The following is a 56,932-nucleotide window of genomic DNA, read 5'->3' on the forward strand; positions in this document are numbered from 1 at the left end:
TAGTGGGCCGTATTATGAGGCCTGGAGGTGTCTACGAAACTAGGGGCGATTCAGTGTCAGGATGCTCACTGAACGCCTTCGCTTGCGAAGACCCAACGGCAACTGCTGCAGGCGCAGCGGATTTCTTCACAGCAGCTTCTGTTACCGCGGTGTTTGACCGTGCAGACGGGGTCACACCTCGAAGCAAAGCAAGACGGTCAGCCCGCCCAAGTCCATTGAACGCCATCATTTCCATCAGCTGCTCCTCAATGGGAAGCAGGTCGTCGAACTTGCGCATGCGACTGGGATCGCGACTGCGCAGAGCCGATAGCGCTGGCCTGAGTATTTGCATCTTGGAGTTGCTTACTTTGACGATCATCTCGGCAGTCAGACACTCGGAGCCACTCTGAATGGCATAGCGCTGGCTCAGCACCAATAACTTAACTAAGAAGTCAGTCACGCCCTGGGTGTGCTCGTACAAAGCGTCGAAGATCTCAGGAGTCAGTTCAGCCGCCTGCTTGCACCACTGATAGCTCCAAAGGTTCTCAACCAAAAAACGCCACTCGTCATCCTCCTTCTCGAAGCGCTTGAACTCTATCATTCCCCCACCGCAACTACGCCTAGCGACACGCATTACGTCCGAGAACAGACTGATCATCGAATTCGTGCCGATGAACACGACCGGGATACCGATGTTGTTCACCAGATGGAGGAAGAAATTCAGCATGCTTTCCTTACCCCCTGTCTTCGCCAGGTGAAGATTTTGCAGCTCATCAATGAGCAAGGCGCCGATAAAAAACGTGCTGGCTACCTGTTCCATCTGTTGAAGCGCATCGTTGATGTTTCGGTGCCGGTGGCGCCTGTGATAATCCTGGTCGCCCAATGCCTGGCCGACCGCGTGGAAGAACTGCTGACAAAATCCAGCCAGCGAGCCATCTCGCGGACAATCGAGCTTGAGCCAGGTGATCTGGGTGTGGACGAATTGCTGACCCTCATAACGCTCATGCCGGATCGTCTGAGGGTAAAGGCTCAAAATGGCATGCAGTGCAGTGGACTTCCCGATACCACTCAGGCCCACAACGCTGAAGGAGTCAGCTGTCGACTTGAACGCATCGTGATAGCGCTGAGCCCCTGACAAGGAGTGCAGGTGCCTGACCGTGGAGGCGCTGGTTGGATTGCGGCCGACATATCCGCGGCGGATCAGCAGTGATAGCAGGGACTCTAGTTCCAGATGCAGCAGAAACGGCTGCACAACCGTCCTCAAGCGATCAATACAGTGAATCCGCATCGCCCCGTCGAGCTCAAGCTCCTCAGGTGTTACCGGCTTGGGAAAATTTGATATCAGCTCGGCGGCCGCAGCTTCGTCAAGAATTGGTGGCAACGCTTCGATCAGCGGGTTTCCCGCGTATTCAGTGATGGCCTGCTTCGTATAGCTCGCAAGAGCTTTAGCGCCTCTCATTTGTTCTGCCCCGGTCGAACTCTTTTGAGCAGATCGATAACCTGCGCGGTGCGGGATCCAGCGTATGAATCTCGGGCGATAGCAGGACTCTGTGCATCAGGTTGAACGGGTTCCGCACGTACACCGTCAGGTACAGTGGCGTGCTCTCGCTCCAGCAGCCGCTCTTCCGCACGATTGTCGCGTATATTCGCCAACGCTTCAGCCTTAGAGCGGGCTGCTGGTTCAAGCTTTCTCTCGTCCATTGCATTGCCGACAATTTGCTCAACCGTAGCGACCAAACCTACCCGGCTTTCTAGTTCGGCGCGTTTATGAGTTGGTGGTAACTGCCTGTAGGCCTCCAGAAGATCGTAGACCTCGTCCGAGCGATAATTTGCATACTTGGCATCCGACCGTCGCAGGTCGCAGCGCAGGAACTCCTTGTTCTCGCCCTTGATCCAGATGTGCGCTGCGGAGTTCGGATCAAACCAGCAATCAATAGACCAAACGCCATTGCGACGCGATTTTGCGAACCAGTTTTCCTGGACAGCCATCTCGCAGAGATAATGCATGCCGCGGAACAACACGCCTCCCTTTTGGACGGTGGCCCTTTCCCGAGGCAGCAAATTGAGATAAATCAGCTCGTCAGGCCGCTTGTTGGGTTGGATAAGGTCATTCTCCGACGCCCACCTCCAGATCTCCATCGGGGTGGGTTCCACGCCATCGTTCATCATCGCCTGGGTAAGTCGATTTGGCTGCCGGTGATAGCGGTTGTAGTGGAGGATGCACTCGATGATTATCTGGGTGAACTCCTTCAGATTCAGCGTCGCGTCGAGCCGATAATCACGATCGCCCCGTTCCTTTTCTCGGGCCGCTACGCCGCCGGGGAGCCACCTAATACCGGTTAAATCATTCAGAATGCCGAAGCGACTCTCGACCATGGGCTTCCAATCTGGTCGATACGGAGGAGCTGTCCCCATATCGATACCCAGGCCAGCCGCGAGGCCCTCAGCAGCAGCCCCCAGCATTTCACCTCTGTCGGCATAGATCTGATGCGGCAGGTGATGACAGTCCCAATCCTCAGGCCTGATATCAACGCCGTTCTGCGCACAAAATTCCACCTTGGAGGTAAATGCGTTGAACAGTGCCTGCCGAGCCCCGTTCCAGCTAGGCCCCTCAAGACCGACATACAGGCCAACAATCATTCCCGAGAAACTGTCGACCACGATGTACACCACGGGACGGCCGATGAGCATCCTTCGGGAGTAACTGTTAACCAGGTAAATGTCGGCGATGGTCGCGTCGATTTCGAATTGATGACAGGGCCCTCGAAGCCAATCGCGGACGGTACCGGATAACGGGCGGCAATCCTTAAGCCACTTCCTCATACCCTTACGCCCACGATCGGTTTCGATCTCATCAAAAAATTGCTTGCCCCAATAATCGAACTGGTTGAATGTCGGGATCTCAGATTCAGGGAGCAAGCGGACTCGGTTCTCGGCGTTTTTGGAAAGCTCTTTTTCCGAGTAGAAGTTCCTCAGCATTTTGTCGTAAGCACTACGAATCGTTGATGTCTTATTTTTTGCGTAAAGTGCGTAAGACAAACGAATGCATCGCTTATCGACCTCGCTGAGTAATTTTGCAGGAGGGACTAGCACCCCTTGGTACTTAGCTTTTCGCCCTGGCCGCTTATCTGCAGAGTAATTACGACTCCCAACACCCACAGCAGAATAGTTTTTTAGAAGCGCATTTCTTACTTGGCCATAAAACCAGTATCTATATAACAAACGATAAATTGTCTTACGCTGCACGCCTACTTCAGCAGCACGATTTCCTACCAGCCTGCCCATCTCGCCACGAAAGAATATTTGCCCTGGATAGCCCGGATCCAAAAGCGGGGCGATCAATGCCCATTTTTGGTCCCTATCGCGTCTAGAGCTCTCGTCGAGATCCTCTTCCAAAACCAGCAGGAATTCTGGCACAGCCGTAACTACAGGCTTTGTATGGCCCGACGCCAATGAAACCTTGAGCTCCTCCAGGCCAATGGAATAGGGCTTCTTGGGAGGCTCAGTCAGATCTATGACAACCAGCGCATCGTTCTTCTCATCTAGGTGAAGTGCTCTGACCATAGTAGAGAGCGCGGAGAGCTCTGTGACCGGCTCGAACACATCATTGACTGATATGTTCATGACGACTTCTCACTCAGCTCGATCATTTCGGTGGGGGAGACAACGCTGAAATCTGGTAAGGGCGACTTGAGGTGTAACGGCGCACCGCTTAAGTTGAGCCTTATAATTTTTCGCCAGATTAAATTAAAGAAAATGTCGCGAGCCTCGCTATATGGTATGGATAGTCGGTTGCCAATTTTTCTCAAGCTCTCTGAAGTTGACCATGGGCAAACCTTTATCGACTCAAGAATCTCGATAAATTCCGAATGCAGCGAGACATCCATCAGGGCGCGAGGCAATTTAGCGTATTTGCGAAGAAATGCGAGATTCAGGATCAAGTCGGGCGTAAACAGCTCCTCCGTTACGATGCTCCAATCTACGCCTTGGCTCATCCAGAACCGTCTCTCGACTTCTAGCTTCTCCAAGGTGCGAGCACAGTCTTTGCCTTGAAGGTCCTGCTGATATTTGATTGTTCTAGCAACGGACTTGAAGTCCCCGTTTGGCTGCTTAACGGTGAGCAGAAAGTCAGTGGTCATTACGAGCGGAACAGAGGTGGCTTTGTACCTTGGATAACAAACACCGATAGCACTGGCGATTGCCTGGGTGCTATCCAACGGCAGCAGAGGGTACTGCTCGCGGATGTCTACTACGTCCTCCGAAAACTCACAGAGTAGAAAATACGCCCGTTCAAGATCAGATAAGAGGTGATGAATTCGATCGATCTTAACGCCTTGAATTTTCCAGGAACGCCCCATCGAAGGGACATCCTGAACACGTAACCAAGGCACATAGTCAGCTCCGGCGCCTGCTCCAAAACCATTGGCGATGTGCCGTTCGATATCCTGATTTGAAGCAAATCTACGACCTCGCACCCTCCCTCCTCAGGCCGTCTGGACCGGCCCCCTCATTCAGCAAAAAAATTGTTGTAGGAAACTAAGGGCTGCCAAGCATCCCTGTCGAAGGGGCATTCAGAGTACTCCTAGTAAAATTCCAAGCACCGCTCCCTGACAAACGGCTTAGCCCAGAAACAGAAACCCCTGTATATACAGGGGTTTACGTATTGTGTCAGACTTTAATAACTTGTGTCAGACTTTATTATTTTGTGTCAATCTTTATTATTCGCAGCCATCTTCGGTCAGATGTAGCCGCGGATTATTCCACCGTCACGGACTTTGCCAAGTTACGCGGCTGGTCCACGTCGGTGCCGCGCAGCACCGCGACGTAATACGAGAGCAACTGCAGCGGCAAGGTGTAGAGGATCGGCGCCAGCACGTCATGGATATGCGGCATGCTGACGATGAAGGTGCCCTCGCCGTTCTCGATTCCCGCTTCCCGGTCAGCGAAGACGATCAATTCGCCGCCACGAGCCCGCACTTCCTGAAGATTGGATTTGAGCTTTTCCAGCAACTCGTTGTTCGGCGCCACGGTTACCACTGGCATATCCGCGTCGACCAGCGCCAACGGACCATGCTTGAGCTCGCCCGCTGGGTAGGCCTCGGCATGAATGTAGGAGATCTCCTTGAGTTTGAGCGCTCCCTCCATCGCCACCGGGTATTGCGCGCCGCGGCCGAGGAATAGGGTGTGATGTTTCTCGGCGAAGTGCTCGGCGATCTTCTCCACCGTGGCATCCATCGCCAGCGCCTCACCCAGGCGCGTCGGTAGGCGACGCAGCTCGTCTACCAGTTCGGCCTCCATCGCAGCACCCAACGTACCGCGTACCTGACCGAGAGATAAAGTCAGGAGCAACAGGCCGACCAGTTGCGTGGTGAAAGCCTTGGTCGAGGCGACGCCGATCTCCGGTCCGGCCTGGGTCAGCAGGGTGAGATCGGATTCGCGTACTAGCGAGCTGATTCCAACGTTGCAGATCGCCAGGCTAGCGAGGTAGCGCCCCTCCTCATCCGTACGCCCCTTGGCGTTACGCAGTGCGGCGAGGGAATCCGCGGTTTCGCCGGATTGAGAGATGGTCACGAACAGTGTGTCGGGCTGCACCACTACTTTACGGTAGCGAAACTCGCTAGCGACCTCGACCTGACAGGGAATGCCGGCCAGTTCCTCCAGCCAGTAACGCGCGACCATACCGGCGTGGTAGCTGGTACCGCAGGCAACGATCTGCACGTTTCGCACCTTGGCGAACAGCTCGGCAGCCTGTGGGCCGAACGCCTGCACCATTACTTGGTGATCACCGAGTCGGCCTTCGAGAGTGCGTTGCACCACCTTGGGCTGCTCATGGATTTCCTTGAGCATGAAGTGGCGGTACTCGCCCTTGTCCGCGGCTTCCGCGCCCTCGTGGTACTGCACGCTTTCACGCTCGATGGTTTGCCCATCGACATCCCAGATGTGCACGCTGTCGCGGCGGATCTCGGCGATATCGCCCTCTTCCAGGTACATAAAACGGTCGGTCACCTGGCGCAGGGCAAGCTGATCCGATGCGAGAAAGTTCTCGCCCATGCCCAGACCGATCACCAGCGGGCTGCCGCTGCGTGCGGCGAGCAAACGATCCGGCTGCTTGGCGCTGACCACCGCCAGACCATAGGCGCCATGGAGCTCCTTTACCGCCGCCTTGAGCGCCACAGTCAGGTCACCGAGTTCGTCCAACTTGTGTCGCAGCAGGTGCACGATGACTTCGGTATCGGTATCGGATACGAAAACATAACCCAGCCCTTTGAGCTGCTGACGCAGGGCTTCGTGGTTTTCGATGATGCCGTTGTGCACCACGGCCAGATCTTCGCCGGAAAAATGCGGATGGGCATTGCGTTCGCACGGCGCGCCATGGGTAGCCCAGCGCGTATGGGCGATACCCAGACGGCCGGTGAGCTTTTCCTGCTCCTGCGCTTGCTCCAGTTCGGCGACCTTGCCGGAGCGACGCAAGCGATGCAGTTTGCCATCGGCATCCAGTACGGCAACGCCAGCGCTGTCATAGCCTCGGTACTCCAGGCGCTTGAGGCCTTCGAGCAGAATTGGGGTGATGTTGCGTTCAGCGACGGCGCCAACGATGCCACACATGGTCAGGTCTCCTGAGGGGGTTCGACGGCCACGCAGATCAGCTTGACGCCGCGGGCCTGAATGCTTGAACGCGCCTCGAAGGTGAGGCGTTCGTCCGTTATGAGAGTGTGGATATCGCCCCAGGGCAACTCCAGATTGGGTATCCGCCGACCGATCTTGTCGGATTCGGCGAGCACGATGACTTCACGGGCCACTTCAGCCATGACCCGCGACAGGCCCAGCAATTCATTGAAGGTGGTAGTGCCACGCTGCAGGTCGATGCCATCAGCGCCTATGAACAGCTGATCGAAATCGTACGAGCGCAGTACCTGTTCCGCCACCTGCCCCTGGAACGATTCGGAGTGCGGATCCCAGGTACCGCCGGTCATCAGCAACGTCGGTTCGTGTTCCAGCTCTCGCAGAGCGTTGACCACACTCAGCGAATTGGTCATCACCAGCAGGCCATGCTTGTGGCCGAGTTCGGGGATCATCGCGGCGGTGGTGGTGCCGCTGTCGATGATGATGCGTGCGTGCTCACGAATGCAGACAACGGCTGCGCGGGCGATGGCCTGCTTCCAGGGCGAAACCGGCTGCACACCGTCGCCAATGAGTTCCTGCGGCAAGGGCACCGCGCCACCGTAGCGGCGCAGAAGCAGGCCATTCTTTTCCAGCGCAGCGAGGTCCTTGCGAATGGTGACTTCGGAGGTTTCGAAACGCCTGGACAGCTCATCGACGCTCACCTCGCCCTGCTCGTTGAGCAAGGCGAGTATGGCGTGACGTCGCTGCGGTGTGTTGCGTTTCGACATGCTTAAGTTTCGATTCGAAAGTTAATTCCGCGAATCAAAACCTAATCTGTTGGCTCCGTCAACTCCCGTTCGGGCATCAGACCCGGAAATAGCTCATCAGGCTCTGTTGATGGTTGGCCAACTGGTTGAGCGCCTGACTGACCCGTGCCGACTCGTCGGCCTGTCCGGAAAGCGATTCGGTGACGTCACGAATGCCCGCCACGTTGCGGTTGATTTCTTCCGCTACTGCACTCTGCTCTTCGGCCGCACTTGCGATCTGCAGGTTCATGTCGGAAATCACTGCCACCGCGTCGCCAATCTTGCGCAGCGCCGCAACCGCATTTCCTACTTGATCGACGCTGCCCTGGGCCTGGCTGCGACTGTCCTGCATTGCCGTCACCACTTCGCGGGTGCCGCTCTGCAAACGCTCAATGACCTGGCGAATCTCTTCGATGGATTCCTGGGTACGCCGAGCCAGGCTGCGCACCTCATCGGCCACCACGGCGAAGCCGCGTCCGGCCTCGCCTGCTCGTGCAGCCTCGATAGCGGCATTGAGTGCCAGCAGGTTGGTCTGCTCGGCGATTGCGCGGATGACCTCGAGCACCGACCCGATCTGTTCGCTGCTGGCGGCCAGGCTTTCGACCTGAGTCATCGCATGGTTAAGCTCGTCGGCGAGGCTACCAATGCTGTGCGTGGTGTGATCGATCACGCTCAGCCCTTCATGAGTGGCCTGATCCGCACCGCGTGCCGCTTCAGCCGCTTGCGCGGCGTTGCGCGCGACATCCTGCGCGGTCGCACTCATTTCCTGCGACGCCGTCGCCACCTGATCGACTTCGCGGAACTGTTGCTGCATGCCCGCGCTGGTCTGTGTCGCGATGGCGGCAGACTGGTCGGCGCTGCTGCGCGCATCTTGAACCGAGCGCTTCACATCCGCGATGGTCGGCTGCAGCTTGTCGAGAAAGCGATTGAACCAACCGGCCAGCGCACCCAGTTCGTCTTCGCGGGTGTATTCCAGCCGGCGGGTGAGATCGCCCTCGCCGCTGGCGATATCTTTGAGCATCGCCGCGACCCCTTCGATGGGTCGGGTGACGCCACGCGCGGTCAGCCACATCAGCGCCAGACCCAACAGCACGGCACCAAGACCGATGGCCAAGGCGATCATGCTGTCCTGACGGCTTTGCGCATGCAGCGTCTGTTCAAGACGCAGGGCCGGGCCAAGCAGGACCTGCTTCGGCACTTCCAGTAGAATTGCCCAGGGCTTGAGTTCGGGGATCGGCTGGACAGGCTGCAACACCCGCAGCATGTCACCATTTTCGAGCAGCGCTTTCTGACCGCTATCGACAGCGCGGCTGATCGCCTCGCTATCGCCATTGAAGGCGGTACTCAGCGGCTTGCCGAGCAGGCCGGCATCGCGGCTGTGGCCGGCCAACAGCTTGGCCGGGCTGATCACACTCAAGTGACCTTCGCCCTGATACAGCTCCTGATGTGCTTGCTGACTATGCTGCTGCAGCGAGGCCAGACTGATATCGACCCCTACCACGCCGATCACCTTGCCATCTTCGATCATGGGAAAGGCAACGCTGGTCATCAGCAACGGCTGGCCTTCCACCTCGTCGAAATAAGGATCGAGCAAACAGACTCGGGCGCTGTCGCGTGGGCAGCTGTACCAGGCGTTGTAGGGTGCGCCACTGATGCTCGGGGAGGTATCGGCGAGCATCGGCTCGCTTATAGTCTCAGCATTGAGCTGGCCAGGTGAGCGCTGCGACCAATACAGCGAGAAGCGGCCGCTGTCATTGCCGCCCATCTCTTCGTTACCGATGAACATGCCATCCTTATCGTCCAGCGCGTCGGTTTCGAACACCACGTACAGGCCGATCAGGTCGGGATTGGCTTGCAGCGCACTCTTGATCTGCCGATGCAGATCCTCACGAACCTCGAAGGCGTTGGACATGCGCTCGATGGACTGTTCACGCAGCGACAGCACCTGCCGGACGAAGCCCTGACCGTACTGATAGGCATCGTTGAACTGGCGTTCGATGCGCAGGGCCTGCGCCAGGCCACGCGCCTGCAGATTGCTACGCGCGGACTCCTCGAGCATGGCGCTGCTCGAGGCACTGACCAGAGCCACCGCCTGACGCGATTGATAGAGTGAAGCGCCGACCAACAGGCCAACGATGAGCAGCAGGCAGAGGCCAGCCAGAAGAGTGATCTTCCACTGGATGGACAGGCGGGTCAGGGAGGGCATGATCGCTTCCTTTGTCGTTATGCCCTGGTAGATCGGCCAGATGTACGATCTCTTGAGTGCCCATCGGGAAAAAGTCGCAGCGCGCCAAGCGCGCGGGGCACTCGTCGTCGCAGGATTACTTGCGAGACTTCTGCGGACGCTGCCAGCCCTGGATCGACACCTGCCGAGCCCGCCCGAGCGCCAGGGTGGCGGCCGGCACATCCGCCGTGATCACCGAGCCAGCGCCTGTGGTGGCGCCATCACCCAGGGTCAGCGGAGCAACCAACGAGCTGTTGGAGCCGATGAAGACATCCTCGCCCATGACCGTGCGGGACTTGTTGGCGCCATCGTAGTTGCAGGTGATGGTACCGGCACCAATGTTTGTCCGCGCACCGATTTCGGCATCACCGAGATAGGCCAGATGGCCCGCCTTCGCGCCCTCGCCCAGACGGGAATTCTTCACTTCTACGAAGTTACCGACATGCGCATTGGCGCCTAGCATCGCACCGGGGCGCAAACGTGCGAACGGCCCGCAATCGGCGCCTTCGCCCAATTCGGCGCCTTCCAGATGGCTGTTGGCCTTGACCACCGAGCCGCGGCGCAAGGTGCTGTTGCGAATCACGCAGTTGGGGCCGATCTCGACGCCATCCTCGATCACCACCCGGCCTTCCAGAATCACGTTCACGTCGATCAGCACATCACGGCCTACTGTCACCTCGCCGCGCAGATCGAAGCGGGCGGGATCGCGCAGCGTGACGCCCTGGGCCATCAAGCGATGAGCCGCACGCTGCTGGTAATGACGTTCCAATTCTGCAAGCTGGATGCGGTCATTGGCGCCCTGTACTTCCATTGCGTCGAGCGGCTGTTCGGTGGCGACGACCAGACCGTCAGCCACAGCCATGGCGATCACGTCGGTCAGGTAATACTCACCCTGCGCGTTGCTGTTGGAGAGGCGCCCCAGCCAATCGCCAAGTCGATCGCCAGGCACCGCGAGGATTCCGGTATTGCCTTCGCGGATGAGCTTCTGCTCAACCGACGCATCCTTGTGCTCGATGATCGCCTGCACAGCGCCCTGCGCATCACGGACGATACGACCATAGCCGGTCGGGTCGGCGAGATCGACGGTGAGCAAGGCGAGCTGCTGGGGGTCGGCCTTTTTCAGCAAACGCTCCAGGGTCTGCGCCTCGATCAGCGGCACGTCACCGTAGAGAATCAGCACCCGCTCGGCCGAAATGGCTGGCAATGCCTGAGCAACGGCATGGCCGGTCCCGAGCTGTTCGGCCTGCACAACGAAGTTCAGGTCTTCCGCAGCCAGGCGATCACGAACTTGTTCCGCGCCGTGGCCGATCACCACGTGAATAGCCTTGGGCTCCAGCATGCGCGCGGTATCGATGACATGACCAAGCATGGACTGTCCGGCAACCGGATGAAGCACCTTAGGCAAAGCGGAGCGCATGCGGGTGCCCTGGCCAGCGGCGAGAATGACGATATCGAGTGACATGGCAGATCCTGAACAATCATGGCCCGTGCGTGACCGACTACGGCAACGAGTCTTTCCTGGCCTGAAAATAAAAAAAAGGGTAGCCAAGGCTACCCTTTTAATTAGTTACGATGAAGACGCCGGTGGCTTAGCCGCCGAACTTCTTACGCATCTGTTGAATCGTCCGTAATTGCGCCGCGGCCTCGGCCAGACGTGCCGCAGCGGAACCGTAATCGAACTCCGCGCCTTTCTGGTTCAGGGCCTTTTCAGCAGCCTTGACCGCTTCTAGAGCAGACGCCTCGTCGATATCACTGGCACGCTGCACAGTGTCGGCAAGTACCTTGACCATGTTTGGTTGAACTTCCAGGTATCCGCCAGAGATGTAGAACACCTCTGTTTCGCCACCTTGCTTGGTCAGACGAATCGGACCCGGCTTCAGGTCAGTAATCAGCGGCGCATGGCCTGGAGCAATACCGATGTCACCGAGGTTGCCATGGGCAATCACCATCTCGACCAGACCGGAAAAGATCTCGCCTTCTGCGCTGACGATATCGCAATGGACTGTCATAGCCATATCTAGCCTCACGTATCAAACAGCGAGGTTGGCATGTCGCCAGCCTCGCCGCTTGGTGAGCGCCCGTCCCCGGGCGCAAGGATTACAGTTTCTTGGCTTTCTCGATGGCTTCTTCGATACCACCAACCATGTAGAACGCTTGTTCTGGAAGGTGATCGTAGTCGCCGTTGAGGATGCCCTTGAAGCCTGCGATGGTGTCTTTCAGCGAAACGTACTTCCCTGGAGAGCCAGTGAAAACTTCCGCCACGAAGAACGGCTGCGACAGGAAACGCTGAATTTTACGCGCGCGGGACACAAGCTGCTTGTCGGTTTCCGACAACTCGTCCATACCCAGGATGGCAATGATGTCCTTCAGCTCTTTGTAGCGCTGTAGAACATACTGAACGCCGCGAGCGGTATCGTAGTGTTCGTTGCCGATCACGTTCGGGTCCAGCTGGCGCGAAGTCGAGTCGAGCGGATCGACCGCCGGGTAAATACCCAGCGAGGCAATGTCACGCGACAGTACAACGGTGGCGTCCAGGTGGGCGAAGGTGGTCGCCGGGCTCGGGTCGGTCAAGTCGTCCGCAGGCACGTATACGGCCTGAATCGAGGTGATCGAGCCGTTCTTGGTCGAAGTGATGCGCTCCTGCAGAACGCCCATTTCTTCGGCCAGAGTCGGCTGATAGCCCACCGCCGACGGCATACGGCCGAGCAGTGCGGATACTTCGGTACCGGCCAGGGTGTAACGGTAGATATTGTCGACGAACAGCAGAACGTCGTTACCTTCGTCACGGAACTTCTCGGCCATGGTCAGGCCGGTCAATGCCACGCGCAGACGGTTACCTGGCGGCTCGTTCATCTGACCGTAGACCAGGGCTACCTTGTCGAGAACATTAGAGTCCTTCATCTCGTGATAGAAGTCGTTACCTTCACGAGTACGCTCACCCACGCCAGCAAATACCGAATAACCGCTGTGCTCGATGGCGATGTTACGAATGAGCTCCATCATGTTTACGGTCTTGCCGACGCCAGCGCCGCCGAACAGGCCAACCTTGCCGCCCTTGGCAAACGGGCAGATCAGGTCGATAACCTTGATGCCGGTTTCCAGCAGATCGTTGCCGCCTGCCTGTTCAGCGAAAGACGGTGCGGGACGGTGAATGCCCCAACGCTCTTCTTCGCCGATTGGGCCAGCTTCGTCGATCGGATTACCAAGTACATCCATGATCCGGCCCAGGGTCGCTTTACCGACCGGAACGGAGATGGCTGCGCCAGTGTTGCTAACGTCCAGTCCGCGCTTCAAGCCTTCGGTGGAACCCATTGCAATTGTACGAACCACGCCGTCGCCAAGCTGTTGCTGGACTTCCAGGGTGGTTTCGACGCTTTGCACTTTCAAAGCGTCATAGATACCCGGGACCTGATCGCGTGGAAACTCCACGTCGATCACGGCGCCGATGATTTGAACGATACGTCCGCTACTCATAGCTGGTTCCTCTGAATATTTGAACCGTTAAACCGCGGCAGCGCCGCCGACGATTTCCGAGATCTCTTGGGTGATCGCGGCCTGACGTGCCTTGTTGTAGATCAGCTGGAGATCGCTGATCAAATCACCGGCGTTGTCAGTTGCGTTCTTCATCGCGATCATCCGGGCGGCCTGTTCAGCCGCGCCGTTCTCAACCACCGCCTGATACACCTGCGACTCCACATAACGCACCATCAAACCGTCCAGCAGTTCCTTGGCGTCGGGTTCGTACAGATAGTCCCAGTGATGCTTGAGTTGTTGATCCGGATCGGCCACCAGAGGAACCAACTGCTCCACTGTCGGCTGTTGCGTCATGGTATTGATAAATTTGTTCGAGACCACCGACAGACGATCGATACGACCATCAAGGTAAGCGTCCAGCATAACCTTGACGCTACCGATCAGATCATTGATCGAGGGTTCCTCGCCCAGGTGGCTGATCGCTGCGACGACATTGCCGCCGAAGTTGCGGAAAAACGCCGCGCCCTTACTGCCAATAACGCAGAGATCAATCTCCACGCCATTTTCACGGTTCGCGACCATGTCCTTGACCAGCGCCTTGAACAGGTTGGTGTTCAAACCACCGCACAGACCACGATCAGAGCTCACCACCACGTAGCCGACACGCTTGACCGGGCGATCAACCATGAACGGGTGCCGGTATTCCGGATTGGCATTGGCCAAGTGGCCAATCACCTGCCGTATACGCTCGGCATAGGGACGGCTGGCAGACATGCGCATTTGAGCCTTGCGCATTTTGCTGACCGCCACCTTTTCCATGGCGCTGGTGATTTTTTGCGTGCTTTTGATGCTCGCAATCTTGCTGCGAATCTCTTTTGCGCCTGCCATTTGACACCTATCGGGTTAGCAGGCGAAGGCCTTGCGGCCTCCGCTGCGGCTTACCAGGTTTGGGTGGCCTTGAACTTCTCGATGCCCGCCTTGAGAGCGCCATCGATTTCGTCGTTGAAGTCACCCTTCACGTTGATCTTTGCCATGAGCTCGGCGTGATCGCGGTTGAAGTAAGCAATCAGGGCCTGCTCGAAGCTGCCGATCTTGGCGATTTCGACGTCAGTCAAAAAACCACGCTCAGCGGCATATAGCGACAACGACATATCGGCGATCGACATAGGCGCATATTGCTTCTGCTTCATCAGTTCGGTGACGCGCTGACCATGTTCGAGCTGCTTGCGGGTAGCTTCGTCCAGGTCAGAAGCGAACTGAGCGAAGGCTGCCAATTCGCGGTACTGAGCCAGAGCGGTACGGATGCCACCAGACAGCTTCTTGATGATCTTGGTCTGCGCGGCGCCACCTACGCGTGATACCGACACACCAGCGTTCACGGCCGGGCGGATACCTGCGTTGAACATGGCCGATTCCAAGAAGATCTGACCGTCGGTGATGGAGATCACGTTGGTCGGAACAAACGCCGAAACGTCGCCAGCCTGGGTTTCGATGATCGGCAATGCCGTCAGCGAACCGGTCTTTCCAGTCACGGAACCGTTGGTGAACTTCTCGACATATTCTTCGGAAACGCGAGAAGCACGCTCCAGCAAACGGCTGTGGAGATAGAACACGTCGCCTGGGTAAGCCTCGCGTCCTGGCGGACGACGCAGCAGCAGGGAAATCTGGCGGTAAGCCACTGCCTGCTTGGACAAATCGTCATAAACGATCAAGGCGTCTTCGCCACGGTCACGGAAGTACTCGCCCATGGTGCAGCCGGCGTATGGTGCAATAAATTGCAGCGCGGCGGATTCTGAAGCGCTCGCGGCAACGATGATGGTGTTAGCCAAAGCGCCGTTTTGCTCAAGCTTGCGTACCACGTTGGCGATGGTCGATTGCTTTTGGCCAATAGCGACATAAACGCAGAAGATACCGCTATTTTTCTGGTTGATGATCGCGTCGATCGCCAGAGCCGTCTTGCCGATCTGACGGTCGCCAATGATCAGCTCGCGCTGGCCGCGGCCAACGGGAATCATGGCATCCACGGCCTTGTAACCGGTCTGAACCGGCTGGTCTACCGACTTACGCCAGATCACGCCCGGCGCGACCTTCTCGACCGCGTCGGTAGCAACGTTATTGAGCGGGCCTTTACCGTCGACCGGATTACCCAGGGCATCGACTACGCGACCAAGCAGTTCCGGACCAACCGGAACCTCGAGGATACGGCCGGTGCACTTGGCGCTCATGCCTTCGGCAAGCGTCTGGTAAGCGCCCAGAACCACGGCGCCGACAGAGTCGCGCTCCAGGTTCATAGCCATACCGTAGACGCCACCGGGGAATTCGATCATCTCGCCGTACATGACGTCGGCCAGACCATGAATCCGCACGATGCCGTCCGATACGCTGACGACAGTGCCTTCGTTACGGGCTTGGGAGGCGATATCGAGCTTTTCGATACGTCCCTTGATGATTTCACTTATTTCGGAAGGATTGAGTTGCTGCATTGCTCTGCTGCCCCTTCAAACTCAAGATTTCAATGCTTCGGCCAGTTTCGCGATCTTGCCGCGGACTGAGCCATCGATAACCAGGTCGCCGGCGCGGATCAATACGCCACCCAAAAGGGAGGCATCTTCCGCGGCATGCAGGCGCACTTCCCGGCCGAGCCGTGCACTGAGAACCTTGGCGAGTTTGTCTTGCTGTTCGTTGCTCAACGCGAAGGCACTGGTCACATCCACGTCTACCGTTTTTTCCTGTTCAGCCTTGTACAGCTCGAACAGTTCGGAGACTTCCGGCAACAACGATAAGCGGTCGTTGGCGGACAACACGTGAATGAAATTGCGTGCCTGGGCGTCGAACTTTTCACCACACACCTCGACGAAGGTGGTGGCCTTGTCGTTTCTCGTCATACGCGGGGCCTTGAGCACGTGCTGCATGGTGTCGTCTTGCGACACCGCCGCAGCCAGACCGAGCATGGCTGACCATTGGGCCAGTTGCTGATGGACCTGTGCGTACTCGAAGGCAGCCTTGGCGTAAGGTCGGGCCAGCGTGGTCAGTTCTGCCATGATCGCGCCCCTCGCTTAAATTTCGGCTGCCAGTTTGGAAACCAGCTCCGCATGCGCGTTCTGATCGATGGAAGCGCCCAGGATCTTTTCGGCGCCGCTGACAGCCAGGCTACCCAATTGGGCACGCAAAGCGTCCTTGACTCCGTTCAATTCCTGTTCGATCTCGGCCTGAGCCTGGATCTTAAGCCGCTCACCTTCGACACGGGCCTGATCGCGAGCTTCGTCGACGATCTGGTTAGCGCGCTTCTTGGCTTGCTCGATGATTTCAGCTGCCTGCGTCTTGGCTTCGCGCAGTTGCTGGCTCGCTTTATCCTGAGCCAACTCCAGATCACGAGCACCACGACTGGCAGCGTCCAGGCCGTCAGCGATCTTCCTCTGGCGTTCCCGCAGAGCTGTAATGACCGGAGGCCACACGAACTTCATGCAGAACAGCACAAAAATGAAGAACGCAACGGACTGGCCAATCAGGGTTGCATTAATGTTCACGCCAACACCTCGCTCGTTCGTTGTCCGTCAAACTCATCCACTCGAAAAATCGAATGGATCAGCCTGCCAATTGACCAACGAAGGGGTTCGCGAAAGTGAAGAACAGCGCAATACCTACACCGATCATGGTCACCGCATCGAGCAGGCCGGCGACGATGAACATTTTCACCTGCAGCATTGGCACCATCTCCGGCTGACGCGCTGCGCCTTCCAGGAATTTGCCGCCCAGCAGGCCGAAGCCGATTGCAGTACCCAGGGCACCCAGGCCGATCAGCAGAGCTACAGCGATAGCAGTCAGTCCAACTACAGTTTCCATTTTTCCTCCGACTTTATGTCGTATTGGTTAAGGGTTTAGGTAAAGCGAATCGAATCAGTGATCGTTTTCTTCATGAGCCATCGACAGATATACGATCGTGAGCATCATGAAGATGAAGGCCTGCAGCACGATGATCAGGATATGGAACACAGCCCACGCCCACTGCAGAACAATACCCAGCCCACCCAGCACCACGCCGTTAGCGAACATGATGGCAATCAGGATGAAGATCAGTTCGCCAGCATAAAGGTTGCCGAACAGACGCAGCGCCAGCGAAACAGGCTTGGCGATCAGGGTAACGAATTCAAGAAGGAAGTTGATCGGAATGAGCAGGACCTGCACGGCCATATTCTTGCTGCTGAAAGGATGCAGTGTGAGCTCACCGAGGAATCCACCCAAACCCTTGACCTTGACGCTATAAAACAGCAGCAGCGCGAACACGGAAAGTGCCAGGCCAAGCGTAGCGTTCGGATCGGTGGTCGGGACTACGCGGAAGAACAGATGTTCATTGCCGACGATGTTGGCCGCCAGCATAGGCAACCAATCTACAGGGATGAGATCCATGAAGTTCATCAAGAATACCCAGACGAAAATAGTCAGGGCCAATGGTGCAATGAGCGCGTTGCGGCCGTGGAACGTATCCTTAACGCTGCCATCAACGAATTCCACCATCATTTCGACGAAGTTTTGCGCGCCGCCTGGCTGGCCGGACGTGGCCTTTCGAGCAACAGCCCAGAACAGCAGGATAAATACCAGGCCGAGCACCACGGAAACCCCTAGGGTATCCACATGAAATGCCCAGAACCCCATTTCCTTAGCTTGCTCAGCGGAGTGGGCGAAGCCCCATTCTCCGGTTGGCAAACGGCCGTAGGTCAAGTTCGACAGGTGGTGCTGTATGTATCCCGAAGCGTTCTCTGCTGCCATGATTGCCTCAATGAATCAATTTGAAATTCTTTTCTTAATCAGCAGAGGAGCAAACCAGCCGACACCCTGAGTCAGTATGAACACACCGAACAATGAAAGTGGGTTCAGCGGTTTCACCCCTGTGAACGCCAGCGCGAATAGCACTGACGTGAAGATCAGTTTCCCTGCTTCGCCGGCGTAAAATGACCGGACGATAGCTTGAGCAGCCCGCGCGCCACTAAAGCGAAAAGCCTTATGAGCGAAATAAATATTCGGAAGCAAGGCGATCAAACCGCCAAGCAATCCAGAGTAACTCGCAACGTTACCGACCCAAAGCCACAGTACGACCGCTGAGATGAGCAATAACGACAACTGCGCCATCAGAACCGGAAAAACCGCTAACCGATGGAAGGGTAGGCGTTTTTGCTCGTAGCCGACCAATATTGTCCCTTGGCTTTCGCCGGCATGTCAGTCAATCGCCATGCCTTATGTCTTTGAAAATGCGCGCAGATTATATGTGGCGTTAGGGTCAGGTACAACCATTTGGTAGTGACTACCAGGCAGTACTACAACTCTATACGTTTGTAATTGTTTCAGCGTATGTGGGCTAACACACCCTGCAATTCATCCAGCGAGTTGTAGCGGATCACCAACTGACCTTTGCCCTTTTCGCCATGCTTGATTTGCACCGGAGAACCCAGGCGCTCAGACAGACGCTGTTCCAGACGGACAATGTCAGGATCGCTCTTCGGCTCGGCTTTGGTAGCCTCGCTGTTATTCAGCCACTGCCGTACCAGCGCCTCGGTCTGGCGGACGGTCAGCCCGCGTGCGACAACATGACGCGCACCATCGACCTGCCGCTCCGCCGGCAGTCCCAGTAGTGCTCGGGCGTGCCCCATTTCAAGATCGCCATGCGACAGAAGCGTCTTGATTTCCTCTGGCAGGGCAATCAGACGCAGCAGATTACTGATGGTGACACGCGATTTACCCACAGCATCGGCGACCTGTTGCTGCGTCAGTTGGAATTCCTGCTGCAGCCGTTGCAGGGCCACGGCTTCCTCGATTGGATTGAGATCCTCGCGCTGAATATTCTCGATCAGTGCCATGGCGATGGCAGCCTCATCGGAGACCTCGCGCACCATCGCTGGAATCTTATCCAGGCCAGCTTGCTGACTGGCACGCCAGCGGCGCTCGCCAGCAATGATTTCGTAGCGTCCCGAGCCTATCGAGCGGACGACGATCGGTTGCATTACGCCTTGGGCGCGGATCGATTGCGCCAGTTCCTCGAGAGTCGTCGGGTCGATGTCACGTCGCGGTTGATATTTGCCCCGTTGAATCAGGTCGAGGGGCAACTGTTGCAGCTCGCGTTCATCGACCTGAACGGCGTGATCCTGCAGTGCCGTTACGTTGGCGCCGCCGAGCAGGGCATCCAGTCCGCGTCCTAGGCCTCGTTTTTTGGTCGCCATGAAAATTCCTTATGCGGTTACGCTGCGGGCGGCTCGACGCTGGCGACGCGACAGTTCGCCCGCCAGTGCCAGATAGGCCAAGGCACCCTTGGATTGCTTGTCATAGACCAACACCGGCATGCCGTGGCTGGGTGCTTCGGCCAGCCGCACATTGCGTGGGATCACGGTATCGTAGAGTTTCTCGCCGAAATGCACTTTGAGCTGTTCGGTGACATCGTTGGTCAGGCTGCTGCGCGGATCGTACATAGTGCGCAACAGACCCTCGATCTTCAGCGACGGGTTCAACACCTGGGCGATGCGCTGGATCGAGTTGACCAAATCGGTCAATCCTTCGAGCGCGTAATATTCGCACTGCATCGGAATGATAACGCCATCGGCCGCGGTCAACGCGTTGATAGTCAGCATCGAAAGCGAAGGTGGGCAATCTATAAGAATGTAATCGTAATTTTCCCGTACCGGCGCGAGCGCCTCGCGCAAACGGTTTTCCTTGGCCGGTAAGTTCAACAGGGCAACTTCCGCGGCTGTCAGGTCACGGTTTGCCGGCAGCAGCTGATAGCCACCGTGTTCGGAAAACTGCATGGCATCGACCAAGCTACATTCGCCGATCAGCACGTCATAGATCGAATACTCCAGACTCAACTTATCCACGCCACTTCCGGTCGTGGCGTTGCCTTGTGGGTCGAGGTCGATGAGCAGCACGCGACGACGCGTTGCGACGAGCGAAGCGGCAAGATTGATGCAGGTGGTTGTCTTGGCGACACCGCCCTTCTGATTGGCGATGGCAAATACTTTAGCCATGGTCAGTGTCTGTCCGGAGTCATGAAGTGCGGCGCAGTATCAACAGATGGCGTTGCCCTTGGCAACCGGGAACCTTGAGCACCAGACAACGCTCCAGTTGGAAGTCATCAGGCAGAGCCTGCAGCTCATCGTCCGGCTGAATACCTTTCATGGCAAGCCAGCGAGTATCCAGAGCACCCAGATGGCGCGTCAAGTTGGCAAAATCGTCAAGCGAACTGAAGGCCCTGGAGGTTATGCCGGTATATGGCTGCTCGGGTTTGAATTGCTCGACGCGACTGTGAACAACCTCGACGTTGGCGAGCTTCAGCTCCAGCTTGACCTGGGTGAGAAAGCGGGTCTTCTTGCCGTTCGAGTCAAGCAGGGAAAAGCTCCGCTCTGGGAACAGGATGGCCAATGGTATGCCGGGCATGCCGCCGCCGCTCCCCACATCGAGCCAGCGTGCACCACCCAGATCGACATGCGGAGCGATGCTGATACTGTCGAGCAGATGACGCGAAACCATTTCAGCCGGGTCACGCACAGCGGTCAGGTTGTAGGCCTTGTTCCACTTGTTCAATAACGCGAGATAAGCCAGCAATTGCTGTTGTTGAGCGCCACTCAGGTCGATACCCAGCTCGGTCGCGCCCTGCTTGAGCTCCTCGGCATGGCTGGCCAATTCGTTGCTCATCAAGCGCTCTGCTCCAACTTCTGCCCAGCACTGCGCTTTTTCAGATGGATCATCAACAGCGACACGGCAGCAGGGGTCACGCCGGGAATTCGCGAGGCCTGGCCAAGCGTCTCGGGGCGAGCGAGGGAGAGCTTGTGCTGGATTTCCTTGGAAAGGCCGGAGATTGTCGAGTAATCCAGCGCTGCCGGCAACGCGACGTTCTCACTCGCACGAAGGCGAGCGATCTCGTCTTGCTGACGATCGATATAGCCAGCGTACTTGGTCTTGATCTCGACCTGCTCGGCGACCTGCGGATCCTCGACGCCTGCGCCGGTGAGCTGTACCAGATTGCGGTAGTCGATTTCCGGGCGGGCAAGCAGATTGAGTAGGTTGTACTCATGGGTCAGGGGCGTCCCGAAGCGTTCGGCAATGGCGTTTCCCTCGGGCGTTCCGGGACGCACCCAGGTGCTCTTAAGTCGCTGTTCCTCTTGAATGATGCGCTCGCGCTTACGCTCGAAAGCCGCCCAACGAACATCGTCCACCAGACCCAGCTCACGGCCCTTCTCGGTCAACCGTAGGTCCGCGTTGTCCTCACGCAGGATCAACCGATACTCGGCCCGCGAGGTAAACATGCGATACGGCTCCTGGGTGCCCAAGGTAATCAAATCGTCGACCAGAACGCCGAGGTAGGCCTCATCCCGGCGCGGACACCAGCTGTCGCGTCCCTGCGTGCGTAATGCGGCGTTCGTACCGGCGAGCAGCCCCTGCGCGCCCGCCTCTTCGTAGCCGGTGGTGCCATTGATCTGACCCGCAAAGAACAGCCCGGCAATGACCTTGGTTTCCAGGCTGTGCTTCAAATCACGCGGATCGAAATAGTCGTATTCGATGGCGTAGCCAGGTCGAACGATATGCGCCTGCTCCATACCGCGAATGCTCTGCACGATTTGCAGCTGGACATCGAATGGAAGCGACGTAGAAATACCGTTTGGATACAGCTCATGAGTCGTCAGGCCCTCGGGCTCGATGAATACCTGATGACTGTCTTTGTCCGCGAAACGATGGATCTTGTCCTCGATCGACGGGCAGTAACGCGGGCCTACCCCTTCGATGACCCCCGAGTACATCGGCGATCGATCAAGGTTGGCGGCGATGATCTCGTGGGTCCGAGCGTTGGTATGAGTGATCCAGCAGCTGACTTGTCTCGGATGTTGCGCACCGTAGCCAAGGAACGACATCGGCGGTATAGGCGTATCCCCAGGCTGCTCGGTCATGACTGAAAAATCGACGCTTCGCCCGTCGATACGCGGCGGTGTACCGGTCTTCAGCCGGCCGACGCGTAGCGGTAACTCACGGAGACGCTTCGCCAGGGCAATGGATGGTGGATCGCCAGCACGACCACCCGAATAATTCTGCAGCCCTATGTGGATAAGTCCGCCGAGAAAAGTACCGGTGGTGAGCACCACTGAATCAGCGAAGAAACGCAGCCCCATCTGGGTGACGACCCCTTTTACCTGATCCCCTTCAACGATCAGATCGTCCGCCGCTTGTTGAAATATCCACAGATTCGCCTGATTTTCCAAAGTTTCGCGAATTGCTGCTTTGTACAGAACACGGTCTGCCTGGGCTCGAGTAGCGCGAACCGCGGGGCCCTTGCGGCTGTTGAGCACGCGAAACTGGATGCCGCTCTGATCGGTCGCAGTAGCCATGGCGCCGCCGAGGGCATCGATTTCCTTGACCAAATGGCTCTTGCCTATGCCACCGATGGCCGGGTTGCAGCTCATCTGCCCAAGCGTCTCGATGTTATGCGTAAGCAGCAATGTCTTCACGCCGATTCGGGCAGCAGCCAGTGCAGCCTCGGTGCCAGCATGACCTCCGCCGATAACGATGACGTCAAAACGAGAAGGAAAATCCACCACGCACCTCGTGCCTGTTCCGATGAGTTCTGGGGAAACGCGTAAGTATAGGTGCTCCCAGCGTCTGAAAGAAGGCTTTTGCACAAAAAATGATCAGTTGTCTGCAGGCAATTGGAGCGCGTTTAAATAGATAAAAAGAAAAGAATTATTTAAAGCTTATTTTTATGTTTATAAATAGGGCAAAGATTTCTGTGGATAGAACTCTGTAAAGCACTGTTTACAAGGTTTAGGGCCTAGTCGAAAGCTGTGTTGATCCTGGGCTCTGACGGTGCGATACCCGTTCAAAACCTGTGTATAAAGAAGCTACTTATTCACAGGTGGGTTTCATCCGCTTTTTATGAGCAGGTTATAGACCGATCTTGGGCTCGGTTTTCCACAGGGTTCCCGCACGGCTTATTTTTACTTCCAGACGTGGATCGGAAAGGCAACGTGCGGCAGGGTCCACCCGTGTAGCGAGTAGACAATGGACAGCGGCCACCGCGGCTTGTGTTGACCGCGCCGCTTAGAGGAGTAGGCACCATAAGATAGCGGGCTTTAAACCCGCTATCAGGCGCAGCTTGATGATTGATGATTGGCGATGGCACAGATGTGCCGCTTTGGTTGGACGCTGACGCCAGGTAAGGCCGACGTTATTTACCGATGCAAAAGCTGGAAAAGATACGCCCGAGTAGATCATCGGAGCTGAATGCGCCGGTGATTTCTCCGAGAGCGTGCTGGGCTTGCCTCAGGTCTTCGGCAAGAAGCTCGCCCGCACCTGCCAGGGTGAGTTGCGTATGGCCATGATCGAGATGCTCTGCAGCCTGTCGCAGGGCATCCAGATGCCTGCGACGTGCGCTAAAGCCGCTTTCCGCTGTCTGGTCGTAACCCATGCAGGTTTTCAGATGCTCGCGAAGCTGCTCCAGACCGTCGCCTGATAGGGCTGAGAGACTCAACGTGGCGTGGCCGTCAAGATCGACCGAAAGGGTCGCGCCTTCGCCAGTGAGATCGGCCTTGTTGCGGATCAAGGTCGTTCTGGTGGGATCCGGTTTAGCGACAAGGAAATTGGGCCAGCCGGGCTCGTCGGAGTCGGATGATGGCGCGCTGGCGTCCACCACCAGCAATATCCGATCGGCATCCTCGATAGCCTTGATGGCGCGCTCAACGCCTATTCGCTCAACTCGATCGTCAGTGTCGCGAAGGCCAGCGGTATCGATGATATGCAACGGCATGCCATCGATATGAATGTGTTCGCGTAGCACGTCGCGCGTGGTACCGGCGATATCGGTAACTATTGCCGCTTCGCGGCCCGCCAGTGCATTTAGCAGACTGGACTTGCCGGCATTGGGCCGACCGGCGATTACTACGTTCATTCCTTCGCGAAGCAAAGCTCCTTGGCCAGCTTCATAAATCACTGTGGATAACTCTTCCCTGACCGCCTGCAACAGTGCCAGCACACGGCCGTCGGCGAGAAAGTCGATTTCCTCCTCGGGAAAGTCGATCGCAGCCTCGACATAGATTCGCAGCTGGATCAGTTTTTCGGTGAGCTGGTGCACCCGGCGCGAGAACTCGCCCTGCAGGGATCGTACGGCGTTGCGGGCGGCCTGAGCGGAACTAGCCTCGATCAGGTCGGCGATCGCCTCAGCCTGGGCCAGATCCAATTTGTCGTTGAGAAATGCCCGCTCGCTGAACTCACCCGGCCGAGCAAGCCGCGCGCCCAGCTCTACGCAGCGACGAAGCAGCATATCCATGACGACCGGTCCGCCGTGGCCTTGCAGTTCCAGCACGTCTTCACCAGTAAAAGAGTGTGGACCGGGGAAGAACAGCAACAACCCTTCGTCGATGACCTCACCGTCGTCGGCGTGGAACGGCCCGAAGTGCGCATGACGGACGGCGGGTTCCCGGCCGCTAAGGGTAATGGCCATTGCTTTCGCTCGCGGCCCGGACACACGCACGACGCCAATGCCGCCTCTTCCCGGAGCAGTGGCGACGGCAGCGATGGTTTCGCGATCTGGACTCATGCGTGTCTCCCAGGCAGGTCGAAAAATGCAAAACGCCCCAATCAAGGGGCGTTGTGTTCACATCGAAAGATCAGGTGGCGGCAGCAGTCTGCCTTTCGATCTTTCGGGTAATGTACCACTGCTGCGCAATTGACAAGCAGTTGTTGACTACCCAGTACAGCACCAGGCCGGCAGGGAACCAGAGGAAGAAGAAGGTAAAGATGATTGGCAGCAATTTCATCACCTTGGCCTGCATCGGGTCTGGTGGTGTCGGATTCAGCTGCTGTTGAATGAACATGGTCAGACCCATGATGATCGGAAGGATGAAGAACGGATCCTTGATCGAAAGGTCGGTGATCCAGAACATCCACGGCGCCTGACGCATCTCAACGCTTTCCAACAGCACCCAGTAGAGCGCGAGGAAGACCGGCATCTGTACGAGGATCGGCAGACAGCCGCCCAGCGGATTGATCTTCTCCTTCTTGTACAGCTCCATCATCGCCTGGGACATTTTCTGGCGGTCATCGCCAAATTGCTCCTTCAGCGCCTGCATTTTCGGCGATACGGCACGCATGCGGGCCATAGATTTATAACTGGCAGCCGACAGCGGGAAGAATGCAAGTTTGATGACCACCGTCAGCGTTATGATCGACCAGCCCCAGTTACCCAGCAGTGCGTGGATGTTCTGCAGAAGCCAGAAGATCGGCTGCGCGATGAACCAGAGAATGCCGTAATCAACGGTCAGACGCAGACCGGGGGAAAGTTCTTCCAGCTGATCCTGGCTCTTGGGGCCGGCATAAAGTGTCGCAGCTGCTTCACCCTGGCTTCCGGGAGCGACCGAGATCGCAGGGCCGGTGAAGCCGATGATGTAGTTGCCCTGGCTGTCCTTGCGGGTCTGTACCTGATTGGTCTGGTCGGCAGACGGAATCCACGCGGTCACGAAATAATGCTGCAACCAGGCGATCCAACCACCCTCTACGGTCCTCTTCAGGCTCTTGTCGTCCATGTCACCCATGGACACCTTCGTGTAAGGCTCATCCTGGGTCCAGAGTGCAGCGCCCAGATAGGTCGCCGTTCCGGTCGCCGTGCTAGAAGATGGATCACCGCTGTTGTCACGCTTCAGTTGACCGAACATATGGCCGGTCCAGGGCTCGCCGCTCTGGTTGTCGATCAGATAACGTACGCCTAGATCGTAATCGCCACGGTCGAAGGTAAAACGCTTGGTGTAGTTGATACCGTCTTCGCTGTATTTCAGATCGACCACCAACTGGTCCTGACCTTCAGTCAGCTGGTACTGCCGTTGCTCACTGCTGTAAAGCGGACGCCCACTGGCCTTGTCCGGACCGTCACCGATCAAGCCGCTCTGAGCCTCATAGGTTCGCTCGCCACTGCGCTCGAAAAGCTGGAAAGGAACGTCCGGGCGATCCTGGCGACGCGGAAACTGTGGCAGGCGCAGATCGACGATATCGCCACCGCGTGGATCGATCGCCACGTCCAGAACGTCGGTGCGTACGCGGATCAGCTGCGAGCTGGTCTGGGTTTCGGGGAGCGCACTGGCTTGCTGTTCGCCGCCGACGACAGGTATATCCGCCTGCGCACTTTCGGTGCTGGTGGCAGGTACTGGCGTATCGGGAAGCTGAGCCGAAGTTTGTTCCTGGCGTGTCTCGGTAGGCATGGTGGCCTGGCCGTAATCCTGGTTCCACTGAAGAACCATCAGGTAGGCAACGACTGCCAATGCGACAAGCAGGATCGAGCGTTTGATATCCATGGTTACTCGGTCATCGAAGATGAATTGGAGGTGTTGTTGGAAGGCACGGGATCATAGCCGCCCGGATTCCATGGATGGCAACGGCCGAGTCTGCATAGACTCAGCCAGCCACCGCGCAGCAGGCCGTGGGTTTCAATGGCCTCTTGTGCGTAGCAGGAGCAACTTGGGTAGAAACGACAGTGGCTGGCCATCATGGGACTGATGGCGTACCGGTAGATCCGGATCGGGATCAGGGCCAGTTCACGCATGGGCGGATGTGCCCTGTTCAAGATTGCTGACCGCTTGAGAAGGGGTGCGAGACAACCGCCTCCAGAGCTTGGCGAATTGCCGCGCCAGTTCGGGATTATCCAGATCAGCCAATCCCTTGCGCGCGATAACCACGATGTCCCACCCCGTCAGTTCTGTCTGGTGGAGACGAAAGGTTTCACGCAGTTGCCGCTTGATGCGGTTGCGCTCCACCGAGAGCTTGACGCTCTTCTTGCCGATCACCAGCCCGATACGGGGGTGTGGCAGTTCATTTTCGCGCACCAAGAGCAGGACATTCCTGCCAGGTAACTTGCCGGAAGGGGAGTCGAAGACTGCTTTGAACTGGCGCGGGGTCAGCAGTCGCTTTTCCCGACCGAAGTCTCGACTCACTACCTGTTCCGACGTGTTCAGACTGCCAGGCGCTTACGACCCTTGGCGCGACGACGCGACAGGACGGCACGGCCGTTCTTGGTGGCCATACGAGCACGGAAACCGTGGGTGCGAGCGCGCTTGAGAGTGCTGGGTTGGAAAGTGCGTTTCATGATGCTTTACCTGGTGATCCATTGCGGGCCGGAATGGCCCCCTTTTAAGAGACCGGCGATTGTAGAGAAGCCGGGCTGTCAGGTCAATTTCCAACCAGCGACATTGTTGAGAAATTAATAAATAGAAAGAAATATTAAGATCTTCTTAATGCAGTGCTTATAGATGGTGTACCCAATTTCTGTGCATAAGTAGCTATAGCTCAGGCGTAGCGGCTATTACGAAGCGGTCCAACCTTCTGTGCAAGCCGTGTACTCACGGTGGGCATCCCCTGAATTTCCTGTGGATCGATTGACGAGTTATCAACATGGATGTTTATAACGAAGATATACACAGGATTCCAAGCCACGCTCGAAGGTGGTTATCAACAGGTCTTAGCCCTGAAATGCGTCTACCAGAAACGATTCGAACCGCTTTCTTCTGCTCAGAAAGCTCGCCGATTGTGGATAACTGGGCGCCCGAAGGCTACAATAGCCGCCGTTTAAAGCTCGACAGCGTCTAGGAGATTCCGTGTCGGTGGAACTTTGGCAGCAGTGCGTTGACCTCTTGAGAGATGAACTGCCAGCCCAGCAATTCAACACATGGATCCGTCCGCTTCAGGTTGAAGCCGAGGGCGATGAGCTTCGCGTCTATGCGCCCAACCGCTTCGTCCTTGATTGGGTTAACGAGAAGTACCTGTCTCGGCTGCTGGAGCTGCTGTCCGAACGGGCCACCGGCCTGGCTCCTGCGTTGTCCCTGCTAATCGGAAGCAAGCGTACGGCAGCCGCAGCGCTTCCATCCGCGTCTATGGCTCGCACACAGCTGCAGTTGGCCCCTGCTGCGGTAACGACGCCGGCGCAAGCTTCGCTTTCGGTGCGCCCGGTGGCCATCTCGGCAGAACCAGCTATTGCTTCCCCTCCCGCACGTGTAGAGCGCAACGTGCAGGTAGAAGGTGGGCTCAAGCACACCAGCTATATCAATCGCACCTTTACCTTCGAGAACTTCGTCGAGGGCAAATCGAACCAACTGGCCCGTGCTGCCGCCTGGCAGGTCGCCGACAATCCGAAGCATGGCTATAACCCATTGTTTCTTTACGGTGGAGTAGGTCTCGGCAAAACCCATCTCATGCACGCCGTGGGCAATCACCTGCTGAAGAAAAACCCAAACGCCAAGGTGGTCTATCTTCATTCTGAGCGTTTTGTCGCCGACATGGTCAAGGCGCTGCAGCTCAACGCTATCAACGAGTTCAAACGCTTCTATCGCTCCGTGGATGCTCTTTTGATTGACGACATCCAGTTCTTTGCCAAAAAAGAACGCTCCCAGGAAGAGTTCTTTCATACGTTCAACGCGTTGCTAGAAGGTGGTCAGCAGGTGATTCTGACCAGTGACCGCTATCCGAAGGAGATCGATGGCCTTGAGGAAAGGTTGAAATCCCGCTTCGGCTGGGGTTTGACCGTGGCGGTGGAGCCACCAGAGCTCGAGACGCGTGTAGCAATTTTGATGAAAAAGGCCGACCAGGCTAGCGTCGATCTGCCCCACGACGCTGCGTTCTTCATTGCTCAGCGGATACGCTCGAATGTCCGCGAGTTGGAAGGCGCGCTGAAGCGCGTAATTGCCCATGCCCACTTCATGGGTCGCGACATCACCATTGAGCTCATCCGCGAGTCGCTGAAAGACTTGCTTGCGCTGCAGGACAAGCTAGTGAGCGTGGATAATATTCAGCGTACCGTTGCTGAGTATTACAAAATCAAGATATCCGATCTGCTGTCGAAACGACGTTCGCGCTCCGTGGCTCGGCCGCGACAGGTCGCGATGGCATTATCCAAGGAGCTCACCAACCATAGTTTGCCGGAAATCGGCGATGCATTTGGTGGGCGCGATCACACGACGGTGCTGCATGCTTGTCGTAAAATTGCCGAACTTCGAGAATTAGATGCTGATATTCGCGAAGATTACAAAAACCTGTTGCGCACTTTGACAACCTGAACGACTGCGGCCAATTAAATAGGCAAGGGACCAGACCATGCATTTCACTATTCAGCGCGAAGCCCTGTTGAAACCTCTGCAGCTGGTTGCCGGCGTCGTCGAAAGGCGCCAAACCTTGCCGGTGCTGTCCAATGTATTGCTGGTGGTCCAAGATCACCAGTTATCCCTCACAGGTACCGATCTGGAAGTCGAACTGGTTGGGCGTGTTGCCTTGGAAGACGCATCCGAGCCCGGCGAGATCACCGTGCCGGCGCGCAAGTTGATGGATATTTGTAAAAGCCTGCAGCCTGACGCGCTGATCGATATCCGTCTGGATGATCAAAAAGTCGTGATCAAGTCGGGTCGCAGTCGGTTTTCTTTGTCGACCTTGCCTGCAAACGATTTTCCCACTGTCGAAGAAGGCCCGGGTTCGCTGAACTTCAGCGTCAACCAGGGCAAAATGCGCCGTCTAATCGAGCGCAGCAGCTTTGCCATGGCCCAGCAGGACGTGCGCTATTACCTGAACGGCATGTTGATCGAAGTCTCCAGCGGCATGCTACGCGCCGTAGCCACCGACGGGCATCGGCTAGCGATGTGTTCTATGCAGGCTGGTATCGACCAGCCGGACCGCCATCAGGTCATCGTCCCGCGCAAAGGTATTCTCGAACTGGCTCGCTTGCTTACCGATCAGGATGGTGAAGTCGGCATTGTGCTTGGCCAACACCACATCCGGGCGACAACCGGTGAATTCACCTTCACCTCCAAGCTGGTAGACGGAAAATTCCCTGATTACGAGCGCGTACTGCCCCGTGGTGGTGACAAGCTGGTCGTTGGTGAACGGCAGACGCTCCGCGAGGCGTTTAGCCGTACGGCAATTCTCTCCAACGAAAAATACCGAGGCATTCGTCTTCAACTGGAAAGCGGCCTGTTGAAAATCCAGGCGAACAACCCCGAACAGGAGGAAGCGGAGGAAGAAGTCGCTGTCGACTATTCGGGTGGGCCATTGGAGATTGGCTTCAACGTTAGCTATCTGCTCGACGTACTAGGCGTAATGACAACTGATCAGGTTCGCTTGATTCTCTCGGATGCGAACAGCAGCGCGTTGGTCCAAGAATTCGACAACGATGATTCGGCCTATGTCGTAATGCCGATGCGCTTGTAACATCCGCTGAATGTCCCTTAGCCGCATCTCTGTCACCGGCGTGCGCAACCTGCAGTCGGTGACGTTAAACCCCTCCCCTCGGATTAACATCCTCCATGGCGACAACGGCAGCGGGAAGACCAGTCTTCTCGAGGCTATTCATTTGCTGGGAATGGCACGTTCGTTTCGCAGTACCCGCCTGAATCCGGTTATAAGCCATGAACAGACCAGCTGTACGGTTTTCGGCCAGGTACGGTTGGCTGATGGGCAGTCCAACGCGCTAGGCATTTCGAGGGATCGCTCCGGTGAGGCGCGAATCCGTATTAACGGCCAAAGCATAAAGAGCGCGGCTGAGCTTGCCGACGCGTTGCCTCTGCAGCTCATCAATCCTGACAGCTTCCGGCTATTGGAAGGCGCACCGAAGCTTCGGCGGCAATATCTCGATTGGGGCGTGTTCCACGTGGAACCTCGATTTCTGCAGGCGTGGCAACGGCTCCAGCAAGCCCTCAGGCAACGGAATTCATGGCTTCGGCATGGTACACTGGACGCCGCTTCGCAGGCGGCTTGGAACCGTGAGCTGAGCTCTGCGAGTGATGAAATTGACGAGTATCGGCGTGCCTATATTCAATTGCTGAAACCGGTGTTCGAGAAGACGCTAGCGTCGTTGCTTGATCTCGAAGGTTTCCAGTTGAGCTATTACCGCGGTTGGGATAAAGACCGAACCTTGGCAGAGGTGTTGGCGGCCTCGATTGAGCGCGACAAGCTTATGGGGCACACCCAGGCGGGCCCGCAACGAGCCGACCTTCGTTTACGGATCGTCAATCATAACGCAGCGGAGACCCTATCACGTGGTCAGCAAAAGCTCGTCGTTTGTGCGTTGCGAATTGCCCAAGGCCATCTGGTTAGCGATGCCAAGCGCGGCCAGTGTATCTATCTGGTCGATGACCTGCCGTCCGAGCTGGACGATCAACACCGGCTTGCGTTGTGTCGGTTGCTAGAACAATTGAATTGCCAGGTCTTCATTACCTGTGTCGATTCGAACGTATTGCGAGAAGGCTGGCGTGACGATACGCCGGTCTCATTGTTTCACGTGGAACATGGTGCAATAGCCCAGGTCCACGTCCCTCGGGAGTGAAGGCATGAGCGACAACCACACGTACGATTCGTCCAGTATCAAGGTTCTCAAGGGCCTCGATGCGGTACGTAAGCGCCCCGGCATGTATATCGGCGACACGGATGATGGCACCGGTCTGCACCACATGGTCTTCGAGGTGGTCGATAATTCGATCGACGAAGCTTTGGCTGGTCATTGCACCGAAATATCCATCACCATCCACGTTGACGAGTCCATTAGCGTTCGTGACAACGGCCGTGGCATTCCAGTCGATATTCACGAGGAAGGCGTGTCTGCGGCCGAAGTCATCATGACCGTACTTCATGCTGGCGGTAAGTTCGATGACAACTCTTACAAGGTATCTGGCGGGCTTCACGGTGTGGGCGTTTCGGTTGTAAATGCCTTGTCCGAGGAGCTCGTGCTAACCATCCGCCGAGAGGGCAAAGTCTGGGAGCAGATTTACCGTCACGGTGTGCCGCAAGCGCCGTTGGCCCCTGTCGGCGAAACCGAAGATTCAGGCACTCAGATTCACTTCAAGCCTTCGGCCGAAACCTTTCAGAATATCCATTTCAGCTGGGACATCCTGGCCAAACGGCTACGCGAACTTTCGTTTTTGAACTCCGGTGTGGGAATCGTGCTGCGTGACGAACGCAACGCCAAGGAAGAACTGTTCAAGTACGAAGGCGGTCTTAGTGCGTTCGTCGTCTACCTCAACACTAATAAGACGCCTGTCAATGAAGTGTTCCATTTCTCTGTCCAGCGTGACGATGGCGTCGGCGTTGAAGTGGCTCTGCAGTGGAACGACAGCTTCAATGAAAATCTGCTCTGCTTCACTAACAATATCCCCCAGCGCGACGGCGGCACTCATTTGGCAGGGTTCCGCTCGGCTTTAACGCGCAACCTGAACAACTACATTGAACAGGAAGGACTTGCGAAGAAGCACAAGGTGGCAACCACCGGTGACGATGCCCGTGAAGGTCTGACGGCAATTATTTCTGTAAAGGTACCGGATCCAAAGTTCAGCTCACAGACCAAGGACAAGCTCGTCTCGTCCGAAGTGAAAACGGCCGTTGAACAGGAGATGGGCAAGCATTTTGCTGATTTCCTGCTTGAGCACCCCAACGAGGCGAAAGCGGTCGTCGGCAAGATGATCGACGCGGCGCGTGCCCGCGAAGCGGCCCGTAAAGCTCGTGAAATGACGCGGCGCAAGGGGGCTCTGGACATTGCAGGTCTCCCAGGCAAGCTGGCGGACTGCCAGGAAAAAGATCCGGCGCTTTCCGAACTCTATATCGTGGAGGGTGATTCCGCAGGCGGCTCTGCCAAGCAGGGCCGTAACCGCAGGACTCAAGCCATCCTGCCGCTCAAGGGCAAGATCCTCAACGTCGAGAAGGCTCGATTCGACAAGATGATTTCGTCGCAGGAAGTCGGCACCTTGATTACGGCGCTTGGCTGCGGCATTGGTCGCGACGAATACAACATCGATAAATTGCGCTATCACAACATCATCATCATGACCGACGCCGACGTCGACGGTTCGCACATTCGTACGTTGCTGTTGACCTTCTTCTTCCGTCAGCTTCCCGAACTGATCGAGCGAGGCTATGTGTACATTGCCCAACCACCGCTCTACAAGGTGAAGCGCGGCAAGCAGGAGCAGTACATCAAGGATGACGAGGCGATGGATGAATACCTCACCCAGTCGGCGCTCGAAGATGCCAGTCTGCATGTCAATGAGGGTGCGCCTGGTCTTTCAGGCGAGGCGCTGGAGCGTCTGGTTAACGACTACCGCACCGTGATGAAAACGTTGCAGCGGCTGTCCCGCCTGTATCCGCAAGAACTGACCGAACACCTCATCTATTTGCCGAGAGTAACTGTTGAGCAATTAGGCGATCACGCTGCGATGCAGGTTTGGCTGGAATCCTATGCCGCTCTGCTGCAAGGCGTCGAGCGGTCTGGCTTGGCCTACAAAGCGAGTCTGCGGGAGGATAAGGAGCGCAACCTGTGGCTGCCGGAGGTAGAGATCGTTTCCCATGGTTTGGCCAGTTACATTACCTTCAATCGTGACTTCTTTGGCAGCAATGATTACAAAACCGTCACCGTGCTTGGCGATAAGCTCAATAGCCTGCTCGAAGACGACGCCTACGTGCAGCGGGGCGAGCGCAAGAAGCCGGTGACGACATTCAAGCAGGCACTTGAATGGTTGATGACCGAAGGCACCCGTCGTCACAGTGTCCAACGATACAAGGGACTTGGTGAGATGAACCCGGATCAGTTGTGGGAAACCACTATGGATCCTGCGGTTCGGCGAATGCTAAAAGTGACCATTGATGATGCGATCGCCGCTGATCAAATCTTCAATACTTTGATGGGCGATGCGGTAGAACCTAGACGGGATTTTATCGAGTCTAATGCTTTGGCCGTATCCAACCTGGATTTCTGATAACCGCAGCCAAACTTCTGAATCATCGAATCCGACCCGCGGTGAATGCGGCTTCAGAGCTTTTCCCTGCTGGGGCAGTAATTCCCTCCGCGGTCCGCTCAATAAGATGGTTCGTTTGAAAAGAACCCCGCCTTTTAGGCGGGGTTCTTCGTTTAATAAGCTGAGTCTCTTCGGTTGTTTCACGTGGAACGTAGTGCCTCGCCGAGCTTGTTCGATAGCTTTGCTTCATAGCCCTCCTTGGCTTAATCAATTTTCCGAATCCCCTCTCGGCTCGTAAGCTTTCTCCATCGAAGCTTTTAACGTTCTCAGTTCCCCTTGAAGGGGCGAGCCGCTACTTACTTAAGGGGTATTCATATGCTGGACAGTAATCTGAAATCACAACTGAAAACCTATCTGGAAAAGGTCACTCAGCCGTTCGAGATCGTCGCGTCCCTCGATGACGGCGAGAAATCCCAGGAAATGCTCGTTCTGCTGGAAGATATCACCAGCCTGTGCGACAAGATCACGCTGCGCACCGATGGCGATGATGCTCGTCGACCGTCGTTCGCACTCAACCGTATCGGTGGCAACATCAGCCTGCGTTTTGCCGGCATCCCGATGGGCCACGAATTCACCTCGCTGGTGCTCGCCCTGCTGCAGGTCGGCGGTCATCCATCGAAGACCGCGGCGGACGTGATCGAACAGATCAAGAATGTCGACGGCGAATACCACTTCGAAACCTACTTCTCGCTGTCCTGCCAGAACTGCCCGGACGTCGTCCAGGCGCTGAACCTGATGGCCGTGCTCAACCCGAACATCCACCACGTCGCCATCGACGGCGCGCTGTTCCAGGACGAGGTCGAGCGCCGTCAGATCATGTCGGTGCCGAGCATCTACCTCAACGGCGAGCTGTTCGGCCAGGGCCGCATGGGCGAAGCAGAAATCCTTGCCAAGCTCGACACCGGGTCCTCGGCGCGTGACGCCGAAAAGCTCAGCGCCAAGGATGCCTTCGACGTGCTCGTCGTTGGCGGAGGCCCGGCCGGCGCGGCAGCGGCTATTTACGCCGCGCGCAAGGGCATCCGCACCGGTGTCGCCGCCGAGCGCTTCGGCGGTCAGGTGCTCGACACCATGGCCATCGAGAACTTCATTTCGGTTAATGAAACCGAAGGTCCGAAACTGGCCCGTGCGCTGGAAAACCATGTGCGCGAATACGACGTCGACATCATGAACCTGCAGCGAGCGGCAGCCCTGATTCCGGCCTCGACCGAGGGCGGTCTGCACGAGATCAAGCTGGAAAATGGCGGTTCGCTCAAAGCCAAGACGCTGATTCTTGCGACCGGCGCCCGTTGGCGCGAAATGAACGTGCCGGGCGAACAGGACTATCGCGGTCGCGGTGTTGCTTACTGCCCGCACTGCGATGGGCCGTTGTTCAAGGGCAAGCGCGTGGCGGTGATCGGCGGCGGTAACTCCGGCGTGGAAGCGGCCATCGATCTGGCCGGCATCGTCGCCCAGGTGACCTTGCTCGAGTTCGACAGCCAGCTGCGCGCCGATGCCGTGCTGCAGAAGAAGCTTCACAGCCTGCCCAATGTCAGCGTGATTACCAGTGCGCTGACCAGTGAAGTCACGGGCGACGGCCAAAAGGTCAACGGCCTGGTCTACAAGGACCGCAACTCCAGCGAGTTCCACAATCTGGAGCTGGAAGGGATCTTCGTGCAGATCGGCCTCCTGCCCAACACCGACTGGCTGAAAGGCACGGTGGAGCTGACCTCGCGCGGCGAGATCATCGTCGATGCACGGGGCGAGACTTCGCTGCCGGGCATCTTTGCCGCCGGTGACGTCACCACCGTGCCGTACAAGCAGATCGTCATCGCGGTTGGCGAAGGCGCCAAGGCCTCACTGAGTGCCTTCGACCACCTGATCCGCAGCTCCGTCGAAGCCTGAGTCTGACGGAAACGAAAAGGGGGAGCAGATTTCGGTCTGCTCCCCCTTCGTCTATCTACGTCCTTTACCTGACGGCTCAGACTCGCTTTTCCAGCTCCGCTACTTTGGCGTTGATCCAATCTTCGGCGCGCTGGTTGAGCTCGGCCACTGCACGTGGTCCTTCGCTCTCGGCATGCATCGCCGGTCCGATGACCACTTGAATGGTACCAGGCCGCTTGCCCCAACCGGCTTTGGGCCAGAACAGCCCCGCATTGTGTGCCACGGGGAGTACTGGCAAACCGGCATTCACCGCCAATGCCGAACCACCGCGAGAAAACTTACCAGTCTGCCCGACCGGTACACGGGTGCCTTCTGGGAAGACCAGCACCCAGGCACCCTGCATCAGCCGCTCATGGCCTTGCTTGGCCAATTGGCGCAGCGCCGCCTTAGGATTCTCACGATCAATGGCGATGGGCTTGAGCAGCATGATCGCCCAGCCAAAGAACGGCACATAGAGGAGCTCGCGCTTGAGCACCTGACTTAGCGGCTCGAAGTATGCCGAGAGAAAGAACGTTTCCCAGGTGCTCTGATGCTTGGAGAGGATCACGCAGGGTTGATCTGGAATGTTCTCTTGGCCGCTCACTTCGTAGCGTAAGCCGACTATGGTTTTTGCCAGCCAGACCGCACTGCGGCACCATGTTTGGACCACAAACCGATAACGGCTGCGGAACGACATGAAGGGCGCAAAGACCAGACTGACCAAACACCAGGCGAACGCAGTGAAGGCCAGCAGCAGATAGAACAATGCAATCCGTACGGGCAACAGGGCGCTCATCGTGAGCCTCTCAGCAGGCGGTCGGCAACTGCAGCCAAGTCATCGAACACCTGCGTGCCGGGGGGCAGAGTGCCTTCCAGGGTTCGCATACCCTTGCCGGTCCTGACCAGATACGGCACGCCGCCCAGGCGTATGCCAGCGTGCAGATCGCGATGGCTGTCACCCACCACCGGCACACCCTTGAGGTCGGCTAGATGAAAGTGCTCTGCAATCTGCTGAAATAGCCCGGGCAACGGCTTACGGCAGTCGCAATCGTCTTCCGGGCCATGTGGGCAATGTACGATCAGATCGATGCGCCCACCCTGCTCCATCGCCAGTTGCTGCATCTTGAAATGCATATCATCGAGCGTGGACGCGTCGAACATGCCACGCGCCAGACCGGACTGGTTGGTGGCAACCGCCACCGTCCACCCGTCTTTGCACAGCCGGGCGATGGCCTCGAGCGAACCCGGGATCGGAATCCACTCCTCCACGGTTTTCACGTAAGCGTCAGAGTCTTCGTTGATGACCCCGTCGCGGTCGAGCACTATCAATTTCACTGGCTTAGCCAAGTGCGGAAATATCGGCGACGCCAAGGAACAATCCTCTCAACCGGGCGAGCAAGGCATAGCGGTTGGCCCGTACCGAAGCGTCTTCGGCATTGACCAGTACCGCCTCGAAGAAGGCATCCACCGGACCGCGCAAGTGCGCGAGGCGCTCGAGCGCCTCGCGGTACTGGCGCGCCGCAGCCAGTGGCTGCACGGCCTGTTCGGCCTGCTGCAGCGCTGAATACAGCGAGAACTCGGTGGCATTATCAAAGTAGCGCGGCTCGACAGTGTCTGGCAGCTTCGCCTCGAACTTGCTCAGCAGGTTCGACACACGCTTGTTTGCCGCTGCCAGGGCCTCGGCCTCCGGCAGATTGCGAAAGGCCTGAACGGCCTGCACGCGCTGATCGAAATCCAGTGCAGAGCTCGGTTGCACGGCGCGTACCGACAGATAGGAAGCGACTTCGACGCCCTCGTCTTCGTAGCGCGCGCGCAGGCGGTCGAAAATGAACTCCAGCACCTGATCGGCCAGGCCCGCCGTCTTCACCTGCGTGCCGAACTGGCCGATGGTGAAGTTCACCGCCTGCACCAGGTCCAGATCCAGCTGTTTCTCGATCAGAATGCGCAGTATCCCCAGCGCAGCGCGGCGCAGCGCGTACGGATCTTTGCTGCCGGTGGGCAGCATACCGATGCCGAATATACCGACCAGAGTATCTAGCTTGTCGGCGACCGCCAGGATGGAGCCGGTCTGGGTGGCTGGTAATTCAGCGCCGGCGCCACGCGGCATGTACTGCTCGTTCAATGCGTGGGCGACATCGCTGGGCTCGCCGTCGTTGAGCGCGTAGTAGTAGCCGGCGATACCCTGCATCTCTGGGAATTCACCGACCATCTCGGTGGCCAGGTCGCACTTGCTCAGCAAGCCGGCACGGGCCGCCCATTGCGCATTGCCCTCGGTGCGCTCGGCGATGAATGCGGCAAGCCGGGATACCCGCACCGCTTTGTCGTACACGGTGCCCAGTTGCGCCTGGAACACGACGTTTTTCAGCCGTTCGTTGAAGCTTTCCAGCGGGTGCTTCTTGTCTTGTTTGAAGAAAAACTCGGCATCGGTGAGGCGCGGCCGCACCACTTTCTCGTTACCAGCGACGATCTGCGCAGGGTCCTTCGATTCGATGTTGGCCACGGTGATGAAGCGCGGCAGCAACCTACCGTTAGTATCCAGCAGGCAGAAGTATTTCTGGTTGTCCTGCATGGTGGTGATCAGCGCTTCCTGCGGTACTTCAAGGAAACGTTCCTCGAAAGAGCAGACCAGAGGCACAGGCCACTCGACCAGAGCGGTGACTTCATCCAGCAGTGCCGGTGGCACGATGGCACTACCGTTCTGCTCGGTGGCCAGTTGCTCGACGCGTTTGGCAATCAGCTCCCGGCGCTCGGTGAAGTCGGCAATTACATGGGCGCCACGCAGATCTTCAAGATAGTTGGAAGGCCTGGAGATGCGCACCTGCCCCGGGCTGTGAAAGCGATGACCGCGTGATTCGCGACCGGCACGCTGAGCGAGGATGGTGCAATCGATCACCTGATCGCCGAACAGCATGATTAGCCACTGGGTTGGACGAACGAACTCTTCCTTGCGCGCAGCCCAGCGCATGCGCTTTGGAATAGGCAGTTCGTTCAGCGAGGTTTCGATGATACCGGGTAACAATTCGGCGGTTGGCTGGCCGGGGATCGAGCGGCTGTATTTCAGTTTTGGACCGCTGCGATCGATCTCAGCCAGATCTACACCGCATTTGCGGGCGAACCCTAACGCGGCCTGGGTCGGCTCGCCTTCGGCGTCGAAGGCGGCCTGGAGCGGCGGGCCGTCGAGGTTGATGCTGCGATCGGGCTGCTCAGTCTCCAGACGTTCGACCAAAACGGCCAGGCGACGTGGCGCCGCGAAGGCCTGCACGCGCGCATGCAGCAGACCGGCGTCCTTCAGACCCTTTTCGATACCGGCGCGGAACGCATCCGACAATTTGCCGAGCGCCTTGGGCGGCAGCTCTTCGGTGCCGAGTTCGACCAGGAAATCCAGTGCACTCATTCTGCAGCCTCCAGCTTGGCCAGTACTTCATCACGAAGATCAGGGGCGGCCATGGGGAAGCCGAGTTTGGCGCGTGCCTGCAGGTAACTCTGCGCCACGGCACGAGCCAGGGAACGCACACGTAGGATGTACTGTTGGCGAGCGGTAACCGAGATGGCCCGACGAGCATCCAGCAGATTGAAAGTGTGCGAAGCCTTGACCACCATCTCGTAGGTGGGCAGCGGAAGTTGCAGCTCGATCAGCCGATTGGCTTCCGACTCGTAGAAATCGAACAGCTCGAACAGCTTGTCGACGTTCGCGTGCTCGAAGTTATAGGTGGATTGCTCCACCTCGTTCTGATGGAACACGTCGCCATAGGTGACGGTACCGAACGGGCCGTCAGTCCAGATCAGGTCGTAGACCGAGTCGACGCCCTGCAGGTACATGGCCAGGCGCTCCAGACCGTAGGTAATCTCGCCGGTCACCGGATAGCACTCGATGCCGCCAACCTGCTGGAAATAGGTGAACTGGGTGACTTCCATGCCGTTCAACCAGACTTCCCAACCAAGGCCCCAGGCGCCCAGCGTCGGCGACTCCCAGTTGTCCTCGACGAAGCGTACATCGTGCACTGAGGTGTCCACGCCAATGCGACGCAGTGATTCCAGGTAGAGATCCTGAATGTTCTCCGGGTTGGGCTTGAGGACCACCTGGAATTGATAGTAGTGCTGCAGGCGGTTGGGGTTCTCGCCATAGCGGCCATCAGCTGGACGGCGCGAGGGCTGCACATAAGCGGCGTTCCAGGTTTCGGGGCCGATGGCACGCAAGAAAGTGGCGGTGTGGAAGGTGCCGGCGCCCATTTCCATGTCATAGGGCTGCAGGACCACGCAACCCTGCTCTGCCCAGTAGCTTTGCAGGGCGAGGATCAGGTCTTGGAAGGTGCGCACGGCAGGCGTAGGCTGGGTCAAAATTTCACCTGTGCTGGCTTCGACAGAAAGCCTCGGAGTATACCCGATAACAGCGCCGGCCCGGCGTGGCGCTTGCCTTTCGGGTTAAGCTCTGACGACAATTCCGCGATCTGCTCGTTGCTCTTTTCAAGGACAAGAAAATGCCGCGTTGCGCCTGGTGCAGCGATGACCCGTTGTATATCGATTATCACGACAGCGAGTGGGGAGTACCGACTCGCGATCCACAGGTTCTTTTCGAATTCCTGATCCTCGAGGCGTTTCAGGCCGGGCTGTCATGGATCACCGTACTGCGAAAGCGCGAGCGCTATCGCCAAGTGCTGTTCGGCTTCGATCCGCAGCGGCTGGCGCGGATGACCGATGCTGAAATCGATGAACGCATGCTCGATCCGGGCATCATCCGCAATCGACGCAAGCTGGAAGCCGCGCGGCGTAACGCTCAACGCTGGCTGGAGCTGGAAGATCCGGTCGGCTGGTTGTGGTCGTTCGTCGGTGGCCAACCGAAGATCAATCGTTTCGAATCGATCAAGCAGGTACCGGCCGTGACCGCGGAGGCCGAGGCGATGAGTCGTGCGTTGAAGAAGGCCGGCTTCAGCTTCGTCGGCCCAACCATCTGCTACGCCTATATGCAGGCGTGCGGCATGGTCATGGACCACGTGCTCGATTGCGAGCGGCATGCGGACCTGACGGCAGGCAGGGCGTAGGACGTATACCCATCGCCCGGCCACTGGTGGTTACGACCGGTTTATGGCGCGTTAGCACCGTCCTGCACCGCTGAAGCCAGGCGGCTGTTTGCAGGTACACTAGGCGACTCGTTTTCTTCGGAGTGTCGCGTGGAAAAGTTCAAAGGTGCGTTGGTCGTTGGTTTCCTACGCCTGTTCGCCTTGCTGCCCTGGCGTGCGGTACAGGCGCTGGGTGGGCTGATCGGCTGGTTGCTGTGGAAGCTGCCCAACCGCTCGCGTGAAGTCGCCCGGACCAACCTGACCAAATGCTTTCCCGAACTCGATGCCGCCCAACAGGAGCGCCTGCTCAAGGAAAGCCTGCAGCAGATCGGCAAGACCTTTACCGAGAGTGCCTGTGCCTGGATCTGGCCCGCTAATAAAACGCTGCGTCTGGTCAAGCAAGTCGAGGGGCTAGAGGTGCTGGAACAGGCGCTAGCCTCCGGCAAAGGCGTCGTCGGCATAACCAGTCATCTCGGCAATTGGGAAGTGCTCAATCACTTCTATTGTGCGCAATGCAAACCGATTATTTTCTATCGCCCACCGAAGCTCAAGGCCGTGGACGACCTGCTGCAGCGTCAGCGCGTGCAGCTGGGCAACAAGGTCGCGCCTTCTACCCGTGAGGGCATTATCAGTGTAATCAAGGAAGTTCGCCGCGGCGGAGCCGTAGGGATTCCCGCCGATCCGGAGCCCAGCGAGGGCGCCGGCATATTCGTACCGTTTCTCGGAACCCAGGCACTGACCAGCAAGTTCGTGCCCGGCATGCTCACCGGCGGCAAGGCGGTCGGCGTGTTTCTTCACGCGTTGCGCCTGGATGATGGTTCAGGCTACAAAGTGATTCTCGAAGCGGCACCGCCAGCGATGTATGACGAGGACGTCGAGGTCGCGGTAGCTGCCATGAGCGGCGTTATCGAACGCTATGTCCGCACGTGGCCAAGCCAGTATATGTGGACCATGAAGCGCTTCAAGAAACGCCCCGCCGGCGAAACGCGCTGGTACTGACAACAGTTAATCAAGAACAACAGGAACCGTCAGATGGCAAACCAGCGACAGTACCCACGCGCGCCGATGAAATGTCGTATACGCATCGGCCACGAGTCCTTTGGTGAGGTGCTCGCGCAAACGCGCGATCTTTCCGATGGCGGCGTCTACGTCAAACATCCGGAGCTGACGTCGCTGCAACTCGGCATGATCGTCAGTGGCCAGGTGCAGGATTTGCCGATCCCCGCGCCGGTGCTGCAGATGGAAGTGATGCGCGTCGATGCCGAGGGCGTCGGCTTGCGCTTCATTCAGGAAGAATAAGGCGGCTCTGCCCTTAGCATTAGCTGGATTGTTGCTTGTCCAGCTTGCGCAGGAACACTCCCATCTCTTTCTCAGCCTGTTTATCGCCGTGCGCCTGTGCCGCGAGTAACCCTTTCTCCCAGGCCTGGCGCGCTCCATTCAGGTCGCCGCTGACCTGCAGCGCCTTGCCGAGCAGCTTCCAGGCAGCCGAGTATTTGGGGTCCTGTTCGACGCAGCGCTGCAGATGCACGGCGGCCTGTGCCGCGTCGCCCGTATCCAGATAGCCTTTGCCGAGACCGAAGCGAAGCATGGGGTTATCCATACCTTTGGCCAGCATCTTTTCCAGCGATTCGAGCATCGCTCTTCTCCTTCGACGGCGAATACCGTGAGACTGGCGGACTGCAGCGGGTCGGTTCGGGTCCGCCGTTCGCGATCCGCCTAGCTTGCCTGGTTCACGGCACTGAGAAATTCCTGGGTACGCTCCTCGCGAGGATTGCCAAACAGCTCGTCCGGCGTGCCTTGCTCATGAATGCGGCCCTCGTTGAAGAAGCATACGCGGTCGGCAAACTCGCGTGCGAACCCCATCTGGTGAGTGACCATCAGCATCGTCAGGCTGTGCGCATCGCCCAACCGGCGAATGACATTGAGCACCTCACCACAGAGCTCCGGATCCAGTGCCGAGGTTACCTCGTCGAACAGCATCACTTTTGGCCGCATTGCCAACGCACGGGCAATCGCCACACGCTGCTGCTGGCCACCGGACAGCTGAGACGGGTAATGATCGAGCTTATCTTCCAACCCCACCATGGCCAGCAGCTCTTCGGCGCGCTCGCGCGCTTCGGCTTTTGTCAGGCCCAGCACCTGGATCGGCGCTTCCATCACGTTCTGCCGCGTACTCATATGCGGGAACAGGTTGAAGCTCTGGAACACCATGCCCACCTTGCCGCGTACCTGGCGCAGATGCCGCGCGTTGGCGCGGACCAGCTCGCCGTTGGCGCCGGGCATATGCGTCAGCGGCTCGCCATCGACCACGATGACACCTTCGTCGATATCTTCCAGCGTCATCAGCACCCTCAACAAGGTCGATTTGCCGGAGCCGCTGGGACCGATGATGGCGACCTTTTCACCGTTTCGCACATCCAGATCGAGATGATTGAGCACGGTCAGGTCGCCGTAGCGCTTGGTCACGTCGCGAAACTGCACCATGATCTCCGGCTCGTTGGTGATGTGGGTCGGGTTAAGCGTTTCGCTGGCAGGCATCGACGCGTTCATCGGGCTAGCTCCATACGGTTTTCCAGGCGGCGCACGAACCAGGCGAGGCCGAGACTGAGAATGAGGAAAAACAGGCCGACCATGGTGATCGGCTCCAGGTAGCGGAAATGCTCCGAGCCGATGTTCTTGGCTCGCTGCATGATTTCCACCACGGTGATCGCGGACAGCACAGGCGTGTCCTTGAGCATCGAGATCAGGTAGTTGCCCAGCGCCGGCAGAACCGGCCGCAGAGCCTGCGGCAGGATCACCTTGCGGTAGGCACTGAGGGGCTTCATGTTCAGCGCCGTCACCGCCTCCCATTGCGCGCGGGGAACGGCATCGAGCCCGGCGCGATAAACCTCGGCGGTGTAGCAGGCGTAGTGCAGCGCGATGCCGATGATGCCCGCCTGTAGCGCCGACAAATTGAGGCCGTAGTTGGGCAGCACAAAAAACAGGAAATACACCTGAATCAGCAGCGGTGTACTGCGGATGAACTCGATAAGGACGGTCATCGGCCACGACATCCAGCGATGGCGGCTGCGCCGACCCACGGCGAGAAACAGTCCCAGGACAATGGCGATGGAAAATCCGGCCAGGGTGATGCCGATGGTCTTCAGCGAAGCGTCCAGCAACCTGGGCAGGATGTCCCAGGCGAATTCCCAGTCGAAGAAATTCATGACAACCCTCCCCGCATGCGCCCACGTCCCAGGCGGCGTTCCAGTGTGCGCATGGAGAAGTTGATGATTTGCGCCAGGACGAAGTACATCACCAGCGCCAGGCCGAAGATCTCCATGGTCATCAGCGTCGCCTGGTCCAGCTGGCGTGCGCGGAAGGCCAGATCGGACAGGGTGATCAGCGAGACCAACGAGGTGTTTTTCAGCAACTCGATCAGCAAGTTGGTGCCCGGAGGAATCGCTGCCAGCAGCGCTTGCGGCAGGATGACCCTGCGCAACCGTTGCGAGGCCGTCATGTTCAGGGCCTGGCAAGCCTCGCGCTGGCCCTCGTGTACCGAGCGTATGGCGCCGCGCAGCACCTCTGCTCCGTAGGCGCCGATGTTCAGGCCGAGGCCGATTACCGCGACATTGAAAGCGCTCATGGAAATATTGAATGGCGGCATCGGCAGCACGAAATAAAGCCAGAACAGCTGAACCAACAGCGAGCTGCCGCGGAACAGCTCGATGTAGGTGATGGCCGCCCATCGCAGCGGGGCGATCGGCGAGAGCCGCCCTAGCGCGCCGATCAGCGCGGCGACTATTGCCAGCAAGGAGCCCCAGAAGGTGACCTGCACGGTCACCCAGGCGCCTTGCAACAGGAGAGGGAGTAGTTCGTTCATCTTGGGTTTCCGGTTGGCTCCGGGAGAATCGGAGCTGCGATCGCAAGCCACCCGGTAAGGTCTGGCTGCGTGAGTGGGCTGCGCTCCTGTCGCCGGACGCCGTTACACGTAGCGCAGCGAGAAGTAGCCAGCCGCTGACTGACGCACCGCGATGAAGCGATGCGTACGAGCAAAGGCAAGGGACCTATCGAAAGACTGTTCACTGGAAAGAAGCCCGGCGCGGCGCGAGGGCGGCCGCACCGACTTCGGTCAGGCGCTACAGAGCTCTTCGGCAGTCTTATTCGTGACGTTCGAGCGATCGAAGCCGAAGGGTTCGACAGTCTTAAGATGCTCGTCGCTGCCGAGCCACTTTTTCAGTTCGGCGTTGACCGCGTCACGCAGCGCCTTGTCTTCCGGACGGAAGGCCAGCGCGCCGTAGCCGGTGTGGGCGGGGTCATCCTTGAAGTCAGTCGTCGCCTCGACTTTGTCGCCCGCCTTGTCGGCCAGACCCTTCATGGTCAACTGGGTGCCGATGGCGGCGTCCGCGCGGCCGGTGCGCACGGCCTGCAGCTGCGACGTGGTATCCGGTACCTGGACGATCTGTGAATCCTTGATGCCGGCTTCGCGTGCATAGGCGAGGTTGACGGTGCCGGACATGATGGCCAGCTTCACATCGGGGTTGTTGGCGATGTCTTCGTAGCTGCGCAGGTTCTTTGGGTTGCCGGCGAGAACCAGCAGGGTATCTGGCAATTGGTAGTGCGGATCGGTGAACAGCACCTGCTTGCAGCGATCGGGGGTGATGTACATGCCGGCGGCGATCAAGTCGAAACGGCTGGCGCGCAGGCCGGGGATCAGCGAGCCCCATTCGGTAAGGACGGGTTTGATGGTCTCGATGCCCATCTGCTGGAAAATCTTTTCAACGATCTCAGGGGATTCGCCGGTGACGCTGCCGTCGGTGGCGGTGTATGCGAAGGGGGTTTCGTTGGCATAGCCGATGCGGACGCTGCTGCTGTCCTTGATTTCGTCCAGGGTATCGGCCTGGGTCAGGCTGCTGATTGTGACACTCGCTAAGGCGGTGCAACCGATCAGTAGCCGAGCGATGGGTGAGATGCTGAAATTCCTCATGGTGTCTCTCCTTTGTTCTTTTGAAATTCCGCATAGCGGATCATTAGCTTTAGGAGGCAGTTGCCAGGGGCGAACGTAGTCAAACCTGTCTTGCGATGATATTGCCTCGTTGTTCTTATCCCATCATCGCGGATGAACGAATAACCGCTTTGCTGAACAAAGCGGCTTCGAGCCCCGCCCGAGGATACAAAAGCTGAGCGCTTAACGGAAATTCAGAGGGTATTTGAGCCGATTTGTTTTGATTCGGCGGCAAAAAATGAGGCTCTAGCGCATTGGCTTAAGCCGCACGGCACCCACCACCGCGGCATGCTGGGTACCGAGATGGCAGATTGATCCAGATCAGAAAAAAGTAAGCCCTGCTTGGAACAGGCGTTCCACGTCGCGAATCTGCTTCTTGTCGACGAGGAACAGGATGACATGGTCGCCCGATTCGATCACCGTGTTGTCGTGGGCGATCAGTACCTCCTCGTCACGAATCACCGCGCCGATGCTGGTGCCTGGCGGCAAGGCGATTTTGCCGATGGCGCGGCCGACCACCTTGCTCGAGCGCGAATCGCCATGGGCGATCACTTCGATGGCCTCCGCCGCGCCCCGGCGCAGCGAGTGGGCGCTGACGATATCGCCGCGACGCACGTGGGTCAGCAGGGTGCCGATGGTGGCCAGCTGTGGGCTGATCGCAATGTCGATCTCGCCGCCCTGTACCAGATCGACATAAGCCGGGTTGTTGATGATGCACATCACCTTGCGTGCGCCGAGGCGCTTGGCCAACAGCGACGACATGATGTTGGCCTCGTCGTCGTTCGTCAGCGCGAGAAAGACGTCGGCGTCGTTGATGTTCTCTTCTACTAACAGATCGCGGTCCGAGGCGCTGCCTTGGAGAATGATGGTGCTGTCGAGGGTGTCCGACAGGTAGCGGCAGCGCGCTGGATTCATCTCAATGATCTTGACCTGGTAGCGGCTTTCGATGGCCTCGGCGAGGCGCTCACCGATATGCCCGCCGCCGGCGATCACGATGCGCCGGTAGGTATCGTCGAGTCGGCGCATTTCGCTCATTACCGCGCGTATATGTCCGCTCGCAGCAATGAAGAAAACTTCATCGTCCGCCTCGATGACCGTATCGCCTTGCGGCAGGATGGCCTGGTTGCGACGGAAAATCGCTGCCACGCGTGTATCGATGTGAGGCATATGTTTGCGAATCTGGCGCAGTTCCTGCCCCACCAGCGGGCCACCGTAATACGCCCGCACCGCTACCAACTGCGCCTTGCCCTCGGCGAAATCGATCACCTGCAGTGAACCGGGATGCTCGATCAGGCGTTTGATGTAGTTGGTGACCACCTGCTCGGGGCTGATCAGCACGTCGACCGGAATGGCCTCATTGCTGAACAGCCCGGATCGGGTCAGATACACCGACTCGCGCACCCGGGCAATCTTGGTCGGGGTGTGGAACAGCGTGTAGGCGACCTGACAGGCGACCATGTTGGTCTCGTCGCTGTTGGTCACGGCCACCAGCATGTCGGCGTCATCCGCCCCGGCTTGTCGCAGCACGGTGGGAAACGAGCCGCGCCCGACGACGGTACGAATATCCAGGCGATCTCCGAGGTCGCGCAGGCGATCGGCGTCGGTGTCTACCACGGTGATGTCGTTGGCTTCGCTGGCTAGGTTTTCAGCGAGCGTGCCGCCCACCTGCCCTGCGCCGAGAATGATGATCTTCAAGCAATCGCTCCTGAAAGGCGGCTCCTGGCCGCTGCATCCATGGTTTCGCCGAGACGCTCTGCCCGGCTCACCTTACGAATTCCGGCCGTTGGATTGGGCCGCGACTTTTATCAGCTTGGCGTAATAGAAGCCGTCATGGCCGTCTTCCTGCGGCAGCAATTGACGGCCATGTGACTGTTCGACGCCGAATCCGCTCGGTAGGTCCAATTCACGAGCGCCCGGCATACGTGCCAAGAAGGCCTCGATCACGTCGCGGTTTTCGGTCGGCAACACCGAACAAGTGGCGTATAGCAGCACGCCACCGACCGCCAGCGTCGGCCAGAGCGCGTCGAGCATCTCGCCTTGCAGCGTGGCTAGCGGTGCGATGTCGTCGGACTGTCGAGCGAGTTTGATGTCTGGATGGCGGCGGATCACACCGGTCGCCGAGCAAGGAGCGTCAAGGAGAATGCGCTGGAACGGCTGGCCGTCCCACCATTGGTCGGTTGCGCGCGCATCGGCTGCAACCAGCGCGGCCTGCAATTGCAGGCGGTCGAGATTTTCCCGGACGCGTTGCAGCCGCTTCGGCTCCAGATCCAGCGCGATGACTTCGCTCAGCTTCGGCTCGCGCTCAAGAATGTGGCAGGTCTTGCCGCCGGGCGCGCAGCAAGCGTCCAGGACCCGCTGCCCAGGGGCGAGGTCGAGAAGATCAGCAGCGAGCTGTGCCGCTTCGTCCTGCACACTGACGCGGCCTTCGGCAAAGCCCGGCAACTGATTGACGTCGCAGGCCGTAGCCAGACGAATGCCATCCTGGCTGTGGTCGCACGGAAACGCTTCGATGCCCGCCACCTGCAATTCTTCAAGATAGGCATCGCGCTCGACTTGGCGGTGATTGACCCGCAGCATCATCGGCGGATGCACGTTGTTCGCAGTGCAGATCGCTTGCCAGTGTTCGGGCCAGTGCGCCTTCAACGACTTCTGCAACCAGCGCGGATGGGCGAAGCGAATCACCGGATCGCGTTCCAGCTCGGCGAGTAATGCTTCACCGTCACGCTGAGCATTGCGCAGTACGGCATTGAGCAGGCCCTTGGCCCAGGGCTTCTTCAGTTTGTCGGCGCAGCCAACGGTTTCGCCGATGGCCGCGTGCGGCGGAATGCGCGTATAGAACAACTGATAAAGACCAACCAGCAGCAACGCCTCGACGTCGCGGTCGGCGGCTTTGAACGGCTTTTGCAACAGGCGCTCGGCAAGGCCGGCGAGGCGCGGCTGCCAGCGAGCAGCGCCGAACGCCAGTTCCTGCGTCAGGCCGCGGTCGCGTGCGTCGACCTTGCTCAATACATCGGGCAGGCTGCTGTTCAGCGAGGCCTTGCCGGACAACACCACGCCGAGTGCGCGGGCCGCGGCGAGGCGCGGGTTCATCGACATTATTCGAACACCTTGCCAGGCAAAAATTGCTCACGTCGGCTGTTGTATAGATCGCTGAAACTCAACGGTTTGCCGTTCGGCAGCTGCAGCCGCGTAAATAGCAGCGAGCCTTCGCCGCACGCCACCTGCAGGCCGTCCTTGCTCGCGTTGATGATCTGGCCAGGAGCGCCCTGCCCCGCAATAGCCTGGGCGGCATGGAATTTCACAGCAGCCCCATCGAGGGTGCTATGGCAGATTGGCCAGGGATGAAAAGCACGCACTAGATGCTCAAGCGCGATGCCCGAGCGGGTCCAGTCGATGCGTGCCTCGTCCTTGTTCAGCTTGTGTGCATAAGTCGCCAGGCTGTCGTCCTGTACCTCACCGCTGAGCGTGCCGGCTTCAAGTGCGGCGACGGCTTTGACCACGGCATCCGAACCCAGCGCGGCGAGCCGGTCATGCAGGCTACCGCCCGTGTCATCGACGCTGATCGGCGTGCTGATCTTAAGCAGCATCGGCCCGGTATCCAGCCCCGCTTCCATTTGCATCACGGTCACGCCGGATTCGCTGTCGCCGGCTTCTATGGCGCGCTGAATTGGCGCAGCGCCTCGCCAACGTGGCAACAACGAGGCGTGGCTATTGATGCAACCCAGGCGCGGCATATCCAGCACCGCCTGTGGCAGGATCAACCCGTAGGCGACCACCACCATCAAGTCGGCCTGCAGGCTGGCCAGCTCGACCTGTGCTCCCGTATCGCGCAGGGTCTGTGGTTGGAAAACCGGAATGCCGTGCTGCAACGCGAGCTGCTTGACCGGGCTGGGCATCAGCTTTTGCCCGCGCCCGGCTGGTCGATCCGGCTGGGTGTAAACCGCGACGACCTGCCGATCCGCGTCGAGCAGAGCTTGTAGATGCTGGGCTGCGAATTCAGGAGTACCGGCAAAAACGATGCGCATGGAAAGGACTCATCAATAAAAAAGGCTTGCTGCTGCAAGCCTTTGGGCGGGAATCAAGCCTGCTGCCGGTGAATCTTTTCCAGCTTTTTCTTGATCCGGTCGCGCTTGAGATTGGACAGGTAGTCGACGAACAACTTGCCGTTGAGGTGATCGCACTCATGCTGGATACACACCGCGAGCAAGCCCTCGGCGATCAGCTCGTAGGGCTGGCCGTCGCGGTCCAGCGCCTTGACCTTGATCTTCTGCGGGCGGTCGACGTTCTCGTAGAAACCGGGCACGGACAGGCAACCTTCCTGGTATTGCTCCATCTCGTCTGTGAGGAACTCGAACTCAGGGTTGATGAAAACCCGCGGCTCGGACTTGTCCTCAGACAAGTCCATCACGACCACACGTTTATGCACGTTGACCTGCGTCGCGGCCAGGCCAATGCCCGGTGCGTCGTACATGGTCTCGAACATGTCGTCGATCAATTGGCGAAGACCGTCATCGACCACGTCCACCGGTTTGGCGATGGTGCGCAGGCGTGGATCGGGAAATTCAAGGATGTTCAGGATTGCCATATGCGTTTGTGATGCACTTATGGAATAAAGTCAAAAGCCGCTGCTAAGATGCCGAGCAGCTTGTAAACGGCTTAACGCCGCTTTCCACAAGGGTTTCTGCGGCGCTAGGGCGCTTTACGTGAAAGCACATCATAAAGGGATTCACCACATGAGGAAATCACTACTCGCCCTGCTGCTGGTGGCGGTTGGCGGCATGGCACAGGCCGCTGTACAGCTCAAGGATGACCATCCGGAGCAGTACACCGTAGTGAAAGGCGACACACTCTGGGATATTTCCGGTCGCTTCCTCAGCGAACCCTGGAAGTGGCCGGAACTCTGGCATGCCAACCCGCAGGTGGAAAACCCGCATTTGATCTATCCCGGCGACAATCTGAGCCTGGTCTATATCGACGGCCAGCCACGCGTCGTACTTAACCGCGGGGCATCGCGCGGCACTATCAAGCTCTCCCCGACCATTCGCACCACGCCCATGGCCGAAGCGATCACCACCATCCCGCTGGAAGCCATCAACAGCTTTCTGCTGAGCAACCGCATCGTCGACAGCGAGGCGGAATTCGAGGCTGCACCGTACATCGTTGCCGGTAACGCCGAACGCGTCATCAGCGGCTCCGGTGACCGTGTCTATGGACGTGGCGAGTTCGAGGACGGAATCGCCGTCTACGGCATCTTCCGCCAAGGCAAGAGCTATGTAGATCCTGAAACCGAAGAGTTTCTCGGCATCAACGCCGACGACGTCGGCACCGCCGAACTCATAGACATGGAGGGCGATATCGCCACGATGATGTTGACCCGGGTCACCCAGGAAGCGCGCATCGGCGATCGCATGTTCCCCAGCGAAGAGCGTGCGGTGAATTCGACCTTCATGCCGAGCGAGCCGGAAGGCGAAATCAAGGGCGTGATCCTCGACGTACCACGCGGCGTCACCCAGATCGGCCAGTTCGACGTGGTGACCCTGAACAAGGGTGCGCGTGACGGCCTGAAGATCGGCAACGTGCTGGCCGTTTACAAGACCGGCGAAACCGTACGCGACCGGGTGACTGGCGAGAACGTCAAGATTCCAGACGAGCGTTCGGGGCTGCTGATGGTCTTCCGCACCTACGACAAGCTCAGCTACGGCCTGGTGCTGCAGGCCACCCGCTCACTCGCCGTGATGGACAAGGTCCGCAACCCCTGAGTTACTTGAGCCCCGCCGATGCGGGGCTCGTTCTTTCTGCCGATACCACCGTATGGATGCGGTGCGACGAGACAAGGAATGTTCACCCATGCCTGCAATTTCCCCTGCCGAACTTGAAGCCCGCCTGCGCCTGCATCTGCTGCCGGAGCTGGGGCCGCGGCGCCTGCACAAGCTGCTCAGTGCCTTTCCCGACGCTTCGTCCGCACTCAGCGCGCCGGCCACCGCCTGGCGAGCGCTGGGGCTGCCGGCCAGCTGTGCCGAACCCAGACGTAGCCCGGTAATACGTGAGCGAGCCGGCGCGGCGCTGAGCTGGCTGGAACAACCCGACCATCATCTGCTGATGTGGGACGATCCTGGCTACCCTGCGTTGCTCGCGGAATTGCCCGACGCTCCCCCGCTGCTTTTCGTCGAAGGTGATTCGAGCTTGCTGGAGCACCCCCAGTTGGCCATGGTAGGCAGTCGCCGCGCTTCGCGGCCGGGCCTGGACAATGCCCAGGCTTTCGCACGGAGCCTGGCCGGCGGCGGATTCGTGATCACCAGCGGTTTGGCGCTAGGTATCGATGGCGCAGCGCACCAGGGGGCGTTGGATGTCGGCGGCAAGACCATCGCCGTGCTTGGCACGGGTCTGCAACAGCTCTACCCGCGTCGTCATCTGGGCCTTGCCGAACGTATCGTCGAAGCCGGCGGTGCGCTGGTTTCCGAACTGCCGTTGGACTGCGCGCCGCACGCCTCCAACTTTCCACGCCGCAATCGCATCATCAGCGGGCTCTCCTTGGGCGTGCTGGTGGTCGAGGCCAGCCCTTCGAGCGGGTCGCTGATTACCGCCCGGCTCGCGGCCGAACAGGGTCGCGAGGTCTACGCGATACCCGGCTCGATTCACCATCCAGGCGCGCGCGGTTGTCATCAGCTGATTCGTCAGGGCGCTGCGCTGGTGGAAAGTGTCGACGACATACTCCAGGCCTTACGCGGCTGGCAGCAGACGACTGCGGTTAGCCAACCGAAACCAACCCGACCGGCACATGCCCTTCTCGATCAATTGCATGCCGCGCCGATGAGCAGCGAGACCCTGGCCGGTGCGGTCGCGCAACCGTTGGCGCAGGTGCTGGCGGAGCTGACCGAGTTGGAAATCGAGGGGTTGGTTGCATGCGAAAATGGCCGCTGGGTCGCGCGAGCCAGCTGAGCGCAGCTGTGCAGTCGCAGAGGCTTGGGTAAACTGCGCCGATCAGTCTTGGCGGAGATCGTGATGGTTGGTAATTGGCGCGTGCAGCAGGCGGCGCGGGTGATCAGAAATGGCGGAGTGATCGCCTATCCGACCGAAGCTGTGTGGGGACTGGGCTGCGATCCCTGGAATAGCGATGCGGTGCACCGGTTGCTCGCCCTCAAGGAGCGTCCGGTGGAGAAAGGTTTGATCCTGGTAGCCGACTGCGTCGAGCAGTTCGATTTTCTTCTCGAGGATCTGCCGGAGCGCTGGCTGGATCGCCTGGCTGGAACTTGGCCGGGGCCAAATACCTGGCTGGTGCCGCATCGTCAACGCTTGCCGGAGTGGATCACCGGCAAGCATGACAGCGTGGCGCTACGCGTCAGCGATCATCCGCTGGTAGCCAGACTCTGCGCGCTGACCGGCCCGGTGGTGTCCACTTCCGCCAACCCGGCCGGTCGCCCTTCGGCGCGGTCGCGTCTACGCGTCGAGCAGTATTTCCCCGGCGAACTGGATGGAGTGCTCGGCGGCCGCCTGGGTGGGCGACGCAATCCGAGTACGATTCGCGACTTGCGCAACGGCGAAATAGTTAGAGCTAGTTAGCGGCAAGCCATAAGCTGCAAGTAGCGCAGAGAAGCTTGCCGGCTTTCCAACGCCAGCAACCGCTTGCAGCTTGCAGCTTGCAGCTTGCAGCTTCCGTTACGGCAACAGAATAGTCGAGCCGGTGGTCTTGCCCGCGGCCAACATCCGCTGCGCCTCGGCGGCTTCGGCAAGCGGATAGCGCTGACCGATCTCGACCTTGACCTTGCCACTGGCGATCATCTCGAACAGCTCGCCAGCCATACTTCGCAGGCGATCCGCTGTGTCCGCATAGCCAGCGAGCGACGGTCGGGTGAGGTACAGCGAGCCTTTCTGCGCGAGTACTCCGAGGTTCACTCCGGCTACTGCGCCTGACGCATTGCCGAAGCTGACCAGCAGGCCGCGCGGCGCGACGCAGTCCAGCGAGATCTCCCAGCTGCTCTTGCCCACCGAGTCGTAGACCACCGGGCATTTCTTACCATCGGTCAGCTCCAGCACTCGCTGAGCGATATCTTCGCGACTGCGATCAATGGTCGCCCAGGCTCCCAGCGCCTTGGCCCGCTCGGCTTTCTCTTCCGAGCCGACCACACCGATCAATTTGGCACCAATGGCGTGGGCCCATTGGCAAGCAATCGAGCCAACGCCGCCGGCTGCCGCGTGGAACAACACGGTTTCGCCTGCTTTCAGTTCATGTGTCTGGCGCAGCAGATACTGTGTAGTCAGACCCTTGAGCATGACGGCCGCGGCCTGTTCGTAGCTGATGCTTTCCGGCAGTTTCACCAGATGCCGCGCCGGTAGCGTGTGGTGTTCGCCATAGGAACCCAGCGGGCCGGTGGCATAGGCGACACGGTCGCCAATCTGGAAGTCCTGGACGCCCTCGCCCACCGCCTCGACCACCCCGGCACCCTCGGTGCCCAACCCCGACGGCAGGCTCGGCGGGGCGTAGAGGCCGCTACGGAAATAGGTGTCGATAAAGTTAAGACCGATTGCGTGGTTACGGACCCGAACCTCCCCGGCTCCAGGCGCGGTGACAGGTGCCTCGATCCGCTCGAGAACCTCGGGACCACCGTGCTGGCTGAACTGAATGCGCTGCGACATATCGACTCCTGGCTTATGCAAAGAGCCTATCCAACGCTTCCAGAGCGCATCCGTCAATCGGCTGGGTGATATGCTTGCCAGCCCTTTTGCTGAAGTACTGCCGGGCCGATCGTGCCGCCGGCCAGTGCCGTTACTTGCCAAGGTGATTTCGTGAACGAGCGTACCGAAGCCGTCAAAGCCTACCTGCTCGATCTGCAGGACCGAATCTGTGCCGCCCTGGAAGCCGAAGATGGTGGCGCCCGCTTCGCCGAGGATGCCTGGATTCGTCCGGCTGGCGGGGGTGGCCGGACCCGAGTGATCGAAAATGGCGCGCTGATCGAAAAGGGTGGCGTGAACTTCTCTCACGTACATGGCACCGGCCTTCCGTCCTCGGCCAGCGCCCAACGTCCCGAACTGGCCGGTCGCGGCTTCGAGGCGCTCGGCGTGTCGCTGGTGATCCATCCGGAAAACCCCTACGTACCGACGTCCCATGCCAACGTACGGTTCTTTATCGCCGAAAAGGAAGGCGAAGCGCCGGTCTGGTGGTTCGGTGGCGGCTTCGACCTGACGCCCTACTACGGCAACGAAGAAGACTGCGTGCATTGGCACCGCGTCGCTCGTGACGCATGCGCGCCGTTCGGCGCGGATGTCTATCCGCGCTTCAAGGAATGGTGCGATCGCTACTTCCACATCAAGCACCGCAACGAGCCGCGTGGGGTCGGCGGGCTATTCTTCGACGATCTGAACGAGTGGGATTTCGACACCAGCTTCGCTTTTATGCGGGCCGTCGGCGATGCCTATCTCGAGGCCTATCTGCCCATCATCCGCAAGCGCAAGGCGATCCCATTCGGCGAACGCGAGCGTGAATTCCAGATGTTGCGGCGCGGTCGCTACGTGGAATACAACCTGGTCTACGACCGCGGCACCCTGTTCGGTCTGCAATCGGGCGGGCGCACCGAATCGATCCTGATGTCGCTGCCACCGCAGGTCAGCTGGGGCTACGACAAGCATCCCGAGACCGGCACGCCGGAGGCACGGTTGATCGAATACTTCCTGCAGGACCGCGATTGGCTGAAGCCTGAAGCCTGAAGCTGGAAGCAAAAAGCAAAAAGCTGCAAGCTTCCTGTTTTGGCTTTCAGCTCAGGAGTCCCATGGACCGCTACGGCGTATTCGGTAATCCCATTGGCCACAGCAAGTCGCCACAGATCCACCGGCTGTTCGCTGAGCAGACGGGCCAATCGCTCAGCTACGAGCCGTTGCTGGCACCGCTGGAGGATTTCTCAGGCTTTGCGCGTCAGTTCTTTGTCGAAGGTCGGGGCGCCAACGTTACCGTTCCCTTCAAGGAACAGGCCTTCCGCCTGGCGAACCAACTGACCGAACGCGCCCAGCGTGCCGGTGCGGTGAACACCCTGAAGAAGCTCGAAGACGGCACCCTGCTGGGCGACAACACCGACGGTATCGGCCTGGTACGCGACCTGCTCGACAACGCCGGCGTTGCGCTGCAAGGCAAGCGCATCCTGCTGCTGGGTGCCGGCGGCGCGGTGCGTGGCGTACTCGAACCCTTGCTGGCGCAGCGTCCGAGTGCTCTGGTCATTGCCAACCGCACGCTGGCCAAGGCCGAGCAGCTCGCTCATGAATTCGCCGAACTGGGATCGGTGACAGCCAATGCCTTTGAGCAGCTCGAAGGCCCCTTCGATCTGATCATCAACGGCACCTCGGCGAGTCTTGGTGGTGAATTGCCGCCGCTGGCCGAGGGTGTGATCAGCCCTGGCGCGACCTTCTGCTACGACATGATGTATGGCGCGGTGCCGACGCCGTTCTGCCAGTGGGCTGCCGCTCTGGGTGCGACGACCCGCGATGGCCTTGGCATGTTGGTCGAACAGGCCGCCGCCGCGTTCGAGCTGTGGCGTGGCGTGCGGCCCGAATCGGCGCAGGTGTTATCGGAACTGCGTCGCCAGCTCGCAGGCTGTGAATGAATAGGATCAGAGGCGGAAGTGAATCTGCTGATGCGGGTGTTGCGGGTTTTCCAGCTCGTCGATAATTCCGGCGGCAACGCGCCGGAGCTGCACGCGGCGATCGCTGGCATCGAGATCTGCGATGTTGCTGAAATCCTCGATTGAGAGATCATCGCCATCAGCTTCGGCATCCACCAGCGTCCATCGCAACGGATTCGCGGCGATGCGCTGTAGCGCGGCGGTAGCGTTCGGATCATCACCCAATGCGGAAAAGTCGGCGACCAACATCAGCCGCTCGACCCCCACCTTCGGTAACCCGGACAACAACGCATCGACCGCCTGATAGAGATCGTGCGGCTGTTGTTTTGCCGCTGCGCCCGATGCGGTGGCTAATGACGGACTGTCGTACAGGCAGATCACTGCATCCATTCCGGCGACACTCTGCGACACGCTGATGGCATCGAACAGGTCGCCAGTCTTGGTGCGCAGACCAGGGCGTGCCGTCATTGAATTGAAATCGTCGACCAGTGCCACGACTTCATGCTGTCGGCCCAGAAACTC

53 protein-coding genes (1 of these 53 cut by a window edge) are annotated in these 56,932 nt (G+C 58.6%); 13 read left to right on the forward strand and 40 right to left on the reverse strand.

Annotation, left to right across the window (positions count from 1 at the left end):
• Positions 1–31: 31 nt before the first annotated feature.
• The 25 genes from AC2LD7_RS15450 to rpmH all read right to left on the reverse strand — a co-directional run bounded on the left by AC2LD7_RS15450 (position 32) and on the right by rpmH (position 27,187).
• Complete coding sequence (locus tag AC2LD7_RS15450; RefSeq protein WP_484598614.1) at positions 32–1,438, reverse strand: ATP-binding protein; 1,407 nt, start codon at positions 1,436–1,438, stop codon at positions 32–34.
• A complete protein-coding gene (locus AC2LD7_RS15455; protein ID WP_484598615.1) occupies positions 1,435–3,603 on the reverse strand; it encodes a Mu transposase C-terminal domain-containing protein in 2,169 nt (722 codons plus the stop codon). The genes AC2LD7_RS15450 and AC2LD7_RS15455 overlap by 4 nt, the downstream gene beginning before the upstream one ends.
• On the reverse strand, positions 3,600–4,454 hold the full coding sequence (locus tag AC2LD7_RS15460; RefSeq protein WP_484598616.1) for a TnsA endonuclease N-terminal domain-containing protein: 855 nt from the start codon (positions 4,452–4,454) through the stop codon (positions 3,600–3,602). The genes AC2LD7_RS15455 and AC2LD7_RS15460 overlap by 4 nt, the downstream gene beginning before the upstream one ends.
• A gap of 280 nt (positions 4,455–4,734) precedes the next feature.
• The gene (glmS, locus tag AC2LD7_RS15465; protein ID WP_484598617.1) at positions 4,735–6,585 is read right to left on the reverse strand and encodes a glutamine--fructose-6-phosphate transaminase (isomerizing); all 1,851 of its coding nucleotides are present in this window, start codon (positions 6,583–6,585) and stop codon (positions 4,735–4,737) included.
• A gap of 2 nt (positions 6,586–6,587) precedes the next feature.
• Complete coding sequence (locus AC2LD7_RS15470) at positions 6,588–7,370, reverse strand: DeoR/GlpR family DNA-binding transcription regulator (protein ID WP_484598618.1); 783 nt, start codon at positions 7,368–7,370, stop codon at positions 6,588–6,590.
• 76 nt (positions 7,371–7,446) lie between these two features.
• On the reverse strand, positions 7,447–9,594 hold the full coding sequence (locus AC2LD7_RS15475; RefSeq protein WP_484598619.1) for a methyl-accepting chemotaxis protein: 2,148 nt from the start codon (positions 9,592–9,594) through the stop codon (positions 7,447–7,449).
• A 115-nt stretch (positions 9,595–9,709) separates the two neighbouring features.
• Complete coding sequence (glmU, locus tag AC2LD7_RS15480; protein ID WP_484598620.1) at positions 9,710–11,074, reverse strand: bifunctional UDP-N-acetylglucosamine diphosphorylase/glucosamine-1-phosphate N-acetyltransferase GlmU; 1,365 nt, start codon at positions 11,072–11,074, stop codon at positions 9,710–9,712.
• 127 nt (positions 11,075–11,201) lie between these two features.
• Positions 11,202–11,627, reverse strand: a complete 426-nt coding sequence (locus tag AC2LD7_RS15485; RefSeq protein ID WP_484598621.1) for a F0F1 ATP synthase subunit epsilon — start codon at positions 11,625–11,627, stop codon at positions 11,202–11,204.
• An 82-nt stretch (positions 11,628–11,709) separates the two neighbouring features.
• Positions 11,710–13,086, reverse strand: coding sequence for a F0F1 ATP synthase subunit beta (gene atpD / locus AC2LD7_RS15490; protein ID WP_484598622.1), 1,377 nt, complete (start codon positions 13,084–13,086; stop codon positions 11,710–11,712).
• Between the two features lie 27 nt (positions 13,087–13,113).
• Positions 13,114–13,974 (reverse strand): F0F1 ATP synthase subunit gamma, encoded by an 861-nt coding sequence (gene atpG, locus AC2LD7_RS15495; protein WP_484598623.1) that lies wholly within the window; start codon positions 13,972–13,974, stop codon positions 13,114–13,116.
• A gap of 50 nt (positions 13,975–14,024) precedes the next feature.
• A complete protein-coding gene (gene atpA, locus AC2LD7_RS15500) occupies positions 14,025–15,569 on the reverse strand; it encodes a F0F1 ATP synthase subunit alpha (RefSeq protein ID WP_484598624.1) in 1,545 nt (514 codons plus the stop codon).
• A gap of 21 nt (positions 15,570–15,590) precedes the next feature.
• Complete coding sequence (locus tag AC2LD7_RS15505; RefSeq protein WP_484598625.1) at positions 15,591–16,127, reverse strand: F0F1 ATP synthase subunit delta; 537 nt, start codon at positions 16,125–16,127, stop codon at positions 15,591–15,593.
• A 15-nt stretch (positions 16,128–16,142) separates the two neighbouring features.
• Positions 16,143–16,613 carry a F0F1 ATP synthase subunit B gene (locus AC2LD7_RS15510; RefSeq protein ID WP_484598626.1) on the reverse strand — a complete coding sequence of 157 codons (471 nt, stop codon included), beginning with the start codon at positions 16,611–16,613 and terminating at the stop codon, positions 16,143–16,145.
• A gap of 58 nt (positions 16,614–16,671) precedes the next feature.
• A complete protein-coding gene (atpE, locus tag AC2LD7_RS15515) occupies positions 16,672–16,929 on the reverse strand; it encodes a F0F1 ATP synthase subunit C (RefSeq protein ID WP_002555987.1) in 258 nt (85 codons plus the stop codon).
• Positions 16,930–16,983: 54 nt separating this feature from the next.
• Positions 16,984–17,853, reverse strand: a complete 870-nt coding sequence (gene atpB, locus AC2LD7_RS15520) for a F0F1 ATP synthase subunit A (RefSeq protein WP_484598627.1) — start codon at positions 17,851–17,853, stop codon at positions 16,984–16,986.
• A gap of 15 nt (positions 17,854–17,868) precedes the next feature.
• Entirely contained in the window at positions 17,869–18,273 is a 405-nt protein-coding gene (locus AC2LD7_RS15525; protein ID WP_484598628.1) for a F0F1 ATP synthase subunit I, read from the reverse strand.
• A 152-nt stretch (positions 18,274–18,425) separates the two neighbouring features.
• Positions 18,426–19,298: a ParB/RepB/Spo0J family partition protein gene (locus tag AC2LD7_RS15530; RefSeq protein WP_484598629.1), complete on the reverse strand. Its 873-nt coding sequence runs from the start codon at positions 19,296–19,298 to the stop codon at positions 18,426–18,428.
• A 9-nt stretch (positions 19,299–19,307) separates the two neighbouring features.
• Complete coding sequence (locus AC2LD7_RS15535) at positions 19,308–20,096, reverse strand: ParA family protein (protein ID WP_484598630.1); 789 nt, start codon at positions 20,094–20,096, stop codon at positions 19,308–19,310.
• Positions 20,097–20,115: 19 nt separating this feature from the next.
• On the reverse strand, positions 20,116–20,763 hold the full coding sequence (rsmG, locus tag AC2LD7_RS15540; RefSeq protein ID WP_484598631.1) for a 16S rRNA (guanine(527)-N(7))-methyltransferase RsmG: 648 nt from the start codon (positions 20,761–20,763) through the stop codon (positions 20,116–20,118).
• The gene (gene mnmG / locus AC2LD7_RS15545; protein WP_484598632.1) at positions 20,763–22,655 is read right to left on the reverse strand and encodes a tRNA uridine-5-carboxymethylaminomethyl(34) synthesis enzyme MnmG; all 1,893 of its coding nucleotides are present in this window, start codon (positions 22,653–22,655) and stop codon (positions 20,763–20,765) included. Before mnmG ends, rsmG begins: the two co-directional genes overlap by 1 nt.
• 629 nt (positions 22,656–23,284) lie before the next feature.
• On the reverse strand, positions 23,285–24,652 hold the full coding sequence (gene mnmE, locus AC2LD7_RS15550) for a tRNA uridine-5-carboxymethylaminomethyl(34) synthesis GTPase MnmE (RefSeq protein WP_484598633.1): 1,368 nt from the start codon (positions 24,650–24,652) through the stop codon (positions 23,285–23,287).
• A 70-nt stretch (positions 24,653–24,722) separates the two neighbouring features.
• On the reverse strand, positions 24,723–26,399 hold the full coding sequence (gene yidC, locus AC2LD7_RS15555) for a membrane protein insertase YidC (protein WP_484598634.1): 1,677 nt from the start codon (positions 26,397–26,399) through the stop codon (positions 24,723–24,725).
• Positions 26,400–26,401: 2 nt separating this feature from the next.
• Positions 26,402–26,647 (reverse strand): membrane protein insertion efficiency factor YidD, encoded by a 246-nt coding sequence (gene yidD / locus AC2LD7_RS15560; RefSeq protein ID WP_484598635.1) that lies wholly within the window; start codon positions 26,645–26,647, stop codon positions 26,402–26,404.
• Positions 26,640–27,035, reverse strand: a complete 396-nt coding sequence (rnpA, locus tag AC2LD7_RS15565) for a ribonuclease P protein component (protein WP_255982982.1) — start codon at positions 27,033–27,035, stop codon at positions 26,640–26,642. The genes yidD and rnpA overlap by 8 nt, the downstream gene beginning before the upstream one ends.
• A 17-nt stretch (positions 27,036–27,052) precedes the next feature.
• The gene (gene rpmH, locus AC2LD7_RS15570) at positions 27,053–27,187 is read right to left on the reverse strand and encodes a 50S ribosomal protein L34 (protein WP_019340723.1); all 135 of its coding nucleotides are present in this window, start codon (positions 27,185–27,187) and stop codon (positions 27,053–27,055) included.
• 508 nt (positions 27,188–27,695) lie between these two features.
• Between rpmH and dnaA the strand changes: the two genes are divergently transcribed.
• The 5 genes from dnaA (at position 27,696) to ahpF (ending at position 35,744) form a co-directional block, all read left to right on the forward strand.
• Positions 27,696–29,150 carry a chromosomal replication initiator protein DnaA gene (dnaA, locus tag AC2LD7_RS15575; protein WP_484598636.1) on the forward strand — a complete coding sequence of 485 codons (1,455 nt, stop codon included), beginning with the start codon at positions 27,696–27,698 and terminating at the stop codon, positions 29,148–29,150.
• A gap of 37 nt (positions 29,151–29,187) precedes the next feature.
• Positions 29,188–30,291: a DNA polymerase III subunit beta gene (gene dnaN / locus AC2LD7_RS15580; protein ID WP_484598637.1), complete on the forward strand. Its 1,104-nt coding sequence runs from the start codon at positions 29,188–29,190 to the stop codon at positions 30,289–30,291.
• Between the two features lie 10 nt (positions 30,292–30,301).
• A complete protein-coding gene (gene recF, locus AC2LD7_RS15585) occupies positions 30,302–31,405 on the forward strand; it encodes a DNA replication/repair protein RecF (RefSeq protein ID WP_484598638.1) in 1,104 nt (367 codons plus the stop codon).
• Positions 31,406–31,409: 4 nt separating this feature from the next.
• On the forward strand, positions 31,410–33,824 hold the full coding sequence (gyrB, locus tag AC2LD7_RS15590) for a DNA topoisomerase (ATP-hydrolyzing) subunit B (protein WP_484598639.1): 2,415 nt from the start codon (positions 31,410–31,412) through the stop codon (positions 33,822–33,824).
• 354 nt (positions 33,825–34,178) lie between these two features.
• The gene (gene ahpF, locus AC2LD7_RS15595) at positions 34,179–35,744 is read left to right on the forward strand and encodes an alkyl hydroperoxide reductase subunit F (RefSeq protein WP_484598640.1); all 1,566 of its coding nucleotides are present in this window, start codon (positions 34,179–34,181) and stop codon (positions 35,742–35,744) included.
• Between the two features lie 76 nt (positions 35,745–35,820).
• Here ahpF and AC2LD7_RS15600 read toward each other — a convergent pair whose 3' ends face one another.
• The 4 genes from AC2LD7_RS15600 to glyQ are packed head-to-tail and all read right to left on the reverse strand — an operon-like array spanning position 35,821 to position 40,100.
• Positions 35,821–36,558, reverse strand: a complete 738-nt coding sequence (locus AC2LD7_RS15600) for a lysophospholipid acyltransferase family protein (protein WP_484598641.1) — start codon at positions 36,556–36,558, stop codon at positions 35,821–35,823.
• The gene (gmhB, locus tag AC2LD7_RS15605) at positions 36,555–37,097 is read right to left on the reverse strand and encodes a D-glycero-beta-D-manno-heptose 1,7-bisphosphate 7-phosphatase (protein ID WP_484598642.1); all 543 of its coding nucleotides are present in this window, start codon (positions 37,095–37,097) and stop codon (positions 36,555–36,557) included. The genes AC2LD7_RS15600 and gmhB overlap by 4 nt, the downstream gene beginning before the upstream one ends.
• Positions 37,098–37,101: 4 nt before the next feature.
• A complete protein-coding gene (gene glyS, locus AC2LD7_RS15610; protein ID WP_484598643.1) occupies positions 37,102–39,156 on the reverse strand; it encodes a glycine--tRNA ligase subunit beta in 2,055 nt (684 codons plus the stop codon).
• A complete protein-coding gene (gene glyQ, locus AC2LD7_RS15615; RefSeq protein ID WP_484598644.1) occupies positions 39,153–40,100 on the reverse strand; it encodes a glycine--tRNA ligase subunit alpha in 948 nt (315 codons plus the stop codon). Before glyQ ends, glyS begins: the two co-directional genes overlap by 4 nt.
• Positions 40,101–40,240: 140 nt before the next feature.
• Between glyQ and AC2LD7_RS15620 the strand changes: the two genes are divergently transcribed.
• The 3 genes from AC2LD7_RS15620 to AC2LD7_RS15630 all read left to right on the forward strand — a co-directional run bounded on the left by AC2LD7_RS15620 (position 40,241) and on the right by AC2LD7_RS15630 (position 42,118).
• Complete coding sequence (locus tag AC2LD7_RS15620; RefSeq protein ID WP_484598645.1) at positions 40,241–40,801, forward strand: DNA-3-methyladenine glycosylase I; 561 nt, start codon at positions 40,241–40,243, stop codon at positions 40,799–40,801.
• A gap of 129 nt (positions 40,802–40,930) precedes the next feature.
• On the forward strand, positions 40,931–41,818 hold the full coding sequence (locus tag AC2LD7_RS15625) for a lysophospholipid acyltransferase (protein WP_484598646.1): 888 nt from the start codon (positions 40,931–40,933) through the stop codon (positions 41,816–41,818).
• 33 nt (positions 41,819–41,851) lie between these two features.
• Positions 41,852–42,118, forward strand: a complete 267-nt coding sequence (locus AC2LD7_RS15630) for a PilZ domain-containing protein (RefSeq protein ID WP_484598647.1) — start codon at positions 41,852–41,854, stop codon at positions 42,116–42,118.
• Between the two features lie 19 nt (positions 42,119–42,137).
• Here the strand turns inward: AC2LD7_RS15630 and AC2LD7_RS15635 are convergent, their stop codons facing one another.
• The 9 genes from AC2LD7_RS15635 to def form a co-directional block, all read right to left on the reverse strand.
• Entirely contained in the window at positions 42,138–42,455 is a 318-nt protein-coding gene (locus tag AC2LD7_RS15635) for a tetratricopeptide repeat protein (RefSeq protein ID WP_484598648.1), read from the reverse strand.
• Positions 42,456–42,535: 80 nt separating this feature from the next.
• Complete coding sequence (gene ehuA, locus AC2LD7_RS15640) at positions 42,536–43,369, reverse strand: ectoine/hydroxyectoine ABC transporter ATP-binding protein EhuA (protein WP_484598649.1); 834 nt, start codon at positions 43,367–43,369, stop codon at positions 42,536–42,538.
• Entirely contained in the window at positions 43,366–44,025 is a 660-nt protein-coding gene (gene ehuD / locus AC2LD7_RS15645) for an ectoine/hydroxyectoine ABC transporter permease subunit EhuD (RefSeq protein WP_484598650.1), read from the reverse strand. The genes ehuA and ehuD overlap by 4 nt, the downstream gene beginning before the upstream one ends.
• On the reverse strand, positions 44,022–44,681 hold the full coding sequence (gene ehuC / locus AC2LD7_RS15650; protein WP_484598651.1) for an ectoine/hydroxyectoine ABC transporter permease subunit EhuC: 660 nt from the start codon (positions 44,679–44,681) through the stop codon (positions 44,022–44,024). Before ehuC ends, ehuD begins: the two co-directional genes overlap by 4 nt.
• A 249-nt stretch (positions 44,682–44,930) precedes the next feature.
• Positions 44,931–45,785: an ectoine/hydroxyectoine ABC transporter substrate-binding protein EhuB gene (gene ehuB / locus AC2LD7_RS15655; RefSeq protein WP_484598652.1), complete on the reverse strand. Its 855-nt coding sequence runs from the start codon at positions 45,783–45,785 to the stop codon at positions 44,931–44,933.
• A gap of 339 nt (positions 45,786–46,124) precedes the next feature.
• The gene (trkA, locus tag AC2LD7_RS15660; protein ID WP_484598653.1) at positions 46,125–47,498 is read right to left on the reverse strand and encodes a Trk system potassium transporter TrkA; all 1,374 of its coding nucleotides are present in this window, start codon (positions 47,496–47,498) and stop codon (positions 46,125–46,127) included.
• A gap of 72 nt (positions 47,499–47,570) precedes the next feature.
• The gene (gene rsmB / locus AC2LD7_RS15665) at positions 47,571–48,893 is read right to left on the reverse strand and encodes a 16S rRNA (cytosine(967)-C(5))-methyltransferase RsmB (RefSeq protein ID WP_484598676.1); all 1,323 of its coding nucleotides are present in this window, start codon (positions 48,891–48,893) and stop codon (positions 47,571–47,573) included.
• Positions 48,894–48,898: 5 nt separating this feature from the next.
• Positions 48,899–49,828 (reverse strand): methionyl-tRNA formyltransferase, encoded by a 930-nt coding sequence (gene fmt, locus AC2LD7_RS15670; RefSeq protein WP_484598654.1) that lies wholly within the window; start codon positions 49,826–49,828, stop codon positions 48,899–48,901.
• 53 nt (positions 49,829–49,881) lie between these two features.
• On the reverse strand, positions 49,882–50,388 hold the full coding sequence (gene def, locus AC2LD7_RS15675) for a peptide deformylase (protein WP_484598655.1): 507 nt from the start codon (positions 50,386–50,388) through the stop codon (positions 49,882–49,884).
• 148 nt (positions 50,389–50,536) lie between these two features.
• Here def and AC2LD7_RS15680 point away from each other — a divergent pair, with 148 nt between their 5' ends.
• From AC2LD7_RS15680 to tsaC, 3 genes are all read left to right on the forward strand, one after another.
• Positions 50,537–51,562, forward strand: a complete 1,026-nt coding sequence (locus AC2LD7_RS15680; protein WP_484598656.1) for a LysM peptidoglycan-binding domain-containing protein — start codon at positions 50,537–50,539, stop codon at positions 51,560–51,562.
• 88 nt (positions 51,563–51,650) lie between these two features.
• Positions 51,651–52,742 carry a DNA-processing protein DprA gene (dprA, locus tag AC2LD7_RS15685; protein ID WP_484598657.1) on the forward strand — a complete coding sequence of 364 codons (1,092 nt, stop codon included), beginning with the start codon at positions 51,651–51,653 and terminating at the stop codon, positions 52,740–52,742.
• A gap of 63 nt (positions 52,743–52,805) precedes the next feature.
• A complete protein-coding gene (gene tsaC / locus AC2LD7_RS15690; RefSeq protein WP_484598658.1) occupies positions 52,806–53,363 on the forward strand; it encodes an L-threonylcarbamoyladenylate synthase type 1 TsaC in 558 nt (185 codons plus the stop codon).
• 96 nt (positions 53,364–53,459) lie between these two features.
• On the opposite strand, the gene AC2LD7_RS15695 is transcribed toward tsaC, so the two are convergent.
• Complete coding sequence (locus tag AC2LD7_RS15695) at positions 53,460–54,437, reverse strand: quinone oxidoreductase family protein (RefSeq protein WP_484598659.1); 978 nt, start codon at positions 54,435–54,437, stop codon at positions 53,460–53,462.
• Between the two features lie 150 nt (positions 54,438–54,587).
• Between AC2LD7_RS15695 and hemF the strand changes: the two genes are divergently transcribed.
• Both hemF and aroE read left to right on the forward strand, forming a co-directional pair.
• Positions 54,588–55,505, forward strand: a complete 918-nt coding sequence (gene hemF / locus AC2LD7_RS15700; RefSeq protein ID WP_484598660.1) for an oxygen-dependent coproporphyrinogen oxidase — start codon at positions 54,588–54,590, stop codon at positions 55,503–55,505.
• Between the two features lie 62 nt (positions 55,506–55,567).
• Complete coding sequence (gene aroE, locus AC2LD7_RS15705; RefSeq protein ID WP_484598661.1) at positions 55,568–56,392, forward strand: shikimate dehydrogenase; 825 nt, start codon at positions 55,568–55,570, stop codon at positions 56,390–56,392.
• A gap of 6 nt (positions 56,393–56,398) precedes the next feature.
• On the opposite strand, the gene AC2LD7_RS15710 is transcribed toward aroE, so the two are convergent.
• A protein-coding gene (locus tag AC2LD7_RS15710; RefSeq protein ID WP_484598662.1) for an NAD(P)-dependent oxidoreductase crosses the window boundary here: on the reverse strand, positions 56,399–56,932 show its 3' portion. It continues 78 nt past the right edge of the window; the window shows 534 of its 612 coding nt (coding positions 79–612); its start codon lies beyond the right edge, outside the window; its stop codon occupies positions 56,399–56,401.

It is taken from the genome of Stutzerimonas sp., assembly GCF_982611455.1.

What these genes read in the sequence shown, in the direction of transcription:
- AC2LD7_RS15450 (WP_484598614.1), bottom strand. Translation starts at nt 1,438, where the DNA reads ATGAGAGGCGCTAAAGCTCTTGCGAGCTATACGAAGCAGGCCATCACT.
- AC2LD7_RS15455 (WP_484598615.1), bottom strand. Translation starts at nt 3,603, where the DNA reads ATGAACATATCAGTCAATGATGTGTTCGAGCCGGTCACAGAGCTCTCC.
- glmS (WP_484598617.1), bottom strand. Translation starts at nt 6,585, where the DNA reads ATGTGTGGCATCGTTGGCGCCGTCGCTGAACGCAACATCACCCCAATT.
- AC2LD7_RS15470 (WP_484598618.1), bottom strand. Translation starts at nt 7,370, where the DNA reads ATGTCGAAACGCAACACACCGCAGCGACGTCACGCCATACTCGCCTTG.
- AC2LD7_RS15475 (WP_484598619.1), bottom strand. Translation starts at nt 9,594, where the DNA reads ATGCCCTCCCTGACCCGCCTGTCCATCCAGTGGAAGATCACTCTTCTG.
- glmU (WP_484598620.1), bottom strand. Translation starts at nt 11,074, where the DNA reads ATGTCACTCGATATCGTCATTCTCGCCGCTGGCCAGGGCACCCGCATG.
- AC2LD7_RS15485 (WP_484598621.1), bottom strand. Translation starts at nt 11,627, where the DNA reads ATGGCTATGACAGTCCATTGCGATATCGTCAGCGCAGAAGGCGAGATC.
- atpD (WP_484598622.1), bottom strand. Translation starts at nt 13,086, where the DNA reads ATGAGTAGCGGACGTATCGTTCAAATCATCGGCGCCGTGATCGACGTG.
- atpG (WP_484598623.1), bottom strand. Translation starts at nt 13,974, where the DNA reads ATGGCAGGCGCAAAAGAGATTCGCAGCAAGATTGCGAGCATCAAAAGC.
- atpA (WP_484598624.1), bottom strand. Translation starts at nt 15,569, where the DNA reads ATGCAGCAACTCAATCCTTCCGAAATAAGTGAAATCATCAAGGGACGT.
- AC2LD7_RS15505 (WP_484598625.1), bottom strand. Translation starts at nt 16,127, where the DNA reads ATGGCAGAACTGACCACGCTGGCCCGACCTTACGCCAAGGCTGCCTTC.
- atpE (WP_002555987.1), bottom strand. Translation starts at nt 16,929, where the DNA reads ATGGAAACTGTAGTTGGACTGACTGCTATCGCTGTAGCTCTGCTGATC.
- atpB (WP_484598627.1), bottom strand. Translation starts at nt 17,853, where the DNA reads ATGGCAGCAGAGAACGCTTCGGGATACATACAGCACCACCTGTCGAAC.
- AC2LD7_RS15530 (WP_484598629.1), bottom strand. Translation starts at nt 19,298, where the DNA reads ATGGCGACCAAAAAACGAGGCCTAGGACGCGGACTGGATGCCCTGCTC.
- AC2LD7_RS15535 (WP_484598630.1), bottom strand. Translation starts at nt 20,096, where the DNA reads ATGGCTAAAGTATTTGCCATCGCCAATCAGAAGGGCGGTGTCGCCAAG.
- rsmG (WP_484598631.1), bottom strand. Translation starts at nt 20,763, where the DNA reads ATGAGCAACGAATTGGCCAGCCATGCCGAGGAGCTCAAGCAGGGCGCG.
- mnmE (WP_484598633.1), bottom strand. Translation starts at nt 24,652, where the DNA reads ATGAGTCCAGATCGCGAAACCATCGCTGCCGTCGCCACTGCTCCGGGA.
- yidC (WP_484598634.1), bottom strand. Translation starts at nt 26,399, where the DNA reads ATGGATATCAAACGCTCGATCCTGCTTGTCGCATTGGCAGTCGTTGCC.
- yidD (WP_484598635.1), bottom strand. Translation starts at nt 26,647, where the DNA reads ATGCGTGAACTGGCCCTGATCCCGATCCGGATCTACCGGTACGCCATC.
- rpmH (WP_019340723.1), bottom strand. Translation starts at nt 27,187, where the DNA reads ATGAAACGCACTTTCCAACCCAGCACTCTCAAGCGCGCTCGCACCCAC.
- dnaN (WP_484598637.1), top strand. Translation starts at nt 29,188, where the DNA reads ATGCATTTCACTATTCAGCGCGAAGCCCTGTTGAAACCTCTGCAGCTG.
- recF (WP_484598638.1), top strand. Translation starts at nt 30,302, where the DNA reads ATGTCCCTTAGCCGCATCTCTGTCACCGGCGTGCGCAACCTGCAGTCG.
- gyrB (WP_484598639.1), top strand. Translation starts at nt 31,410, where the DNA reads ATGAGCGACAACCACACGTACGATTCGTCCAGTATCAAGGTTCTCAAG.
- ahpF (WP_484598640.1), top strand. Translation starts at nt 34,179, where the DNA reads ATGCTGGACAGTAATCTGAAATCACAACTGAAAACCTATCTGGAAAAG.
- AC2LD7_RS15600 (WP_484598641.1), bottom strand. Translation starts at nt 36,558, where the DNA reads ATGAGCGCCCTGTTGCCCGTACGGATTGCATTGTTCTATCTGCTGCTG.
- glyS (WP_484598643.1), bottom strand. Translation starts at nt 39,156, where the DNA reads ATGAGTGCACTGGATTTCCTGGTCGAACTCGGCACCGAAGAGCTGCCG.
- AC2LD7_RS15620 (WP_484598645.1), top strand. Translation starts at nt 40,241, where the DNA reads ATGCCGCGTTGCGCCTGGTGCAGCGATGACCCGTTGTATATCGATTAT.
- AC2LD7_RS15630 (WP_484598647.1), top strand. Translation starts at nt 41,852, where the DNA reads ATGGCAAACCAGCGACAGTACCCACGCGCGCCGATGAAATGTCGTATA.
- AC2LD7_RS15635 (WP_484598648.1), bottom strand. Translation starts at nt 42,455, where the DNA reads ATGCTCGAATCGCTGGAAAAGATGCTGGCCAAAGGTATGGATAACCCC.
- ehuA (WP_484598649.1), bottom strand. Translation starts at nt 43,369, where the DNA reads ATGAACGCGTCGATGCCTGCCAGCGAAACGCTTAACCCGACCCACATC.
- ehuD (WP_484598650.1), bottom strand. Translation starts at nt 44,025, where the DNA reads ATGAATTTCTTCGACTGGGAATTCGCCTGGGACATCCTGCCCAGGTTG.
- ehuC (WP_484598651.1), bottom strand. Translation starts at nt 44,681, where the DNA reads ATGAACGAACTACTCCCTCTCCTGTTGCAAGGCGCCTGGGTGACCGTG.
- ehuB (WP_484598652.1), bottom strand. Translation starts at nt 45,785, where the DNA reads ATGAGGAATTTCAGCATCTCACCCATCGCTCGGCTACTGATCGGTTGC.
- rsmB (WP_484598676.1), bottom strand. Translation starts at nt 48,893, where the DNA reads ATGAACCCGCGCCTCGCCGCGGCCCGCGCACTCGGCGTGGTGTTGTCC.
- fmt (WP_484598654.1), bottom strand. Translation starts at nt 49,828, where the DNA reads ATGCGCATCGTTTTTGCCGGTACTCCTGAATTCGCAGCCCAGCATCTA.
- def (WP_484598655.1), bottom strand. Translation starts at nt 50,388, where the DNA reads ATGGCAATCCTGAACATCCTTGAATTTCCCGATCCACGCCTGCGCACC.
- AC2LD7_RS15680 (WP_484598656.1), top strand. Translation starts at nt 50,537, where the DNA reads ATGAGGAAATCACTACTCGCCCTGCTGCTGGTGGCGGTTGGCGGCATG.
- dprA (WP_484598657.1), top strand. Translation starts at nt 51,651, where the DNA reads ATGCCTGCAATTTCCCCTGCCGAACTTGAAGCCCGCCTGCGCCTGCAT.
- tsaC (WP_484598658.1), top strand. Translation starts at nt 52,806, where the DNA reads ATGGTTGGTAATTGGCGCGTGCAGCAGGCGGCGCGGGTGATCAGAAAT.
- AC2LD7_RS15695 (WP_484598659.1), bottom strand. Translation starts at nt 54,437, where the DNA reads ATGTCGCAGCGCATTCAGTTCAGCCAGCACGGTGGTCCCGAGGTTCTC.
- aroE (WP_484598661.1), top strand. Translation starts at nt 55,568, where the DNA reads ATGGACCGCTACGGCGTATTCGGTAATCCCATTGGCCACAGCAAGTCG.